General features: G+C 71.0%; 60 protein-coding genes (1 of these 60 cut by a window edge). 39 read left to right on the top strand and 21 right to left on the bottom strand.

Features of this window, described 5'->3' with window-relative positions; all coding sequences use genetic code 11:
* From ACH4U8_RS35760 to ACH4U8_RS35715, 10 genes are all read left to right on the top strand, one after another.
* A protein-coding gene (locus tag ACH4U8_RS35760) for a DUF5941 domain-containing protein (RefSeq protein WP_379988307.1) crosses the window boundary here: on the top strand, window positions 1-237 show its 3' portion. 1,605 nt of this gene lie to the left of the window's left edge; 237 of the gene's 1,842 nt are visible here — the last part of the coding sequence; its start codon lies off the left edge, out of view; the stop codon is at window positions 235-237.
* The gene (locus tag ACH4U8_RS35755) at window positions 234-1,013 is read left to right on the top strand and encodes a phosphocholine cytidylyltransferase family protein (RefSeq protein WP_360319254.1); all 780 of its coding nucleotides are present in this window, start codon (window positions 234-236) and stop codon (window positions 1,011-1,013) included. The genes ACH4U8_RS35760 and ACH4U8_RS35755 overlap by 4 nt, the downstream gene beginning before the upstream one ends.
* Entirely contained in the window at window positions 1,001-2,071 is a 1,071-nt protein-coding gene (locus ACH4U8_RS35750) for an iron-containing alcohol dehydrogenase family protein (protein WP_395782506.1), read from the top strand. The genes ACH4U8_RS35755 and ACH4U8_RS35750 overlap by 13 nt, the downstream gene beginning before the upstream one ends.
* Window positions 2,049-2,831, top strand: coding sequence for a CDP-alcohol phosphatidyltransferase family protein (locus ACH4U8_RS35745; protein WP_360319258.1), 783 nt, complete (start codon window positions 2,049-2,051; stop codon window positions 2,829-2,831). Before ACH4U8_RS35750 ends, ACH4U8_RS35745 begins: the two co-directional genes overlap by 23 nt.
* 80 nt (window positions 2,832-2,911) lie before the next feature.
* A complete protein-coding gene (locus ACH4U8_RS35740) occupies window positions 2,912-3,748 on the top strand; it encodes a glycosyltransferase family 2 protein (RefSeq protein WP_395782580.1) in 837 nt (278 codons plus the stop codon).
* Window positions 3,749-3,805: 57 nt separating this feature from the next.
* Window positions 3,806-4,726, top strand: a complete 921-nt coding sequence (locus tag ACH4U8_RS35735; RefSeq protein ID WP_360319260.1) for an ABC transporter permease — start codon at window positions 3,806-3,808, stop codon at window positions 4,724-4,726.
* Between the two features lie 13 nt (window positions 4,727-4,739).
* Complete coding sequence (locus ACH4U8_RS35730) at window positions 4,740-5,585, top strand: ABC transporter ATP-binding protein (RefSeq protein WP_379988308.1); 846 nt, start codon at window positions 4,740-4,742, stop codon at window positions 5,583-5,585.
* Between the two features lie 84 nt (window positions 5,586-5,669).
* Entirely contained in the window at window positions 5,670-6,305 is a 636-nt protein-coding gene (locus tag ACH4U8_RS35725; RefSeq protein ID WP_360319262.1) for a phosphatase PAP2 family protein, read from the top strand.
* Window positions 6,306-6,333: 28 nt separating this feature from the next.
* Window positions 6,334-7,053: a GntR family transcriptional regulator gene (locus ACH4U8_RS35720; protein WP_360319264.1), complete on the top strand. Its 720-nt coding sequence runs from the start codon at window positions 6,334-6,336 to the stop codon at window positions 7,051-7,053.
* Between the two features lie 89 nt (window positions 7,054-7,142).
* The gene (locus ACH4U8_RS35715) at window positions 7,143-8,012 is read left to right on the top strand and encodes a hypothetical protein (protein ID WP_395782505.1); all 870 of its coding nucleotides are present in this window, start codon (window positions 7,143-7,145) and stop codon (window positions 8,010-8,012) included.
* A gap of 320 nt (window positions 8,013-8,332) precedes the next feature.
* Here ACH4U8_RS35715 and ACH4U8_RS35710 read toward each other — a convergent pair whose 3' ends face one another.
* Entirely contained in the window at window positions 8,333-8,719 is a 387-nt protein-coding gene (locus ACH4U8_RS35710; RefSeq protein ID WP_360319268.1) for a metal-sensitive transcriptional regulator, read from the bottom strand.
* 395 nt (window positions 8,720-9,114) lie between these two features.
* On the opposite strand from ACH4U8_RS35710, the gene ACH4U8_RS35705 reads away from it, so the two are divergent.
* Window positions 9,115-9,735: a DUF47 domain-containing protein gene (locus ACH4U8_RS35705; RefSeq protein ID WP_020552276.1), complete on the top strand. Its 621-nt coding sequence runs from the start codon at window positions 9,115-9,117 to the stop codon at window positions 9,733-9,735.
* 4 nt (window positions 9,736-9,739) lie between these two features.
* Complete coding sequence (locus ACH4U8_RS35700; RefSeq protein WP_360319270.1) at window positions 9,740-10,735, top strand: inorganic phosphate transporter; 996 nt, start codon at window positions 9,740-9,742, stop codon at window positions 10,733-10,735.
* A gap of 144 nt (window positions 10,736-10,879) precedes the next feature.
* Here the strand turns inward: ACH4U8_RS35700 and pstB are convergent, their stop codons facing one another.
* From pstB to ACH4U8_RS35650, 10 genes are all read right to left on the bottom strand, one after another.
* Entirely contained in the window at window positions 10,880-11,656 is a 777-nt protein-coding gene (gene pstB, locus ACH4U8_RS35695; RefSeq protein ID WP_360319358.1) for a phosphate ABC transporter ATP-binding protein PstB, read from the bottom strand.
* Window positions 11,657-11,724: 68 nt separating this feature from the next.
* On the bottom strand, window positions 11,725-12,831 hold the full coding sequence (gene pstA, locus ACH4U8_RS35690; RefSeq protein ID WP_360319272.1) for a phosphate ABC transporter permease PstA: 1,107 nt from the start codon (window positions 12,829-12,831) through the stop codon (window positions 11,725-11,727).
* Window positions 12,828-13,823, bottom strand: coding sequence for a phosphate ABC transporter permease subunit PstC (gene pstC, locus ACH4U8_RS35685; RefSeq protein ID WP_360319274.1), 996 nt, complete (start codon window positions 13,821-13,823; stop codon window positions 12,828-12,830). The genes pstA and pstC overlap by 4 nt, the downstream gene beginning before the upstream one ends.
* 37 nt (window positions 13,824-13,860) lie before the next feature.
* Window positions 13,861-15,006, bottom strand: a complete 1,146-nt coding sequence (pstS, locus tag ACH4U8_RS35680; protein WP_360319276.1) for a phosphate ABC transporter substrate-binding protein PstS — start codon at window positions 15,004-15,006, stop codon at window positions 13,861-13,863.
* A gap of 288 nt (window positions 15,007-15,294) precedes the next feature.
* Window positions 15,295-16,107 (bottom strand): NUDIX hydrolase, encoded by an 813-nt coding sequence (locus ACH4U8_RS35675; RefSeq protein ID WP_379988295.1) that lies wholly within the window; start codon window positions 16,105-16,107, stop codon window positions 15,295-15,297.
* Window positions 16,100-17,083, bottom strand: coding sequence for a CHAD domain-containing protein (locus ACH4U8_RS35670; RefSeq protein ID WP_395782504.1), 984 nt, complete (start codon window positions 17,081-17,083; stop codon window positions 16,100-16,102). Before ACH4U8_RS35670 ends, ACH4U8_RS35675 begins: the two co-directional genes overlap by 8 nt.
* On the bottom strand, window positions 17,070-19,247 hold the full coding sequence (locus ACH4U8_RS35665) for an RNA degradosome polyphosphate kinase (protein WP_395782503.1): 2,178 nt from the start codon (window positions 19,245-19,247) through the stop codon (window positions 17,070-17,072). The genes ACH4U8_RS35670 and ACH4U8_RS35665 overlap by 14 nt, the downstream gene beginning before the upstream one ends.
* Before the next feature lie 84 nt (window positions 19,248-19,331).
* Complete coding sequence (gene mshD, locus ACH4U8_RS35660; RefSeq protein ID WP_395782502.1) at window positions 19,332-20,273, bottom strand: mycothiol synthase; 942 nt, start codon at window positions 20,271-20,273, stop codon at window positions 19,332-19,334.
* 43 nt (window positions 20,274-20,316) lie between these two features.
* Window positions 20,317-21,336 (bottom strand): LacI family DNA-binding transcriptional regulator, encoded by a 1,020-nt coding sequence (locus tag ACH4U8_RS35655; RefSeq protein WP_395782501.1) that lies wholly within the window; start codon window positions 21,334-21,336, stop codon window positions 20,317-20,319.
* A gap of 166 nt (window positions 21,337-21,502) precedes the next feature.
* Window positions 21,503-22,216, bottom strand: coding sequence for a winged helix-turn-helix domain-containing protein (locus tag ACH4U8_RS35650; protein ID WP_379988297.1), 714 nt, complete (start codon window positions 22,214-22,216; stop codon window positions 21,503-21,505).
* 449 nt (window positions 22,217-22,665) lie between these two features.
* On the opposite strand from ACH4U8_RS35650, the gene ACH4U8_RS35645 reads away from it, so the two are divergent.
* The 8 genes from ACH4U8_RS35645 (at window position 22,666) to ACH4U8_RS35610 (ending at window position 28,265) form a co-directional block, all read left to right on the top strand.
* The gene (locus ACH4U8_RS35645) at window positions 22,666-22,926 is read left to right on the top strand and encodes a MoaD/ThiS family protein (protein WP_360319288.1); all 261 of its coding nucleotides are present in this window, start codon (window positions 22,666-22,668) and stop codon (window positions 22,924-22,926) included.
* Entirely contained in the window at window positions 22,923-24,500 is a 1,578-nt protein-coding gene (locus ACH4U8_RS35640) for a hypothetical protein (RefSeq protein WP_395782500.1), read from the top strand. The genes ACH4U8_RS35645 and ACH4U8_RS35640 overlap by 4 nt, the downstream gene beginning before the upstream one ends.
* A 116-nt stretch (window positions 24,501-24,616) precedes the next feature.
* On the top strand, window positions 24,617-25,267 hold the full coding sequence (locus tag ACH4U8_RS35635) for a sigma-70 family RNA polymerase sigma factor (protein ID WP_395782499.1): 651 nt from the start codon (window positions 24,617-24,619) through the stop codon (window positions 25,265-25,267).
* Window positions 25,264-26,109 (top strand): anti-sigma factor family protein, encoded by an 846-nt coding sequence (locus tag ACH4U8_RS35630; protein ID WP_395782498.1) that lies wholly within the window; start codon window positions 25,264-25,266, stop codon window positions 26,107-26,109. The genes ACH4U8_RS35635 and ACH4U8_RS35630 overlap by 4 nt, the downstream gene beginning before the upstream one ends.
* Window positions 26,110-26,213: 104 nt before the next feature.
* Window positions 26,214-26,297: a putative leader peptide gene (locus ACH4U8_RS35625; protein WP_360319360.1), complete on the top strand. Its 84-nt coding sequence runs from the start codon at window positions 26,214-26,216 to the stop codon at window positions 26,295-26,297.
* A 235-nt stretch (window positions 26,298-26,532) separates the two neighbouring features.
* Window positions 26,533-27,372, top strand: a complete 840-nt coding sequence (locus ACH4U8_RS35620) for a sulfurtransferase (RefSeq protein WP_360319296.1) — start codon at window positions 26,533-26,535, stop codon at window positions 27,370-27,372.
* 42 nt (window positions 27,373-27,414) lie between these two features.
* Window positions 27,415-27,708: a DUF1416 domain-containing protein gene (locus ACH4U8_RS35615; protein WP_020552259.1), complete on the top strand. Its 294-nt coding sequence runs from the start codon at window positions 27,415-27,417 to the stop codon at window positions 27,706-27,708.
* A gap of 233 nt (window positions 27,709-27,941) precedes the next feature.
* Window positions 27,942-28,265 (top strand): multidrug efflux SMR transporter, encoded by a 324-nt coding sequence (locus ACH4U8_RS35610; protein ID WP_360319298.1) that lies wholly within the window; start codon window positions 27,942-27,944, stop codon window positions 28,263-28,265.
* Between the two features lie 24 nt (window positions 28,266-28,289).
* On the opposite strand, the gene ACH4U8_RS35605 is transcribed toward ACH4U8_RS35610, so the two are convergent.
* Window positions 28,290-28,652 (bottom strand): DsrE family protein, encoded by a 363-nt coding sequence (locus tag ACH4U8_RS35605; RefSeq protein WP_360319300.1) that lies wholly within the window; start codon window positions 28,650-28,652, stop codon window positions 28,290-28,292.
* 242 nt (window positions 28,653-28,894) lie between these two features.
* On the opposite strand from ACH4U8_RS35605, the gene ACH4U8_RS35600 reads away from it, so the two are divergent.
* The 3 genes from ACH4U8_RS35600 (at window position 28,895) to ACH4U8_RS35590 (ending at window position 30,907) form a co-directional block, all read left to right on the top strand.
* Window positions 28,895-29,410 carry an FABP family protein gene (locus ACH4U8_RS35600; RefSeq protein WP_360319302.1) on the top strand — a complete coding sequence of 172 codons (516 nt, stop codon included), beginning with the start codon at window positions 28,895-28,897 and terminating at the stop codon, window positions 29,408-29,410.
* A 75-nt stretch (window positions 29,411-29,485) separates the two neighbouring features.
* The gene (locus ACH4U8_RS35595) at window positions 29,486-29,911 is read left to right on the top strand and encodes a Fur family transcriptional regulator (RefSeq protein WP_360319304.1); all 426 of its coding nucleotides are present in this window, start codon (window positions 29,486-29,488) and stop codon (window positions 29,909-29,911) included.
* A gap of 45 nt (window positions 29,912-29,956) precedes the next feature.
* The gene (locus tag ACH4U8_RS35590; protein ID WP_395782497.1) at window positions 29,957-30,907 is read left to right on the top strand and encodes a YgfZ/GcvT domain-containing protein; all 951 of its coding nucleotides are present in this window, start codon (window positions 29,957-29,959) and stop codon (window positions 30,905-30,907) included.
* A 55-nt stretch (window positions 30,908-30,962) separates the two neighbouring features.
* On the opposite strand, the gene ACH4U8_RS35585 is transcribed toward ACH4U8_RS35590, so the two are convergent.
* Together ACH4U8_RS35585 and dtd are read right to left on the bottom strand one after the other, a co-directional pair.
* A complete protein-coding gene (locus tag ACH4U8_RS35585) occupies window positions 30,963-31,151 on the bottom strand; it encodes a hypothetical protein (protein ID WP_078979320.1) in 189 nt (62 codons plus the stop codon).
* A gap of 125 nt (window positions 31,152-31,276) precedes the next feature.
* Window positions 31,277-31,702 (bottom strand): D-aminoacyl-tRNA deacylase, encoded by a 426-nt coding sequence (dtd, locus tag ACH4U8_RS35580; RefSeq protein WP_360319310.1) that lies wholly within the window; start codon window positions 31,700-31,702, stop codon window positions 31,277-31,279.
* A gap of 82 nt (window positions 31,703-31,784) precedes the next feature.
* Here dtd and ACH4U8_RS35575 point away from each other — a divergent pair, with 82 nt between their 5' ends.
* The 4 genes from ACH4U8_RS35575 to ACH4U8_RS35560 all read left to right on the top strand — a co-directional run bounded on the left by ACH4U8_RS35575 (window position 31,785) and on the right by ACH4U8_RS35560 (window position 33,809).
* Window positions 31,785-32,306 (top strand): ABC transporter substrate-binding protein, encoded by a 522-nt coding sequence (locus ACH4U8_RS35575; protein WP_360319312.1) that lies wholly within the window; start codon window positions 31,785-31,787, stop codon window positions 32,304-32,306.
* A gap of 89 nt (window positions 32,307-32,395) precedes the next feature.
* Window positions 32,396-32,836 (top strand): helix-turn-helix transcriptional regulator, encoded by a 441-nt coding sequence (locus ACH4U8_RS35570; protein ID WP_360319314.1) that lies wholly within the window; start codon window positions 32,396-32,398, stop codon window positions 32,834-32,836.
* A gap of 12 nt (window positions 32,837-32,848) precedes the next feature.
* The gene (locus ACH4U8_RS35565; RefSeq protein WP_360319316.1) at window positions 32,849-33,346 is read left to right on the top strand and encodes a hypothetical protein; all 498 of its coding nucleotides are present in this window, start codon (window positions 32,849-32,851) and stop codon (window positions 33,344-33,346) included.
* Window positions 33,347-33,488: 142 nt separating this feature from the next.
* The gene (locus ACH4U8_RS35560; protein ID WP_360319362.1) at window positions 33,489-33,809 is read left to right on the top strand and encodes a DUF2516 family protein; all 321 of its coding nucleotides are present in this window, start codon (window positions 33,489-33,491) and stop codon (window positions 33,807-33,809) included.
* Between the two features lie 15 nt (window positions 33,810-33,824).
* On the opposite strand, the gene ACH4U8_RS35555 is transcribed toward ACH4U8_RS35560, so the two are convergent.
* The 4 genes from ACH4U8_RS35555 to ACH4U8_RS35540 form a co-directional block, all read right to left on the bottom strand.
* Window positions 33,825-34,268, bottom strand: a complete 444-nt coding sequence (locus tag ACH4U8_RS35555) for a response regulator (RefSeq protein WP_360319318.1) — start codon at window positions 34,266-34,268, stop codon at window positions 33,825-33,827.
* On the bottom strand, window positions 34,265-35,893 hold the full coding sequence (locus ACH4U8_RS35550; RefSeq protein WP_395782496.1) for an ATP-binding protein: 1,629 nt from the start codon (window positions 35,891-35,893) through the stop codon (window positions 34,265-34,267). The genes ACH4U8_RS35555 and ACH4U8_RS35550 overlap by 4 nt, the downstream gene beginning before the upstream one ends.
* A 38-nt stretch (window positions 35,894-35,931) precedes the next feature.
* Window positions 35,932-37,251, bottom strand: a complete 1,320-nt coding sequence (locus ACH4U8_RS35545) for a PP2C family protein-serine/threonine phosphatase (RefSeq protein ID WP_395782495.1) — start codon at window positions 37,249-37,251, stop codon at window positions 35,932-35,934.
* A gap of 132 nt (window positions 37,252-37,383) precedes the next feature.
* Window positions 37,384-37,848 carry a MarR family transcriptional regulator gene (locus ACH4U8_RS35540; protein WP_360319324.1) on the bottom strand — a complete coding sequence of 155 codons (465 nt, stop codon included), beginning with the start codon at window positions 37,846-37,848 and terminating at the stop codon, window positions 37,384-37,386.
* Between the two features lie 61 nt (window positions 37,849-37,909).
* Here ACH4U8_RS35540 and ACH4U8_RS35535 point away from each other — a divergent pair, with 61 nt between their 5' ends.
* Window positions 37,910-38,425 (top strand): O-acetyl-ADP-ribose deacetylase, encoded by a 516-nt coding sequence (locus ACH4U8_RS35535; RefSeq protein ID WP_395782494.1) that lies wholly within the window; start codon window positions 37,910-37,912, stop codon window positions 38,423-38,425.
* A gap of 61 nt (window positions 38,426-38,486) precedes the next feature.
* Here the strand turns inward: ACH4U8_RS35535 and ACH4U8_RS35530 are convergent, their stop codons facing one another.
* Together ACH4U8_RS35530 and ACH4U8_RS35525 are read right to left on the bottom strand one after the other, a co-directional pair.
* Window positions 38,487-39,854 (bottom strand): NlpC/P60 family protein, encoded by a 1,368-nt coding sequence (locus ACH4U8_RS35530; protein WP_395782493.1) that lies wholly within the window; start codon window positions 39,852-39,854, stop codon window positions 38,487-38,489.
* Between the two features lie 288 nt (window positions 39,855-40,142).
* Window positions 40,143-41,027: a class I SAM-dependent methyltransferase gene (locus ACH4U8_RS35525; RefSeq protein WP_395782492.1), complete on the bottom strand. Its 885-nt coding sequence runs from the start codon at window positions 41,025-41,027 to the stop codon at window positions 40,143-40,145.
* Window positions 41,028-41,258: 231 nt separating this feature from the next.
* Here ACH4U8_RS35525 and mshA point away from each other — a divergent pair, with 231 nt between their 5' ends.
* From mshA to ACH4U8_RS35500, 5 genes are all read left to right on the top strand, one after another.
* Window positions 41,259-42,578: a D-inositol-3-phosphate glycosyltransferase gene (mshA, locus tag ACH4U8_RS35520; RefSeq protein WP_360319332.1), complete on the top strand. Its 1,320-nt coding sequence runs from the start codon at window positions 41,259-41,261 to the stop codon at window positions 42,576-42,578.
* Window positions 42,579-42,661: 83 nt separating this feature from the next.
* The gene (locus ACH4U8_RS35515) at window positions 42,662-43,147 is read left to right on the top strand and encodes a YbjN domain-containing protein (protein ID WP_395782491.1); all 486 of its coding nucleotides are present in this window, start codon (window positions 42,662-42,664) and stop codon (window positions 43,145-43,147) included.
* Between the two features lie 31 nt (window positions 43,148-43,178).
* Window positions 43,179-43,937 carry a phosphoglyceromutase gene (locus tag ACH4U8_RS35510; RefSeq protein WP_360319334.1) on the top strand — a complete coding sequence of 253 codons (759 nt, stop codon included), beginning with the start codon at window positions 43,179-43,181 and terminating at the stop codon, window positions 43,935-43,937.
* Between the two features lie 352 nt (window positions 43,938-44,289).
* Window positions 44,290-45,480, top strand: coding sequence for an ATP-binding protein (locus ACH4U8_RS35505; RefSeq protein ID WP_360319336.1), 1,191 nt, complete (start codon window positions 44,290-44,292; stop codon window positions 45,478-45,480).
* Window positions 45,477-46,157 (top strand): response regulator transcription factor, encoded by a 681-nt coding sequence (locus ACH4U8_RS35500; RefSeq protein WP_020552235.1) that lies wholly within the window; start codon window positions 45,477-45,479, stop codon window positions 46,155-46,157. Before ACH4U8_RS35505 ends, ACH4U8_RS35500 begins: the two co-directional genes overlap by 4 nt.
* Before the next feature lie 114 nt (window positions 46,158-46,271).
* Here ACH4U8_RS35500 and ACH4U8_RS35495 read toward each other — a convergent pair whose 3' ends face one another.
* Entirely contained in the window at window positions 46,272-46,976 is a 705-nt protein-coding gene (locus ACH4U8_RS35495) for a hypothetical protein (protein WP_395782490.1), read from the bottom strand.
* A 387-nt stretch (window positions 46,977-47,363) separates the two neighbouring features.
* Between ACH4U8_RS35495 and ACH4U8_RS35490 the strand changes: the two genes are divergently transcribed.
* From ACH4U8_RS35490 to ACH4U8_RS35465, 6 genes are all read left to right on the top strand, one after another.
* Window positions 47,364-47,846, top strand: a complete 483-nt coding sequence (locus ACH4U8_RS35490) for a CarD family transcriptional regulator (RefSeq protein ID WP_020552233.1) — start codon at window positions 47,364-47,366, stop codon at window positions 47,844-47,846.
* 57 nt (window positions 47,847-47,903) lie between these two features.
* Window positions 47,904-48,698 carry a 2-C-methyl-D-erythritol 4-phosphate cytidylyltransferase gene (gene ispD, locus ACH4U8_RS35485; RefSeq protein WP_395782489.1) on the top strand — a complete coding sequence of 265 codons (795 nt, stop codon included), beginning with the start codon at window positions 47,904-47,906 and terminating at the stop codon, window positions 48,696-48,698.
* Entirely contained in the window at window positions 48,688-49,191 is a 504-nt protein-coding gene (gene ispF, locus ACH4U8_RS35480) for a 2-C-methyl-D-erythritol 2,4-cyclodiphosphate synthase (RefSeq protein WP_360319342.1), read from the top strand. The genes ispD and ispF overlap by 11 nt, the downstream gene beginning before the upstream one ends.
* 64 nt (window positions 49,192-49,255) lie before the next feature.
* Window positions 49,256-50,665, top strand: coding sequence for a cysteine--tRNA ligase (gene cysS, locus ACH4U8_RS35475; RefSeq protein WP_360319344.1), 1,410 nt, complete (start codon window positions 49,256-49,258; stop codon window positions 50,663-50,665).
* Between the two features lie 226 nt (window positions 50,666-50,891).
* On the top strand, window positions 50,892-51,869 hold the full coding sequence (gene rlmB, locus ACH4U8_RS35470; protein ID WP_360319346.1) for a 23S rRNA (guanosine(2251)-2'-O)-methyltransferase RlmB: 978 nt from the start codon (window positions 50,892-50,894) through the stop codon (window positions 51,867-51,869).
* 96 nt (window positions 51,870-51,965) lie between these two features.
* A complete protein-coding gene (locus tag ACH4U8_RS35465; protein WP_395782488.1) occupies window positions 51,966-53,261 on the top strand; it encodes a TQO small subunit DoxD in 1,296 nt (431 codons plus the stop codon).
* The last annotated feature ends 2,186 nt before the right edge of the window (window positions 53,262-55,447 follow it).

The following is a 55,447-nucleotide window of genomic DNA, read 5'->3' as shown; positions in this document are numbered from 1 at the left end:
GTGACCGTGCTGGCCGCGCTGGGCTCGGGGACCCTGCGCACCGGCCTGATCGTGACGGCCGTCGTGCTCGCGGCGATCGTGCTCACCGAGAGCGTCACGTTCTGGGTGCGCGGTGCGCGCCCGGACATCGAGGACGCCACTCCGGTGGGACCGGCTCCCACGGCCCCGACGCCGTCGTACCGCCCCCTGGAGGCCGCCGCCGCGGCTGCCTCCGATCGAACTGGAGACCTCTCATGATCGGCCTCGTTCTCGCCGCCGGCGCCGGCCGCCGGCTGCGCCCGCATACCGACACGCTGCCCAAGGCCCTGGTGCCGGTGGGCGCGCCCGGTGCGCCGGACAGCGAACGGTCGATCCTGGAGGTCACGCTGTCGCACTACGCCTCGGTCGGACTGACCGAGGCCGCGATCGTGGTCGGCTACTGCGGCGACGCGATCCGCGACCGGCAGAGCGTGCTGGAGAGCCGGTACGGCCTGAAGCTGCACATGGTCGACAACGACAAGGCCGAGGAGTGGAACAACGCCTACTCCCTGTGGTGCGCGCGGGACTACCTCGCGGACGGCGTGCTGCTGGCCAACGGCGACACGCTGCACCCGGTCTCGGTGCAGGAGACGATGCTCGCCGCGCGCGACACCTCCGGGTCCGGCGCCAAGGGCATCATCCTGGCCCTGGACACCGCCAAGCCGCTCGCCGACGAGGAAATGAAGGTCACCCTCGGCGAGGACGGCCGGATGCGCCGGATCACCAAGCTGATGGACCCGGCCGAAGCGGCCGGCGAGTACATCGGCGTCACGCTGATCGAGGGCCACGCGGCGCCCGCGCTGATCGAGTCGCTCCAGGCGACCTTCGAGCGCGACCCGCAGCTCTACTACGAGGACGGCTACCAGGAGCTGGTGAACCGGGGCGGCCGGGTCGACGTGCAGCCGATCAGCGCGCCGGACACCCGGGTGCCGTGGACCGAGATCGACACCACCGAGGACCTCACGGTCGCGCGGGAGATCGCGTGCCGGTACTGACCCGACTGGTTCCCACCCCGCTCACCGTCGACATCCGCGCGGGCGCGGTCGACGACCTGGCGGCCATCCTGGCCGACCGCCGGGTCTCGACCTCCGGCCGGATAGCGGTGGTGGTCAGCGAGGGCTCCGGCGCGCGACTGCGCGAACGCTTCGCGCCGCAACTGCCGGGCGCCGAGTGGTACAGCGTCGCCGGCGGCACCCTGACCGCCGCCGTCGACCTGGCCGACCGGATGCGCGGCGGGGCCTACGACGCGGTGGTCGGCCTCGGCGGCGGCCGGGTCCTGGACGCGACCAAGTACGCCGCCGCGCGCGTGGGCCTGCCCATGGTCGCGGTCGCCACCAACCTCGCCCACGACGGCATCGCGTCGCCGGTGAGCATCCTGGACAACGACGCGGGCCGCGGCTCCTACGGCGTGCCCACCCCGATCGCGCTGGTGGTGGACCTGGACCTGGTCCGCGCCGCACCGCAGCGCTTCGTGCGCTCGGGCATCGGCGAGTCGTTGTCCAACCTGTGCGCGGTCGCCGACTGGGAGCTCTCCCAGCGCGAGACCGGCGAGCCGGTGGACGGCCTGGCGGTCGCGCTGGCCCGCACCTCCGGCGACTCGATACTGCACCGCCCGGGCGGGATCGAGGACGACGACTTTCTCGTGGCCCTGGCCGAGGGCCTCGTACTCTCCGGCATCGCGATGTCCGTGGCCGGCACCACACGTCCCTGCAGTGGGGCCTGCCACGAGATCTCGCACGCGATCGACCTGCTCTACGGCGAGCGCGACGGTCACGACGGGCTGCACGGCGAACAGGTCGGCCTGGGTGCCGCGTTCGCCACGTACCTGCGCGGCGACGTCGAGCTGACCAAGCTCTTGACGAGCACTCTCGATCGGCACAAGCTGCCGGTCGTGCCGGAGCATCTCGGCTTGACCATCGACGAATTCGTGGCGGCGGTGAGTCACGCGCCCCAGACCCGTCCGGGACGCTTCACCATCCTCGAACATCTCGACCTCGACAATGACGCCATCCGGGATTCGGTGACCGAATATGTCCACACCTACGGCGGCTGAGCTTCGCTCGGTCGTACACCCCGAGGGCCTGCTGGACCGGCGCAGTGGCGAACACTGGGCCGGGCGCATCTACATGCGGCAGATCTCCCTCCAGGTCACCCGACGCATCGTCGGGACCCGGGTGACGCCCAACGGGCTCACCTACATGATGATCCTCGCGGGCATCGCCGCGGGCGCCGCGCTGATCCTGCCCGGGATCGCCGGCCCGCTCGCGGCGCTGATCCTGGTGCAGCTCTACCTCCTGCTCGACTGCGTCGACGGCGAGGTGGCCCGCTGGCGCCGGCAGACCTCGGTCACCGGTGTCTACCTCGACCGGGTCGGCCACTACCTCTCCGAGGCGGCGCTGCTCTCCGGCGCCGGCCTGCACGCCGCCGGCGTCCTGGACGGCGGTGGCTTCAACGGCTACGCGACGCTGGGCGTGGTCGCCGCGCTGGGCGCGATCCTGATCAAGTCGGAGACCGACCTGGTCGACGGCGCCCGGGCCAAGAGCGGCCTGCCGCCCGTGCAGGACGCGGCCGCCGTGCCGCGTTCCTCGGGGGCCGCCTCGGCCCGCAAGCTGGTCGCCTCGCTCAAGTTCCACCGCCTGGTCGGCGCCGTCGAGGCGTCGATCTTCCTGCTTCTGGCGGGTCTGCTCGACCTGGTGCTCGACGACGGCGGCCTGCTGTACAGCAGGATCGCGGTCGGCGCGCTCGCCGCCATCGCGCTCCTGCAGACCGTGCTGCACCTGATCAGCGTGCTCATGTCGAGCAGGCTCCGGTGACCGCCGCGGCTGCCCAGGGGCGGCGCACCGGCGACGGCACCGCGGCGGATCGCATCACGCTCGGCGCGGTCGTGCTGACCATGGGCGACCGCCCGGTCGAGCTGGACCGGCTGCTGCGCTCGGTCGCCGACCAGGTCGGCGACCCGATGGCGGTGGTCGTGGTGGCCAACGGCGGCCCGCTGCCGGAGCTGCCCGAGGGCACGGTGGGCATCCCGCTGCCGAAGAACGTCGGCATCCCCGCCGGCCGCAACGTGGGCACCGCGGGGCTGCCGGCCGGCACCGACGTGGTGCTCTTCCTCGACGACGACGGCCGCCTCGGCGGCACCGACGCCGGTCGGTTGTTGCGCGAGGCGTTCGCGGCGAACCCGCGCCTGGGCATCGTCAGCTTCCGGATCGTGGACCCGGAGAGCGGCGAGACCCAGCGCCGGCACGTGCCCCGGATCCGGGTCGGCGATCCGCTGCGCTCGGGGCCGGTGACCACCTTCCTCGGCGGCGCCAGCGCGGTGCGCGCGGCCGTGCTGGAGGAGGTCGGCGGACTGCCCGACGACTTCTTCTACGCACACGAGGAGACCGACCTCGCGTGGCGCGCGCTCGACGCCGACTGGGAGATCGAGTACCGCGCGGACATCGTGCTGGAGCACCCCAGGACCAGCCCGGCGCGGCACGCGGCGTTCTTCCGGATGAACGCGCGCAACCGGGTCTACCTGGCCCGCCGCAACCTGCCGTGGCCGATCGTGCCCGCCTACCTGGGCACCTGGGTCGTGCTCACCGCCGCCCGCCGGCCGTCCAAGGAGAACGCCCAGGCCTGGCTGGCCGGCTTCCGCGAGGGCTGGAAGACCCCGAGCGGCCCGCGCAAGCCGATGTCCTGGCGGACCGTCTGGCGAATGACCAGGCTCGGCCGTCCGCCCGTCATCTGACAGGCTGGAATTCTCGTACCGTTTCGATTTCGATCCGACGCAGACGAAAGTGTCAACGTGGCCAACAGCGCGCAGGCCGACACCCTGAGCCCACAGGGGACATCGGCGCCCCCCGGTTCGTCCGAACCTCTGGCGGATCTCGCCGCCCGCTACAAGCTGACGGTCAGCGGCGCCCGACCGGGGCTGTTCTCGTACACGAAGCAGCTCTGGGCCCGGCGCCACTTCGTGGTCGCCTTCGCCAACGCCAAGACCCGGGCGACCTACAGCACCGCCAAGCTCGGCCAGGTGTGGCAGGTGCTCACCCCGCTGCTGAACGCGGCCGTGTACTACCTGATCTTCGGCTACCTGGTGAAGACCAAGGGCGGCATCGAAAACTACGTCGCCTTCCTGGTGACCGGCGTCTTCGTGTTCACGTTCACGCAGAGCGCGGTCCTCGCCGGCAGCCGGGCGATCAGCGACCAACTCAACCTGATCCGCGCGCTGCACTTCCCGCGCGCGTGCCTGCCGATCTCGTTCACCATCGTGCAGCTCCAGCAGCTCTTGTTCTCCATGGTCGTGCTGTGCGCGATCGTGCTGGGCACCGGTGAGCCGCTCAGCCTGAAGTGGCTGCTGATAGTGCCCGCGTTGCTGCTGCAGTTCGTCTTCAACGTCGGCCTGAGCCTGGTGCTGGCCCGCATCGGCGCCGTGATGGTGGACATCAAGCAGTTGCTGCCGTTCATCCTGCGCACCTGGCTGTACGTCAGCGGCGTCTTCTACAGCCTGGACAACTACACCAAGGACGCACCGTCCTGGGTGGCCCGGGTGCTGGAGGCCAACCCCGGCGCGGTCTACATCGAGCTGGTGCGTGACGCGCTGATCGACAGCCACACCGACATCCCCCTGCACACCTGGGGCTACGCGGTCGGCTGGGCGATCCTGATGGGCTTCGGCGGTTACGTGTACTTCTGGAAGGCGGAAGAGAGGTACGGCCGTGGCTGAGCAGCCGGCAATCATGAGTTGGAGCGAGGTCACCGAACAGTCCGAGGTCGAGGTGCCCGAACAGAGCCAACCGCAGGAACCGAAGCAGGCCCCCAAGCCGGCGGAGATCCCGCCCACCGTCGTGGTCGACGACGTGCACCTGATCTACCGGGTGCACGGGGCCTCCTCGGGCAAGGGCAGCGCGACCTCCGCGCTGTCCCGGCTGGCGCTGCGCAAGAAGGCCACCGGCGTCACCGAGGTGCACGCGGTGCGCGGCGTCAGCTTCGTCGCGTACAAGGGCCAGGCGATCGGCCTGATCGGCCGCAACGGCTCCGGCAAGAGCACGCTGCTCAAGTGCATCGCCGGCCTGCTGCCGCCGACCACGGGCAAGATCTACAGCGACGGCCAGCCGTCGTTGCTCGGCGTCAACGCGGCGATGATGAACGACCTCACCGGTGAGCGGAACATCATCCTGGGTTGCCTGGCGATGGGCATGACCCAGCAGGAGGCCGAGGCCAACTACGACGAGATCGCCACGTTCTCCGGCCTCAACGCCTACAACGGCAAGGACTTCACCAAGCTGCCGATGCGCACCTACTCGTCCGGCATGGCGGCCCGCCTGCGGTTCTCCATCGCCGCCGCGCGGACGCACGACGTGCTGATGATCGACGAGGCGCTGGCCACCGGCGACCGCGAGTTCCAGCTCAAGAGCGAGGCCCGGATCCGCGAGCTGCGCAAGGAGGCCGGCACGGTCTTCCTGGTCAGCCACAGCATGAAGTCGATCCGGGACACCTGCGACCGGGTGATCTGGCTCGACCAGGGCGTGATCAAGATGGACGGGCCGATGGAGCAGGTCGTCAACGCCTACGAGGGCAAGTAGCGACATCGCGCCACCCGCACGTCCGCACCACCAGTACGACCAGCACCACCCGCACCACAATGCACCACGCGAAGGGGTTCACCGGTGTCCTTGCAGGTCCTGGCGGAGAGTACCGACGACAACCTCGACATCGAGATCCTGCGGGACGTCAACGGACTCACCGAACACACCTCATGGGCACACGGGGGCATGGAGTTCATGGGCGAGTACGGCATGTTCGCCGTACTCGCCGTACTCGCCCTGCTCGCGTGGTGGCGGGCCCGCTCCCGCCCCGACCACACCGCGGCCATGGCCGGCCTCGTCTGGGCCCCGCTCGCGGCCCTGGTGGCGGAGCTGGCGAACGCGCCGCTGCGCGAGTGGGTGAACCGGCCGCGTCCGTTCCTGAGCCACGACGGGCTGCACGTGCTCGTCGCAGGCAAGACCGACCCGTCCTTCGCCTCCGACCACGCGCTGACCACGATGGCGTTGGCGGTCGGGATCCTGGTGGTGGACCGCCGGATCGGGATCCTGGCGGTGCTCGCCTCGGTGTTCACCGGTTTCTCCCGGCTGTACGTGGGCGTGCACTATCCGACCGACGTGCTCGCCGGGTTCGCGCTCGGCGCGCTGGTCGCGCTGGTCGGGTCGATGTTCATGGGTCGGGTCCTGGAACCGGTGGTGCGGCTGGTCGAACGCGGGCCGCTGCGTCCGCTGGTGGCGGCCGAGCCGCGCCCGGCCGGATGACGGCGACGCGGCCGAGGGGGCGGACACGATGGGCACGGACACCGAGGACGGCCGCGACGCCGGACGCCTGGGCGAGCGACTGAGCCTGCGCGAACAGGTCGCGCGCGCGATCCGGGCCGCCCTGCTGGCGGGCCGGATGCAGCCCGGAGTGGTCTACTCCGCGCCCGCCCTGGCCACCCGATTCGGGGTGTCCGCGACGCCGGTTCGCGAGGCGCTGCTCGATCTGGCCAAGGACGGCCTGGTCGAGCCGGTACGCAACAAGGGATTTCGGGTTCGCGGCCTGTCCGCCGCCGACCTGGACGACATCCACGACCTGCGCGAGCTCCTGGAGATACCGATCGTCGGGCGGCTCGCCGAGGACGGTTGCGTCGCCGCGCTGCCCGCCCTGCGGGCGTTGGTCGACGAACTCGCCGACGCGGTCGCCCGGGTCGACGCGCCGGCCTACGTGGAGGCCGAGGATCGTTTCCACGCCCACCTGCTCGGCCTGGCGGGCAACGCGCGCCTGGTCCGGATGGCCGCCGAACTACGGGCCCAGGCACGGTTGTACGGCCCACGTCCGTTGGCCGATCCGGCCGACCGGAACCTGATCGCCGCCGAGCATCACCGGTTGCTCGACCTGATCGAGGCCGGCGATCGGGCCGGCGCCGAGGCGTCGACCCGGCGGCACCTGGCCCGCTCGCGCCGCCCGGCCCCCGACCTGCCGCCCGCGGCGGCACCGGCCGACCCGCCGTCCCCCGAACGGCCGTAACCCGGGGTCGCCTCGCTCGTTGTCCCGTCGAGCCGCCGCCGCGTGGCCGGCCGTCACGCGAGGATTCCGAGCATCCGGGAGAACCCCACATGTTGGTCCGCACCGCGCTCACGGGTGCCTGCTGCGCCCTCCTCCTGGCCGGGGCCACCGGTTGTCAGGGTGACGACGTGCAACCTCAGGGAGCGCAGGCCAAGGGCAGTGCCGGGCCCGCGAACGGCCCGTCCGAGGCGGTCCTGGCGGTCCGCAAGGCGGCCGATGTCACGACCGGCGCGAAGAGTTCGCGCACCCGCACCACGATGACGATGCAAAACGCCGACCGGGTGGTCAAACTCACCGGGCAGGGCATGTTCGACTACGTCCGGCACATCGGTTCGCTCACGGTCGACGCGCCCAAGGACTCCGGCATCGTCGGACCGCTCCAGGAGATCCTCACCCCGGACGCGCTCTACATGAAGAACGGGTCGCCGGGTGTGCCCAAGGACAAGTGGGTGCGGTTGGCGATCGACGGGCTGGCCGACGGCAACCTGGTCAGCGGCGGTGCCACCGACCCCGGGACGTCCTTCGAGATACTGCGCGGGGTCAACGACGACGTGGTGCTCGTGGGCAGCGAGAAGCTCGGCGCGGACACGGTACGGCACTATCGGGGCACGCTGGACATCCGCAAGGCGCACGACCTGACCGCGCCGGAGGTGCGCGGCCCGCTGGCCGCCGCGCTCAAGACCTTCGACGGCGCGCCGATCCCGTTCGACGCCTACCTCGACGACGCCGGCCGACTGCGCAAGGTCGAGGAGTCGTTCGCGTTCGTGATGGGTCCGGACCAGGCCAAGACGGCGACCGCGAAGGTGCTCTCGGCGGCGGAACTGTACGACTTCGGCGTCGTGGTCGACGTCAAGCCGCCCGAGGCCAAGGATCTCTACGTCGCGCCGAACCCGTCCGGCACCCCGGCGGGGCGCGGCTGAGTCACTCCCGCGGCGTCGTTCCGGGCGGTCCCCAAATGACCCAGGCGTGCCATGTCGGCGCCGCGGAGCCGCCCCTACGCTGGATGGGCCGAGGCCCGTCCGGGGTGCGCACGAGGAGGTGATGTGGGTGTCACGGTTCTCCGATCGCCGTGTACACGACCACGTCGTCCTCGACGAGATCGAGCTCTACAGCGACCTGATGATCGCGGCGTCGGCCAGCGAGGGCCCGCTCACGCAGGCCCAGATCGACGCCGTGCTCGGACTCGTCGGCGGCTGGGGGACAGGGGCCCACACCCGGGCCGGCCCCCGTCGCCGCGGCCTCAGGAGCGCACCAGGCGTGCGATCGCCTGGGACGCCTCCTTGACCTTTTCCTCCGCTTCCGGGCCACCCTTTTCCACCGCGTTGGCGACGCAGTGCCCGAGATGTTCCTCCAGCAGGCTGAGCGCGAACGATTGCAGCGCCTTGGTCGCCGCCGAGACCTGCGTAAGGATGTCGATGCAGTATTCGTCCTCGGAGACCATCCGCTGCAGCCCGCGGATCTGCCCCTCGACCCGGCGCAGCCGCTTCAGGTGCTCGTCCTTGCGCCCGCTGTAGCCGTGTCCGTGCCCCGACGCCTCGTGCGTCGCGGTTGCCGTCGCGTCCGGAGTCTGCGAGTCCTGTTCCACCGTCGTCTCCCGTATCTCTGCGGCCGTTCCCCACGTGTCCATGGCTCGATCGGGCGACCGTCCATTACCCGAATTTACCCCCGGGGGGTATATCCGGCAAGCATTCCGATCATGCGCCGGCGGCGTCGGTCACCCCGATCCGCTCCTTCGCGGACAACCGCCGGCCATCCGCCGGATCCGTCCATGTGATGTGGGCGACATGGATCGAGCGTAGGCCGCACTGTCACCCGAATGCCGCCCTGGCCCATACTCTGGCCGTGTGACGGGCGTCCTAGGCGGCGGAACGGGTGCTTCCGCATGCCCGTTCGTCGCTGTGAGCGCGCGTCTCATTACCGCCGGGTACGGTCGCGGTCCGTGTCGACTCCCCGGTTTGCATGCCGGACCGCCGGAGCGCCTAGCATCGACGCCGACCACTTTCATTATCCCGGAGACCTCCAGTGCGATTGCGTCTGACCCCCAGGGAGACGAGCTTCTACGACATGTTCGCCGCAGCGGCGAGCAACCTGGTCACCGCATCCAAGCTCCTGACGGAGTTGCTCGGCGCAGAGGTCTCCGCTCGTCCGGAGATCGCCGAACGGATGCGCGCGGCCGAGCATGCGGGTGACGACACCACGCATGCGATCATGCGCCAGCTCAACGCCTCGTTCATCACCCCGTTCGACCGCGAGGACATCTACGCCCTCGCGTCGCAACTGGACGATGTCATGGACTACATGGAAGAGGCCGTCGACCTGGTCGTGCTGTATCAGCTCGACGAACTCCCGCCGCAGGTCGCGGACCAGATCGAGGTGCTGGTCCGGGCCTCGGAACTGACCGCCGAGGCGATGCCCCGGCTGCGCACGATGAAGGACCTGACCGAGTACTGGATCGAGATCAACCGACTCGAGAACCAGGCCGACCAGATCCACCGCAAGCTCTTGGCCCACCTGTTCAGTGGTGCCTACGACGCGCTGACCGTGCTCAAGCTCAAGGGCATCGTCGACGTGCTCGAAGAGGCCGCCGACGGGTTCGAGCACGTGGCGAACACGGTCGAGACGATCGCCGTCAAGGAGTCCTGACCCAGTGGAACTCACTGGTCTGATCATCGTCATCGGCGTCGCGCTCTTCTTCACCTACACCAACGGCTTCCACGACTCGGCCAACGCGATCGCGACCTCGGTGTCCACCCGGGCACTGACCCCGCGGGCGGCGCTGGCCATGGCCGCGGTGATGAACCTCGCGGGCGCCTTCCTCGGCGAAGGTGTCGCGAAGACCGTCAGCGAAGGGCTGATCTCCACTCCCGAAGGCCATCAAGGTCTGGTCATCCTGTTCGCGGCGCTGGTCGGCGCGATCTTCTGGAACCTGCTGACCTGGTACTTCGGACTGCCCTCGTCCTCGTCGCACGCGCTGTTCGGTGGCCTCGTCGGCGCCGCGCTCGCGGGTTCCAGCACCGTCTACTGGGACGGTGTGATCGAAAAAGTCGTCATCCCGATGTTCCTGTCGCCGGTGGTCGGCCTGGTCGCCGGCTACCTGGTGATGGTCGGGATCATCTGGCTGTTCCGTAAGTCCAACCCGCACAAGGCCAAGCGCGGATTCCGCCTGGCGCAGACCGTCTCGGCGGCCGGCATGGCGCTCGGGCACGGCATCCAGGACGCCCAGAAGACCATGGGCATCGTGGTGATGGCGCTGGTGATCAGCGGTCATCACGAGGGCGACGGCATTCCGGTGTGGGTCAAGCTCGCGTGCGCGACGGCCCTGTCGCTGGGCACGTATGCGGGTGGGTGGCGGATCATGCGCACGCTCGGCCGCAAGATCATCGAGTTGGACCCGCCGCAGGGCTTCGCGGCCGAGACCACGGCCGCCTCGATCCTGTACACCACGGCCTACGTCTTCAAGGCGCCGATCTCGACCACGCACATCATCACCTCGGCGATCATGGGCGTGGGCGCGACCAAGCGGGTCAAGGCGGTGCGCTGGGGTGTCGCCAAGAACATCCTGATCGGTTGGTTCACCACGATGCCGGCCGCCGGTCTGGTCGCGGCGGGCACCTACGGGATCACCCATCTGATCGTGGGCTGATCCGCGGACCGCACCCCACGTACGTAATGCAGGACGTACGGGGCACCCGGTCCGTAACCGACATATCGCACGAGAGGGCCCACACCTGTCCCGGTGTGGGCCCTCTCGTATGTCCATCCCGACGGTCCGTCGACGCTTCGACCGTCAGCCGAACCGGCCGGCGATGTAGTCCGCCGTCGATTCCTCGGTGGGCGCCGAGAAGATCGTCTCGGTGTCGCCGATCTCCACCAGCCGACCGGGCTGGCCCGGACCGGCGAGGTTGAAGAACGCGGTCTTGTCCGAGACGCGCGCGGCCTGCTGCATGTTGTGGGTCACGATGACGATCGTGTACCGCTCCTTGAGCAGCGCGATCAGGTCCTCGATCGCGAGCGTGGAGATCGGGTCGAGCGCCGAGCACGGCTCGTCCATCAGCAGCACCTGCGGCTCGACCGCGATCGCCCGCGCGATGCACAGTCGTTGCTGCTGGCCGCCGGACAGGCCCGCGCCGGGCTTGTTCAGCCGGTCCTTGACCTCGGTCCACAGGTTCGCGCCGCGCAGCGAGCGCTCGACGATCGCGTCCAGGTCGCCCTTGCGCTTGATCCCGGCGAGCTTGAGCCCGGCCGCGACGTTGTCGTAGATCGACATGGTCGGGAACGGGTTGGGCCGCTGGAAGACCATGCCGACCGTGCGGCGGACCGCGACCGGGTCGATCTCGTTGCCGTACAGGTCCTGCCCGTCCAGCGAGACCGAGCCGTCCACCGAGGCGCCCGGGATCAGCTCGTGCATGCGGTTCAGCGTGCGGATGAAGGTGGACTTGCCACAGCCGGAAGGACCGATGAAGGCCGTGACCGAACGCGGCTCCATGGTCATCGAGATGTCCTCGACGGCCTTGTGCGAGCCGTAGTAGGCGTTGAGTCCCGAAACTTCGATGCGCTTGGTCATTCCTGCCTCTGGATCGGTGCGGATGTCGGTGCCGCGGTCGGCCGTTCGGGTCGTCGTCGTGGCCTTCATCAGCCCGCCTTCGGTGCCTTCCAGCGGGCGATCAGCCGCGCCGCCAGGTTGAGGATCATGACGATGACGATCAGCGTGAGCGCCGCGGCCCAGGCCCGCTCCTCGGCGAACTGATTGCCCGCGTGGTTCTGGTCGAACACGTACAGCGGCAACGCCGACTGCCAGCCGGAGAACGGGTCGGTGTTGATCGACTGGGTGAGTCCGACGAGCAGCAGCAGCGGGGCGGTCTCGCCGATCACGCGGGCGATGGAGAGCATCACGCCGGTGACGATGCCGCCGAACGCGGTGGGCAGCACCACCTTGAGCACGGTACGCCACTTCGGGATGCCCAGCGCCAGGCTGGCCTCGCGCAGCTCGTTCGGGACCAGCTTGAGCATCTCCTCGGCGGAGCGCACCACCGTGGGCAACATCAGGATCATCAGCGCGAGCGACCCGGCGAAGCCGGAGGCCTCGAAGCCGAGCATCATGATCCAGAAGGCGTAGATGAACAGACCCGCGACGATCGACGGCAGGCCCGTCATCACGTCGACGAAGAAGGTCACCGTCTTGGCCAGGCGACCGCGGCCGTACTCGACCAGGTAGATCGCGGTGAGCAGACCGATCGGGACCGCGATCAGGGCGGCCAGGCCGACCTGCTCCAGGGTGCCGATGATCGCGTGGTAGACGCCGCCGGTGTCGTCCCGGGCGCCCACGCCGCGCATCGAGTGGGAGAGGAAGTACGGGGTGAGCTTGTCCGCGCCGCGCTGGATCGTGTAGCCGAGCAGCGAGATCAGCGGCAGCACGGCGAGCACGAACGTGGTGGTGATCAGGCTGGTGGCGAACCGGTCCCGGGCCCGACGGCTGTCCTCGAAACGCCACGAGACGGCGGACAGCGTCAGGATGAAGACCAGCCCGCCGAGGAAGACCGCGAGGGCCCAGTTGTCCAGGGTCAGCTTGAACACGATCGTCAGCAGCACACCGCCGCCGGCGATCGCCCACGGCACCTGACGCGGCAGGGTGCGTCGGGTCAGCGACGCCGCCCGCGGATCCGGCAGACCCGCGCGCCCGGTCTCGACCGCGTCCGTACCGATGCCCGGGCGCTTGTCGCCCGTGTCCAGGACGGTCATGAGTTCGCTCCAGAGAACGCCTTGCGCCGGTTGATGACGACGCGCGCGGCGCCGTTGACGAGCAGCGTCATGATGAACAGGACCAGGCCCGAGGCGATCAGCGCGCCGCGGCCGATCTCGCCGGACTCGCCGAACTGGTTCGCGATGTTCGCCGCGATCGTGTTGTTGCCCGGGTCCAGGATGTGGATCGAGACGTCGAAGCTGGGCGAGAGCACCATCGCGACCGCGATGGTCTCGCCGACCGCGCGGCCCAGGCCGAGCATCGACGCGCTGATCATGCCGGGCTTGCCGTAGGGCAGCACCGCCATCCGGATCATTTCCCAGCGGGTCGCGCCGAGCGCGAGCGCGGCCTCCTCGTGGGCGCGGGGCACCTGGAGGAAGACCTCACGGGTGACCGCCGCGATGATCGGCAGGATCATGATGGCCAGCACGATGCCGACGGTGAACAACGTGCGGGCGGTGACGCCCGCCTGCTCCTTGTCGAACAGCGGGATCCAACCGAGGTAGTCGGACAACCACGAGTGCAGGCCGAGCAGTTTGGGGGCCAGGAAGATGTAGCCCCACAGGCCGTAGACCACGCTGGGCACCGCGGCCAGCAGGTCGACGATGTAGCCGAGCGTCTGGGCGATCCGCCGGGGGGCGTAGTGCGTGATGAACAGCGCCACCCCCACCGCGACCGGCACCGCGATGAGCATCGCGATGGTGGCGCTGACAACCGTGCCGAACACCAGGGTGACGACACCGAAGGCGGGCTTCGCCGCGTTCGGGTCCCAACCCTGGTCGGTCAGGAAGCTGCCCTGGTTCTTCGACAGTGCGTCCGTCGCCTTGACCACGAGGAAGATCGCGATCGCGGCCATGATGGCAAGCAGGCTGATGCCGGCGCCGCGGGCGGCACCGGAGAAGATCCGGTCGCCTGGTCGGACCTTGGTGCGCTTGGCCGCGGGGGCCTTGCGTTCGGGGTCCGCCGGTGCGGTGGGAGTGGTCGTGGACATCTCTCTCCGTACGAGTCGGTCGCTCAGCGGGCTCGGACTAGGACAGACCGGCCACGGCGGCGCGGACCTTGTCCGCGACCGTCGTCGGGAGCGGCGCGTAGCCGATGCCCGCGAGGACCTTCTGGCCTTCGGCGCTGGAGGTGTAGTTGAGGAAGGACTTCAGCAGCGGGAGCTTGTCCGCGGCGGTGCCCTTCTCGCAGACGATCTCGTAGGTGACCAGGATGATCGGGTAGGCACCCTCGGCCTTGGTCGCGTAGTCGACCGACAGCTTCAGGTCGTTGCCGGTGCCGACGATCTTGGCGGCCTCGACGGCCTTGCCCGCGGCCTCGGGGGTGAGCTTGACCGGTGCCGCCGCGCCCGTGTTGATCTGCGCGATGCCCAGGCCGGAGTTCTCCGCGTAGGACTGCTCCATGTAGCTGATGCCGCCCTGCGTCGACTTCACGATGGAGGCGACACCCTCGCTGCCCTTGGCACCCTGACCGCCCGGGGCCTTCCAGTCCTGGGCCGCGTCGAAGGTCCAGTCGGCACCGGCCGCGGCCTTGAGGTACTTGGTGAAGTTCTCGGTGGTGCCCGAGGCCTCGGAGCGGTGCACGGTCTGGATCGCGGTGCCGGGGAGCTGCGCGTTCGGGTTCAGCGCCTTGATCTCGGCGGCGTCCCACTTGGTGATCTTGCCGGCGAAGATGCCCGCGATCGTCTTCGCGTCCAGGACCAGGTCCTTGACGCCGGAGACGTTGTACGCGATCGCGATCGGACCGGTCACCATCGGCAGGTTGATCGCCTGGCCGGGGGCGCACGCGGCGCCGGCCTTGGCGACCTCTTCCGGCTTGAGCGCCGAGTCGGAGCCGGCGAAGGTGACCTGCTTGTCGAAGAACGACTGACGACCGGTGCCCGAGCCCGAGGACGCGTAGTCGATCGAGGCACCGGAGCACTTGGCCTGGTACGCCTTGATCCACTCGTCCATCGCGTTCTTCTGGGCGCTGGAGCCGGCGGCGGCGAGCTTGCCGGTACCGCAGTCACCCTTGGGCGCCTCGGCGCCGGGGGCGGACGCGGCCTTCGTCGACGACTTCTTGTCGTCACCCGAGCTGTTGTCGTCGGAGCCACACGCGGCCAGCGTGAGCGCGCCGGCGAGTGCCAGGCCGGTGAAGCCGATACCGCGACGGACACTGCGGGGCCGAATGGTCACGGCGCTCCCTTTCGATCGAACTCAACTCGTGGTGCGACGACCCGAACGGTCGCCGTCATGGACGAAGTTAGGCCGTGAGAATGAAGCGATCCGCCGCGCAAAGTGAACCGAGGGTGAACTCGAACGGTCGAGTCAGATAAGCCGACCGCTGGATGAATTGTCCGTTCATGTGGCCATTTACTACCCGTGAACTGGGGCTTTGTCGGGACAGCCGAATCTTGTTCACGCGATGTTCAGACGGGTGCAGTGTGACGTTGGGCAAACCGTGATCACGGCTTGACCAAGTGCTCAGCTTCCCGTCGGGTAGGGAGCGTAACGGCCCATGGCCACGACTCGACCCGCCCACGCGTGCAATACCGCGAACTCCCCGGGCAACAACGGCTCGGCGGCCAGCCGGGTGCCGGCCACCCCGGGGGCGACGCCGGGCAGGTCCGGAACGGGTGCGCAGAGCAGCGTCGGCCGCCCGCCGCGCAGCGCTCGGGCGACCGAATACGCACCCGCCCGCACCCGCGCCCCCACCGCCGCCACATAGGGCGCGACCGTCGCGGCGGCGGCCGGCTCCGCGCAGCCGTACACCTCCACCGGTCCGAACGCGGCCAGCATCGGCACCAATTGCCGGGCGAACGCGGGGCCCGCGCGCAACACCAGGACCGGCACCGTCGCGGGCGGCGGCCCGGTGCGAAACGCGTCGGTCAGCGACGCGGTGTAGTCCGGCGTCCCGGCCAGCGTCGCGGCCTCCGCCGGCGGACCCCACCACATGCGATCCACCTCGGCATTGGCCACGAAGTCGCCCGCGACCGCCTCGGCGACCCAGTAGCGGTTGATCTTGAGTCGACGGCGCGAGTGCATCGGATAGCTGCGCACGCCCAACTCGCGCCCCAGGATGGCCCGATACCCGGTCTCCTCGGCGATCTCGCGGACCGCGGCCACCACCGAGGGCTCGCCCGGCTCCAGCTTGCCCTTGGGGAAGGACCAGTCGTCGTAGCGCGGCCGATGCACCAACCCGACCTGTACCGCGTCCCCCATCCGACGCCACAACACCGCGCCCGCGGCGAGTACCGGGTCGTGTTCGGCGGGCGCGGCTCCGGGTGGGTCATCCATCGAGCCACGCCCGCACTTCCGGGGAGCCCGCCTTGGGCCACACCCGCGTGAACGCGTACCGCCGTTCCGTGGCCACCCGCCGCTCGTACGCGTGCAACTCGCCCAGCACGAAGGCGGCGGACCCGCCGATCCGGGGAGCGGCGGCGAGTTCGGCCACCGCGTCGGCGGCGATGGTGGCGTCCTGGTGCACCCCGAGCACCTCGGTCACCGCCTTGAGCCGCCGGGCCAGCCGCGCGGCCGGCGGGCCGAACGCGGGCACGCACATGTCGGCGGCGTAGCGGGCCCGCTTGGCCAGGATCCGCACCCGGTGCCAGGACTCGTCGTCGGTGCCCGCGTACGGGGTGAACCCGACCCGGTCGGCCGGATGGGGCACGCCCGCCGCCGCCAGCGGCAGCGCGTCTGCGGCCCGGTCCAGCTTGCGCAGCGTCCGGCCGACCAGCGCGGGCAGGACCTCGGCGCCCGATGCCCCGGCCCGCTCGGTGAAGGTCAGCCCCAGAGCCGGCTCCACCAGGTCCGCGGAAAGCGTGGTGAACAGCCCCGAACCGAGCGCGGACAGCGCCCGGGCCCGCCCCGTGCCCAGATCGCCACGCAGCCGGCGGGTGACGATCGCCCGGGCCCGGGCCGAGCCGGGACGCTCCGGCAGCGTGTCCAGGTCGGCCAGCAGGCGCTCCAGCAGCACCTCGGCGTCCCGCTCGCCCGCGAGGGCGTCCGCCGCCTCGCGCAACCGGGCGCGCAGGCGGGTAGCCGGCTCCGGCTCCAGGAGCGGACCGCACGTGGCCAACGCGCTGCGGATCCGCCGGGCGGCCACCCGCGCGTTGTGCGCGGCCTCCTCCTCGCCCGCGTCGAGCCGGGGCAGTTCGTCGATGAACGCGCCGGCCTCGCCGACCAGATGGGCGAGCAGGATCGCGCCCGCCGAGGTGTCCTCGGCCGCCGCGCGCTGCCGAGGAATGGTGGTCGCCTGCTTACTCCGGGCCACGTCTGCGCCTCCGGGTCTCGATGAGGTGCTCCTGCACGTCACGAAGCCGGCTGCCGTCGGCCGCGGTCGCGTGCCTGGTCCAGGTGCCGTCCCGGTCCAGATGCCAGGACGCGGTCTCCGCGCTCATCCCCAGGTCCATGAAGGACGTCATCTCGTCGCGGTGTCGATCGCCGCGCAGTCGCACCGCCGCCTCGACCCTGCGGTCCAGGTTGCGGTGCATCAGGTCGGCACTGCCGATCCACACCTCCGGTTCGCCGGCGCCGGCGAATACCCACACCCTGGAGTGTTCCAAAAATCGCCCGAGAATGCTGCGCACTCGGATTGTTTCGGACAGACCGGGGACGCCCGGGCGCAGCGCGCAGATGCCCCGGATCCACAAATCGATCGGCACGCCGGCCTGCGAGGCGCGGTAGAGCGCGTCGATCACCAGCTCGTCGACCAGCGAGTTCGACTTGAGCCGGACGTATGCCGGCAGCCCCTGCTCGTGGTTGGTCACCTCGCGCTCGATCCGTTCGACCAGCCCGTTGCGCAACGAGTGCGGGGCTACCAGCAGGCGTCGAAACGATTGCGCGCGCGAGTAGCCGGAGAGCCGGTTGAACAGGTTCGACATGTCCTCGCCGACCTGCGGGTCGGCGGTCAGCAGGCCCAGGTCCTCGTAGAGCCGGGCGGTCTTCGGGTTGTAGTTGCCGGTGCCGATGTGGCAGTAGCGGCGCAGCGCGTCACCCTCCTGGCGGACCACCAGGCTCAGCTTGGAGTGTGTCTTGAGTCCCACCACGCCGTGCACGACATGGCAACCGGCCTGCTCCAGCTTGCGTGCCCAGGTGATGTTGGCGTGTTCGTCGAAGCGGGCCTTGAGCTCGACCAGGACCAGCACCTGCTTGCCGGACTCGGCCGCGTCCACCAGGGCGTCCACGATCGGCGAGTCGCCCGAGGTGCGGTACAGGGTCTGCTTGATCGCGAGCACGTCGGGGTCGGCCGCGGCCTGCTCCAGGAACGCCTGGACCGAGGTGGCGAACGAGTCGTAGGGGTGGTGCACCAGGATGTCGCGCTTGCGCATCGCGGCGAACACGTCGGCGGCCTGCGCGGTCTCCACCTCGGCCAGGTCGCGATGGGTGCCGGCGACGAAGCGGCGGAACTTGAGCTCGGGCTTGTCCAGGTCGGCGATCGCGTGCAGACCGGTCAGGTCGAGCGGACCGGGCAGCGGGTAGACCTCCTTCTCGCCCACGCCCAGCTCGCGCACCAACAGGTCGAGCACGTGCGGGTCGATGGTCTCCTCGACCTCCAGCCGGACCGGCGGGCCGAACCGGCGGCGCATCAGCTCCCGCTCCAGTGCCTGGAGCAGGTTCTCCGCGTCGTCCTCCTCGACCTCCAGGTCCTCGTTGCGGGTGACCCGGAAGGCGTGGTGGCCGAGCACGTCCATGCCCGGGAACAGATCACCGAGGAATTCCGCGATCACCTCCTCCAGCGGCACGAAGCGGGCCGGCGAGGTCTCCACGAAGCGCGGCAGCAGCGGCGGCACCTTGACCCGGGCGAAGTGCTCGTTGCCCGAGCGCGGGTTGCGCACGATCACGGCCAGGTTCAGCGACAGGCCGGAGATGTACGGGAACGGATGTGCCGGGTCCACCGCCAGCGGGGTGAGCACCGGGAAGACCCGCTCGCGAAAGAGCGCGTACAACGACTGCCGCTCGCCGTCGGTCAGGTCGTCGAAGCGCAGCAGTTGGACGTCGGCCTCGCCGAGAGCGGGCAGCACGTCGTGGTGGAAGCACGTGGAGTGCCGGGCCATCAGCGCGCGACTGCGCGACCAGATGTTCTCCAGCACCTCGCGCGGCTGCAGCCCGCTGGCCGCGCGCACCGCGAGGCCGGTGGCGATCCGGCGCTTGAGACCGGCCACCCGGACCATGAAGAACTCGTCCAGGTTGGACGCGAAGATGGCCAGGTAGCGGGCCCGCTCCAGCAGCGGGGTGTTCGGGTCCTCGGCGAGTTCGAGCACCCGTTCGTTGAACGCCAGCCAGCTTCCCTCCCGGTCCAGGAACCGGTCCGGCGGCAACTCGACCTCCGCGTGCGGCGAGGTCGCGGCGACCGCGGCCGTGCCGCCGGCCTTCACGGGCGGCACCGCCACGGTCAGGTGGCGGGAGGATCGAGCGGCGGGAGTCTCGGCGTTCATCAGACCATTGTCTTTTCGCGGCGGTCTATGTGCACCTGCGTGGCCCCGACCCGAAACAGATGTTCGCCAGGTTTCACACCGTGTTCAGCGCCGGTACATCACGTCGACAGTGTGTACGCGAAAGCCCAAACGGGTGTACACCTTGACGGCCGCCTCGTTGTCCGCGTCCACATACAGCAGTGTTTCGGCGAGCGGACGGCCCTCGACGGTGCGCTCGGCCAGGTGCCGCAGCCCCACCGCGGTCAGCAGCGCGCCGAGCCCGCGACCCTGCGCGGCCGGGTCGACCCCGACCACGTACACCTCGCCCAGCGGGCCCGAGTCCGCGGTCGCGGGGTGGGTCTTGGTCCAGTGGAAGCCGAGCAACTCGCCGGTGCCGGTGTCCTCGGCGAGGAAGAAACCGGCCGGGTCGAACCACGGTTCGGCGAACCGGCGGCCCAGGTCGTCCGCCGTCCACGCGCCCTGCTCGGGGTGGTGCGCGAAGGCCTTGGCGTTGAGCGCGAGCCAGGCCGCGTCGTCCACGCCGGGGCGAAAGGTGCGCAGCCGCACGCCGGTCGGCAGGTCCGGGGCGGGGGCCGGGGTGGCACCCGCGCGGCGCATCTGCCACAACTCGCGGAACGCGGTGAAGCCCAGCGCCGCGGCCAGCCGCTCGGCCGCGGGCAGCTTGCCGTGCGCCCACACCCGCAACCGGCCGTCCGCGTCGATTCGGGCCGCCTCGGCCGCCAGCGCCTCCAGCAGCGCCCGGCCCAGGCCCGCGCCGCGCGCGTGCGGCGCGACGAACAGTTCGGCCGACGGGCCGTCCACCGGGTCCGAGCCGTCCAAGTGCGCGAAGCCGACGATCGTGCCGCCGTCGCGGGCGAGCACCTCGCGCGCGGCCGGCGCGCCGTGCCGCAGCTCCAGCCGGGACTGCTCGGACAGCGGCGAGGCGCCGTCGACGCCGGCCGCGGCCTCCGCGAGGGCCGACACGGCCGAGGCGTCTTCCGCCGAGGCCCGATTCACCGTCTCGATCGACACATCCGCGAGGTCCATGGCCCCACGGTACTGAGCGACGTCGCGGGCCGTCGCGCCGCCGTCAGCCGCAGCCGCAACTACGGCGGACCACCAGCGTGGAGGGGAAGGTACGCACCCGGGGGTCGCCCGCGGCGGCCGGTTCGCGCTCCAACGCCAGCTCCACCGCGGCGCGGGCCATGCCCGGCCGGTCGGAGGTCACCGTGGTCAGCGGCGGATCGGCGATCGCCGCCTCGGCGATGTCGTCGAAGCCGACCACGGCGAGGTCGTCCGGCACCCGCACACCCGCCTCGCGGGCGGCGTGCAGGACACCCATCGCCTGGTCGTCGGTCGAGCAGAACAGCGCCCGGGGCCGATCCGGGCCGGTCAGCAGCGCCAGCGCGACCCGATAGGCGCCGAACCGGCCGAAGGGGGCCTCGTGCAGCAGACCCTCGGTGGGCAATCCGCGCTCGGTCATCGCCCGCCGCCAGCCGGTGACGTGGTCGGTCACCGGGTCGCCCGAGTCCGGCGTGCTGGGCGGACCGCCCAGGCAGTCCACCCGGGTGAAGCCGTGGGTGTCGAGCAGGTGGCGGACCGCGGTGTAGGCGCCCTCGACGTCGTCCAGGATGACCGCGTCACCGCCGAGTGCATCGGGCTGACGGTGCATCAGCACCACCCGCACGTCCCGGGTGGCGATCTCGCGCGCGGCGCGCTCCGAGGGGCCCTGGCTGACCAGCACGAGCCCGGACACCTGCATGCCGAGGAACGCGCGCACGTAGTGCAGTTCGCGGTCGTCCTCGTAGTCGGAGTTGCCGATCAACACCAGCCGACCCTGCTCGAACGCCGCCTGTTCGACGGTGTGCGCGAGTTCGGCGAAGAAGGCCTGCCGGGCGTCGGGCAGCACCAGGCCGATCAGGTTGGTGCGCCGGCTGGCCATCGCCTGGGCCACGCTGTCGGGCCGGTAACCCAGCTTGTCTATCGCGGCGAGCACACGCTCGCGCGTGGCCGGCGCGACCGGGCGCGGGCCGTTGTTGACGACGTAGGAGACCACCGCGGTGGAGGTCCCCGCGAGGCGGGCGACGTCGTCGCGGGTCACTTTGGGCACGCGGTCATTGTAGGGACGGGGACCGGCGCCACTCACGGGAGTTCACAACCTGGACGCGGGACGGGATGCTCCTCCGCGTTATTCCGTATAAGTCTGCTTTGTGCCGTACTGCACCGGAACCGACGCCCCGTCGGCCACGCCGACCGGGCCGGCGCCGAGCGACGAATCACGTACGTTCGGCGAGCGCGGGCTCGCCGACGCCGCGATCGGGCACCACGAACCGATAGCCGACGTTGCGCACCGTACCGATCAACGACTCGTGCTCGGGCCCGAGTTTCGCCCGCAGTCGGCGCACGTGCACATCGACCGTGCGGGTGCCGCCGAAGTAGTCGTAACCCCATACCTCCTGCAACAACTGGGCCCGGGTGAACACCCGGCCCGGGTGCTGCGCGAGGTACTTGATCAGTTCGAACTCCTTGAAGGTCAGGTCCAGCACCCGCCCGCGCAGCTTCGCGCTGTAGGTGGCCTCGTCGATGCTCAGGTCGCCGTTGCGGATCTCGGTGGGTTCGTCCTCGCCCCCCTGCGCCGCCTGGAGCCGGCCGATCGCCAGCCGCAGTCGGGCCTCGACCTCGGCGGGCCCGGCGGTGTCCAGCAGCACGTCGTCCACGCCCCAGTCCGCGGTCAGCGCGGCCAGCCCACCCTCGGTGGCCACCAGCACCAGCGGGGCCCCGACCCCGGTGGTCCGCAACACCCGACACAGACTGCGCACCTGGGGGAGGTCACGCCGACCGTCGACCAGGATGACGTCCGCGGCCGGCGCGTCGACCAGCGCGGACGCCTCGGCCGGGGCCACGCGTACCTGGTGCAGCAGCAGACCGAGCGCGGGCAGCACCTCGGCCGACGGCTGGAGCGCGTTCGTGAGCAGCAGCAGTGCACTCAACGGGACACCTCCCAAAAGCAGGCACAAAACACGAAAGGACCCGGGGCATCGTCGCCCGGATCCTTCATTGGTCGCCGGCTCGTCCGATTCCGTAACCCGTCGGGAACCACTTCTGGGGTCCGTGGGGTGTGCCCGTCATCGGAGGTGAACCTGCGGGGCCAGGATAGCGAACATGTCTCGTAGGAACCGACCTACCCGGGAATCTTCCCGCACTGCGGACACCCGCGACCCCACCTTTCACCGGAATGCCACACCCCACTCGACCCGCGGATCGGCGCGCGACAAGCCCGGGGACCCGATTTCCGGCACTCGCGGGTTCACCGGTTCGTGGCGCGGGCGGAGCGCGGCGTGGGTGTCGTTGCGAAGGCGTCATCATGGATGCTGCACAACTTCGGGGCCGTCGGCGTCGGAGGTTGCGACGCGGACACGGACACACGGGAGGGCGCGCGATGGCGGTCGGCACCATGCGGTACTGGGCCGCGGCGAAGGAAGCCGCAGGCACGGCCGAGGAGCCGTACGACGCGGCCACCCTCGCCGAGGCGCTGCGACGCGCCCGTGAGCGGCACGGCGAGTCGGTCCGCTTCGGCGCGGTCGTCGCGAACTGCTCGTTCGTCGTGGACGGCGACCCGGTCGGGCGGCGCGACCACACGGCGATCACCCTGACCGAGGGCGGCACCGTCGAGGTCCTGCCTCCCTTCGCCGGCGGATGAGCGGCCGGCGCGGGCGCCCGACCGGCGACCGATACGAGGAACCGGGCGGCTACGACCCCGCCGCGCACCCCGGCGAGCCCGCGTTCGACCCGGGCCTGCCGGGCCCGGGCCACGGCGGCGAGCAGGCGTTCGCGGCGCCCGGCGAGTACTACGGCCAGTCGTACGGCACACCCGCCCCCGAGGCGTACGACGGGCAGCTCGGCGGCTACGTCGAGCCCGGGCAGTACGCGCAGCCGGGCGAGCACGGCTCGTACGGCTATCCGGCGGCCTACCCGGCGCAAGGCCCTCCGCACGAGGGCTACCCCCGGGACGGCCACCCACAGGACGGCTACACACAGGACGGTTACGGCGGGCAGTCCTATCCGCACGAGGGCTATCCGCAGGACTCCTACGCGCAGGCCCCGCAGGAGTACGCCGAACCCGTCTCGAGCACGCCCCCCGGCGGGTACGGCTATCCGGACGCCACCGCGATGTCGCCCGCGCTCGTCGAGCCCGGGTCGGACGGTTACGGCTCGGCCTACCCGGACCAGGCGGACCAGGGCGGCGCGACGAGTGTGCTGCCGGCCATCGTCGAGCCGATTCCCGGGACCGGGCCGGATTCGTACGGCGGGTATCGAGCCGAGGACGACCACCTGCGCGACGAGGCGGTCGAGCACACCGCGTTCGACCACGAGCGCGACCATCCCGACTTCGACCCCGACTTCGATCCCGACCACCCGATCGACGCGCCCGCCGGGTACGACGCTCCCGCCGCCTCCGGGCGCCGCCTCGCGCGGGTGCCGGCCCAGCGCACCGGCGAGGCGCCCGCGCGCTCGGCCCGGACGCCGATCTGGGATCCGCCGGGCCTGTTGCCCGGACTGTGCACGGTCGGCCTGGCCGGCGTCCTGGCGGTGACCGCGATCGCCGGCAAGCCGGCCCTCGCGCTGGGCGTCGTGTTCCTGCAGGTGCTCACCGCCGCCGGGTGGTTTCGGCTCAACGGCATGTGGCCCGCGCGGCAGGGCATCGCGCTGGTGGTGCTCGCCGCCCTGGCCACCGACGTCGCGGTCTACGCCAAGGGTGAGCAGGGCCTGGCGAGCGTGCCCGCCGTGCTCGCCGGGACGTTGCTGGTGATGCTCGCGCTCCAGGCGCGCGGTGGCGCCCGGCCGGGCGAGTTGTTGCCCGCGCTCACGGTGACCACGTCCGCCGCGTTGATCACCGCGTTCGACGTCGCCTACCTGGTCGCGGGCGAACTGCACGGCGGGCCGATCGACGCGGGCACGGCCGTGGTGGCCGCGGTGTTCGCCGCCGGTGTCGCCACACTGGTGCGGGCGATGCCACTGCCGCCGGCCGTCGCACCGATCCCGTCCTGGCTGCTCGGCACCGGGGCCGGCGCGATCGTGGCGATCAAGCTCGGCGGCGACACGCAGTACGCCGTACTGCTCGGTGCCGCGGCCGCGGCGCTCGGGCTGCTCGGCCGGCGGGTCGCCGGCTACGACCATCCGTCCAGGTTCGTTCACTTCACCGCCGGAGTGTCCCTGCCCCTCGCACTCGCCGCTCCGGCCGCGTATTTGCTGGGCAGGGTCATGATCGGCTGATTATCCGTACGGCGGCGGCTCCGCCACGGGAGGATGCGGCCATGCCGTGGATACACCGCCGGTCCCGTCCCGGGAGCCGGGATGAACCGCCGGACCCGCCCACCCGTGCAGAGGGTGTGCAACAACGTTCGGAACTGCTCGGCGTCCAGGCCCAGGCGGATCCGGCGGCGGCCCGGGCCTTCCTGGCCCGGCCCCCCGCCGGGGACGCGCGGCCCGCCGCCGATCCACTGCACTCCGCCTCGCGAATATCGACCGCCGACGAAGCGGTCATCCGCACGCTCTACCTCGAGCACGGCGGCCCGCTGCTGGGTTTCGCGTTGCGCCTGACCGGCGGCGACCGGGCCTGGGCCGAGGACGTGGTCCAGGAGACGCTGCTGCGGGCCTGGCGGCACCCCGAGGCGCTGGACCCCACCAGGGGCTCGGTGCGGGGCTGGTTGTGCACCGTGGCCCGCAACGTGGTGATCGACGTCGGCCGCGCCCGACGGGCCCGACCGCCCGAGACCGGCGACGCGGTGCTGGCGACGGTGGCGGACGAGGGCGCCGAGGCCGAGTTCGACCGGGCCGTGCTCGCGTGGGACGTCGCCGACGCGATGGCCGCGCTGAGCCCCGAGCATCGTGCCGTGCTGCTGGAGACCTACTACCGGGGCAGTTCGGTGGCCGACGCGGCCAAGACGCTGGGCGTGCCCGAGGGCACGGTCAAATCGCGGACGTACTACGCGCTGCGAGCGCTGCGCGTGGCTCTGGAGGAAAGGGGGTTGGTCCCGTGACGGACACCGGGGACGAGAACGCGACGGCGAACGGCACCGCTCCCGACGCGCGGCCCGCGGGCCCGCCCGCCCGGCTGGGCTGTGCGGTGGCCCGCCTGGACCTCGGCGCGTTCGTGGTCGGCGCCCTCGCCGAGAACGAGGCCGCCCGGGTCCGCCAACACGTGGCCACCTGCCCGCGCTGCCGGGCCGAATACGAGGAACTCGCGGGCCTGCCCGCCCTGCTCGCCCGACTGACCGAGGCCGAGGCGCAGGCCAGCGGCGTGGCCGCGAACGGCGCCGCACCCGCACACGTGTTGTCCGCCGCGGCCCGGCAGGCGGATCGGCGCCGCCGGTCGCGCCATCTGGTGGCCGCCGCGGCGGCCGTGCTGATGGTGCTCGCCGGGTTCACCGGTTGGGCCCTCGGCGACACCTCGGACACCGGCGACCCGTTGGCCGCACCGCCGACCGCGTCCCCGGGTCGCCCGTCCGGGACGGCCGGCCCGGCCGGCACCGCGACGCCGCTGGGACAACCGCCCGGACAGCCGGGCGGCCGGATCGCCCGCGGCGGCGACCCGCGCTCGGGCATGGGCGCCGAGCTGCGCTACGCCGCGACCGCGTGGGGCAGCAGTGTGGATCTGTCCCTGTCCGGCATCCGGCCGGGGACCCGCTGCCAGTTGGACGTCTACGGCACCCGGGGCCGGGTGGAGACCGCGTCCTCGTGGGTGGTCCCGACCGGCGACTACGGACCCGGCGACCCGATTCGGGGCGCGACCAGCATCCCGGTCGGCGAGATCACCCGGTTCGCCGTCAAAACCGTCGGCGACGGCGAGCAACTGCTGGAGATTCCACCCGCACAACCCTGACAAATCGGCATTAATTGTCCGCCCATCTCAATGGGCGGACAATTTTGTCTCACATCCTGAGCCATGCATGACACGAGTGGCCTACCGTCCCTACGATCGATGGTGTGAAGCGACAGGCGGACGACCTCACCAAGCGGCGCGCAGTGGACCTGTGCCGCACGCAGACCTGCCTGTGTTGCGCTGACTGACTTGCCGACAGTCGTCGATCGGCGATCCGCCCGAGGCGGATCGCGACCGGCCGTCGGACCCGGGGCCCGAACCGCGTGACGACGCGGTGGAACGGGCACTCGGCCCTCGCGTAGCAACCACGGACACACCCACACCCCCGCCTGCCGCGGCGCCGCGGCACGCCCGGGTGTACCCCGAGACCGCGTACCGCCACATCCGCGGCAATCCCGCGCACTCTGCACCGGAGGTATCCCCATGAGCCGCTCCGACGTTCTGGTAGACGCCGACTGGGTCCAGGCCCGCCTGGACGACCCGAAGGTCGTCCTCGTCGAGGTCGACGAGGACACCAGCGCCTACGTCAAGAACCACATCCGCGGCGCGGTGCGCATCGACTGGCGCGACGACCTGCAGGACCCGGTCAAGCGCGACTTCGTCGACGAGGCCGGCTTCTCCGCGCTGCTGTCCGCCAAGGGCATCTCCAACGACGACACCGTCGTGCTCTACGGCGGCAACAACAACTGGTTCGCGTCCTACGCCTACTGGTACTTCAAGCTCTACGGCCACGGCGACGTCAAGCTGCTCGACGGCGGTCGCAAGAAGTGGGAGCTCGACTCGCGCGAGCTGGTCGTCGAGGTGCCCGAGCGCGCCGCGACGAACTACGTGGCCAAGGAGCAGGACACCTCGATCCGCGCCTGGCGCGACGACGTGCTCGCCGCGATCGGTTCGCTGAACCTGGTCGACGTGCGTTCGCCCGACGAGTTCTCCGGCAAGCTGCTCGCCCCGGCGCACCTGCCGCAGGAGCAGTCGCAGAAGGCCGGCCACGTGCCGACCGCGAAGAACATCCCGTGGTCGAAGGCCGCCAACGACGACGGCACCTTCAAGACCAACGAGGAACTCACCGCGCTGTACGAGGGCGAGGGCGTGGACCTGGCGAAGGACACCATCGCCTACTGCCGGATCGGCGAGCGCTCCGCGCACACCTGGTTCGTCCTGCACGAGCTGCTGGAGCAGGGCAACGTCCGCAACTACGACGGCTCGTGGACCGAGTACGGCGCGCTGGTCGGCGTGCCGATCGAGCTCGGCGACGGCAAGTGAGCGTCGGCTACCCCACCTACCCGACTTCAGGGAGCAAGAACGATGTGCGGTGCGAAGGCCGGCGGCCCGGATCTGGCAGGAGTTGACGTGGCGAAGGAAACCATCATCCAGGGGGCGGTGACCAAGGGCGGGCAGCCGATCAACGGCTACGTGCGCCTGCTCGACGCGGGCGGCGACTTCACCGCCGAGGTGCCCACGTCCGCGACCGGCCAGTTCCGGTTCTTCGCGGCGCCGGGCAACTGGACCGTGCGGGCACTCGTGCCCGGCGCGACCGTGGACCGCAGCGTCGTGGTGTCCGAGAAGGGCACCGTCGCCGAGGTCGAGATCGCGGTCTGACCCCGACCGGGCGGGACTCCTTCGGACGTACACCCATGGATCCCGTGGCCGATCGGCGGAAAAACGGCTCCACCCCTCCCCACGTGCTCGGGGGAGGGGTGGAGTCCGTTCGGGGTGTGTGCCCGGGGTCGCAAGGGCAGAAAGGTTTCCGTATCTTCGGTGGATCTGCCGGGGGGCAGAACCTTCGGAGTGCGGGGACACCGACGGCAACGCGCGACGCCGGGAGGCAACACGTGGCATGGGTGATCGTGATCATCGCGGGAGTCCTGGAGACCGGCTTCGCCATCATGCTCAAACAAAGCCACGGATTCACCCGGTTGTGGCCCACGATCGGCTTCGCGGTCTGTGCGCTGGGCAGCTTCGGGCTGCTCACCTACGCGCTCAAGTCGCTGGAGGTCGGCCCCGCGTACGCGGTGTGGACCGGAATCGGCGCGGCGGGCACCGCGCTCGTGGGCATCTGGCTCCTGAACGAGGGCTCCTCGCCGCTCAAGCTGATCTCGATCGGCCTGGTCCTGCTCGGCGTGATCGGCCTGAACATCTCCGGGATCAGCCACTGACCCCCGGTCCGCCCCGGCGAACGCTCAGTAGACCAGCGCCTGGGCGCCGTCCGCGAGCGCTTCCTGGACGAACACCTGGGCACCGGCGATCCGGATCCCGGGCAGTACGTCGTCGCCGGTGATCTCCCGGCGTGCCGCGCACTGCGTGCACAGGGTCACCCGCCCGCCCGCGATCAGCGCGTCGAGCAGATCCGGCAGCGGCGCGGCATGCGGCAGTTCGAACTCGGCGGCGCGCCCGGGCAGCGCGAACCAGGACGACTCGCCGGTGAGCCACAGCGATACGTCCACGCCCGACGCGAGCGCCACCGACGCCACCGTGAACGCCTGGGAGCAACGCTCCGGCGCGTCCTGACCTGCGGTGACCTTGACCACGAGAGATCGCTTCACGGCCCGCAGCCTATACACTGAGGCCGTTTGGCACCCGGCCAGGTCGACCTGGCCCACCGCGTACGAAGCATGAGGAGCACCCGGGCGATGCACATCTTCTTCATTGCCATGATGGCCTTGGTCGGCGTCCTCGTCGCGTGGTTCGCCGCGCTGACCGTGTCCAAGCTGTACAAGGGCCAGAACTGAGCGCGGGCCCGGTAGGCTGATCCGCCGTACCCGACCCCGGAAGCGGCTGCCCCACCATGATCGAAATCCCGGACGACCTGCACTTCGACGCCGTCCCGCTCGCGTTCCTGCTCGGCACCTGGGAAGGCGCCGGTGTCGGCGACTACCCGACCATCGAGGCGTTCCGCTTCGGCCAGCAGGTCACCTTCGGCTACATCGCGAACAAGCCGTTCCTCACCTACACGTCGCGCACCTGGCTGCTCGACGACGCGGGTGAGCGGGTGCGTCCGCTGGCCACCGAGACCGGCTTCTGGCGCTCGAAGCTGGACGGCTCGATCGACGTGACGCTCGCCCACCCCACCGGGATCGTGGAGATCTGGCTCGGCAAGGTGGACGGCCCGCGGCTGGAGATGCGCACCGACGTGGTCGCGCGCACCGCGGACGCGAAGGAGTACACCGCCGGACACCGGCTGTACGGCCTGGTCAAGGGCGAGTTGATGTACGCGTACGACATGGCCGCCATGGGCCGGCCGCTCCAGGCCCACGTCTCCGCCCAGCTCAAGCGCGTCGACGCGGACCTCGCGGCCGAATAACGCACGAGCGCGCCGAACCGGACGCGACCGCGCGCGGTCGCCCGGAGGCCGGTCCACACTCGTAAACTTCCGTGCGTGAGCACTGACTGGAAGCACGAACTTCGGGAGAAGGGCTACCGGCTCACGCCGCAGCGCCAACTCGTCCTCGAAGCGGTGAACACCCTGGGCCACGCGACGCCGGACGAGATCCTGGTCGAGGTGCACAAGACCGCCGGCGGGATCAACATCTCGACGGTCTACCGCACCCTCGAACTGCTCGAACAGCTCGACCTCGTCACCCACACCCACCTGGGCCACGGCGCGCCGACCTACCATCCGGCGGACGTCGGCGGCCATCTGCACCTGGTCTGTCGAGACTGTCGGCGGGTGATCGAGGTGGGCACCGAGGTCGCCGCCGCGATGGGCGAGCGGCTGCGCGCCGAGCACGGGTTCGACATCGACCTCGCGCACTTCGCGATCTTCGGCCGCTGCGCCGAGTGCACCGCCGCCCGGGTTCCCTGAGGCTGCGGCAACCGCGCCGGCCGGCCGGTCTCGTACTGTGGGGGTATGCCCACGAGTCCTTTGTTGTCCCTGCCCGGCGCGGTCGCCGCGGAAGCCCCCGACGCCGGCGTCGCCGCGCACTACGGCGACCCCCTGCGCGAACAACGTCGGCTGGAGGCCGGCGAGGGCTTCGTCGACCTCTCGCACCGTGACGTGATCAGGGTGAGCGGTCCGGACCGGCTGAGCTGGTTGCACTCGCTGACCACGCAGCACCTGACCGGGCTCAAGCCGCACGAGGCGACGCTGACGCTCGTGCTGAGCCCGCACGGACACATCGAGCACGCGCTGTACGGCGTGGACGACGGCGAGGCGTTCCTGGCCCACCTGGAGCCCGGCGAGGCACCGGCCCTGGTCGAGTTCCTGGACCGGATGCGCTTCATGTTGCGGGTCGAGGTCGCGGACGTGTCCGCCGATTTCGCGATCGTGCACGAGGCGGGCGACGGCGGCGACCCGCCCAAGGACGTGGCGGTGCGCGACACCGGGTACGGGCGCGAGCTGTTCCTGCCTCGCGAGCGACTGGAGCGGTACGGGCGCGAGCACCCGAACCCGGCCGGCATGTGGGCCTACGAGGCGCTGCGGATCGCCGCGCACCGGCCTCGGCTGGGCCTGGAGACCGACCACCGCACGATCGTGCACGAGCTGGGCCTGATCGACACCGCGGTGCACCTGGACAAGGGCTGCTACCGCGGCCAGGAAACGGTCGCGCGGGTGCACAACCTGGGTCGACCGCCGCGCCGGCTGGTCTTCCTGCACCTGGACGGCACCCCGGAGAAGCTGCCCGAGCACGGCGCACCGGTCGAACTGGCGGGCCGGCAGGTCGGCTTCGTCACCAGCGCGGTGCGCCATCACGAACTCGGCCCGATCGCGCTGGCGCTGATCAAGCGCAACACCGCGGTGGACGCCGAACTCCTGGCCGGCGGGGTGCCGGCGACCCAGGAGATCGTGGTCCCCGCGTGACCCCGGGGCTCGCGGGTCGGTTCGTCCCGGCCCCGGGCCGAATCCCGGACCCGCTCTAGCGGATCTCGCGGCGGCGGATGCGGTGCAGGCGCCGCCGCTGCGAGCGGTCCAGGGTGAAGTAGGCGACGACCGGCAGGCCGATCGCGACCGCCACGATGGTCCAGGCGATCCACGAAGGCAGCACGATCAGCGCGATGATGGCGACGACGATCCCGGCCGCGATGTACGGCCCGCGGTGCGACATGGTCCAACCCCTTCGGTCGGTGTACCCGACGCCCATTCTCCTTCCCCGTTCGCCCGGGGAACATGGGGAGAACCCCCGGAACCGGTGAATCCCGGCGTGTCTGGGCGTGTTCTCGAACCCACGCGTCACATGTCCACGACGAGGGTCATCGGGCCGTCGTTGACGAGGGCGACCTTCATGTCGGCGCCGAACACGCCGGTGGCCACGTCGGCACCGAGCGCGCGCAGCGCGGCGACCACCTCGGCCACCAGGGGTTCGGCGACCGGCCCCGGCGCGGCCTCGTTCCAGGTGGGTCGGCGACCCTTGCGGGCGTCGCCGTACAGGGTGAACTGGCTGATCACCAGCAGCGGCGCGGACAGGTCCGAGCAGGACTTCTCGCCGTCCAGGACGCGCAGGCTCCACAACTTGGCGGCCAGCCGGCGGGCGATCTCGGGGGTGTCGGTGTGCGTGACGCCGACCAGGACACACAGCCCGGGGCCCACGATCGAGCCGACCACCTCCCCCTCGACGGTCACGGATGCTTCGGTCACGACCTGCAGGACGGCACGCATGGCCCCATTCTGCACACCCGTCCGGACCCCCTTCCCCCGCATTGGCACGCGGTGGTCTGTCCGACATGACACGATGCGTCTCATGGTGGATCTTCCCGACGGAGTGGCCCCGGAGGCCATCCGCGCACTCACGCTGAGTCGGGTTCGCGAACTCATGCGGGACGCCCAGCGCGAGGAGAACGATCTGTCCTATCTGCGGAGACTGCTCCAGGGCCGGATCGACATCCTGCGTGCGGAGCTGGCCCGTCGGTCCGGCCGGGACGGCGCCGAGCCGACCTCGCCGGTGGTGGGCAGGCTGCCCGAGATCCTGTCCGAGTCCAGACCGCCCACCCGCGGCGCGCGACACGTCAACGTCCAGCCGCCGCGCACCGATCGCTACCGGAGCTGGATCGAGCAACTGCTCGCCGACGTGGGCCTGTCCGACCTGGCCGCGCACACCGACGCGGAGCTGGGCGAGGCGTTGGACAAGCTCGGCACCCACGAGCAGGAGGTGTCCTCGCGTCGGCATCGCCTGCAGCGCACCGCCGACGACTGCGCCGCCGAGATCACGCGTCGCTACCGCGAGGGCGAGGCGAAGGTGGAAGACCTGCTGTCGGGCCGATGAGCCCTTCGGCGCGGGACACGCCTCGGCGAGGCATACGACTGCAAGCAGGGTGCTTGCAATAGCAAGCACGGTGTGTGCATGCTGGGGCCATGGCTGGTCTGAACGTCGGCTCGCTGGGTGAGTACATCCGGGAGCAACGCCGCAACGCGCAATATTCGCTTCGGCAACTCGCCGAGGCGGCCGGGGTTTCGAACCCCTATCTGAGTCAGATCGAGCGTGGTTTGCGGCGGCCGAGCGCGGAGATTCTGCAACAGATCGCCAAGGCGCTTCGGATCTCGGCCGAGACGCTCTACGTACAGGCGGGCATCCTCGACGAACGCGAGGAGGGTGACCGTGAGGTGCGCACCGCGATCATGGCGGACCCGGCGATCAACGACCGGCAGAAGCGGGTCCTCATCGAGATCTACGAGGCATTCCGCAAGGAGAACGCACAGGACGGCGCCGTGCGGGACGAACCGGGCGCCGCCGACGAAACCGAGAACGGCAGGGCCGGCCGGGCCACCACCGACACCTCGATCTCCAGCAGTTAGGAACCGAACACCATGGCAATCGCCACGGATCTGAAGAAGACCTTGACCGACAGCACCCCGCTGTACGCCGTCGCCGGTGCCGGCGACCTGATGGTGGAGAAGCTGCGGGAGCTGCCCGACCGCTTCCGAGCCGAGGTCACCACCGACCCCAAGGTGCTGCGCGAGCGCCTCCAGACGCTGCCCGACCGCACCCAGACCTTCGCCAAGTCCCAGGTGGACCGGGCCAAGGAGCTCTACGGCGACCTGGCGGCCCGCGGCGAGAAACTGGTCAAGCGGGTCGACCGGCAGGAGAGCACCAAGCAGGCCAAGGCGGCCGTGCGCACCACCGAGAGCAAGGCCAAGGGCACCACGACCGCGGCCAAGCGCGGCGTCGCCAACGCCCGGACCCAGGCGAAGTCCGCCGCCACCGCCGCCGGCAAGGCCGCGGGCGCCGCGGCGGACGCCGTCGAGCAGGCCGCCCGCAAGGTCGGCGACTCCGCCGGCAAGCCGGCCGCCGGCGCGAACGCCTGACCCCGGGCACACCGATCCACCGGGTGCCGCCTCGGCAACCCCCGAGGTGGCACCCGACGTGCCAGACTGGAATCCCGCACGACGTGGCGGCACCCGGCGGCCGCGCAGAGGAGGACCGATGGAACTGGCCATGGCCGATGGTCTGCTGACGGCCAAGTTCGACCAGGTGCTCACCTGGCTCTTCCTCGGCATCCTGCTGCTCAAGGTGTTCTGCCTGTTCGACGCCGCCTTCCGGCGCGAGGACGCGTACCGCGCCGCGGACAAGAAGAAGAAGTCCTTCTGGCTGATCGTGCTCGGCATCGCGGTCGTGGTCGACGTGCTGCCCATCGGTCTGGGGCTGATCCTGATGCTCGCCGGCCTGGTCGCGGCGATCGTCTACCTCGTCGACGTGCGGCCCGCGCTCAAGGACGTCGCCGGCCGTCGCGGTGGCGGGCGCAACATGGGACCGTACGGCCCCTGGTGACCCGCCCCGGCGCGCTCAGCGGGTCGGCAGCTTGACCACCGAGACGAAGAACTCGTCGATGTGCCGCACCACGTTGATGAACTGCTCGAAGTCCACCGGCTTGGTGACATAGGCGTTCGCGTGCAGGTGGTAGCTGCGCAGCACGTCCTCCTCGGCCTCGGACGTGGTCAACACGACCACCGGGATCCGGCGCAGGTCCTCGTCCGCCTTGATCTCCTCCAGCACCTCCCGGCCGTCCTTGCGCGGCAGGTTGAGGTCCAACAGGATCAGGTCCGGGCGCGGCGCGTCGGCGTACTCGCCCTCGCGTCGCAGGAACGCCACCGCCTCGACCCCGTCGCTGACCACGTGCAGCGAATTGCGGACCTTGTTGTCCTCGAACGCCTCGCGCGTCATCAGCACGTCGCCCGGGTCGTCCTCGACCAACAAGACCTCGATGGCTCCCGCGACGGGGTGGGTCATGCGTTGCTCCCTCGTACCGCTTCTTCTTCCGCCGGTCCCTGGGACTGCGGTTCGGACGTGTTCGGTTGCGAATCCCGGCTGCGCTCCGGTACCTCCGGGGCCGGGGCCAATACGCGCGGCCCCGGGGGTGCATCGGGCGGCGGGCCGGGCAGGGTCCAGCGGATCGTGGTGCCGTCGGTGCCCTCGGCGTCCAGCCAGATCCGGCCACCGTGATACTCGACGATCTTCTTGCACATCGCCAGGCCGATGCCGGTGCCACCGTAGGCGTCCTTGGGGTGCAACCGCTGGAAGATCACGAAGATGCGCTCGGCGTACTGCGGTTCGATCCCGATGCCGTTGTCGACGCAGGAGAACTCCCACTGCTCGCCGTCCCAACGGGCGCCCAGATGTACGCGCGGCGCGTCCTCGGCGTGGAACTTGATCGCGTTGCCGACCAGGTTCTGGACCAACTGGCCCAGCAGCAGCCCGTCGCCCGGCACCGTGGGCAGCGGGTCCGCGGTGATCCGCGCGTCGCTCTCCTCGCGTGCGACGGCCAGCGCCTGCAACGCGTGCTCCAGGCACTCCCGCAGGTCGACGTCGCCCTGCTCGGTGTCCAACCGGCCCACCCGGGAGAACGCGAGCAGGTCGTTGATCAGCGTCTGCATGCGCTTGGCGCCGTCCACCGCGAAGGCGATGTACTGGTCGGCGCGTTCGTCCAGTTGGCCTCGGTAGCGCTTCTCCAGGAGCTGGCAGAAGCTGGCCACCTTGCGCAGCGGTTCCTGCAGGTCGTGCGAGGCGACATAGGCGAACTGCTCCAACTCCGCGTTGGAGCGGCGCAGATCCTCCGCCTGCTCGTCGATCAGCACCCGGGCCGCCTCGGTGCTGTGCAACTCCTCCACGATGCGTTCGCGCATCGAGTTCACGTCGTGGGCCAGGTCGATGATCTCGGCCGGGCCCCGGCCGGTCAGCGCCTGGCCGTACCGACCCTCGGTGACCTGGCGGACCTGCTCGCCCAGATGTTCCAGCGGCCGGGTGACCATGCGCCGGAACAGCAGCGCTATCAGCACCACCAGCCCGGCGAACAGCGTCGCCACGGTGATCAGCGTCGCGGTCAACATGGTCGCGTCGTCGGAGAGTTCGTCCCGGGCCTGGGCCCGCTCGCGGCCCAGGTCGGCCTGCTGGGCGGCGGTCGCCTCGCGCACCGCGTCGAACAGGGCCTTGCCCTGATCCGGCGACGAGCCCGCGGCGGTGGCGGTGCGGTTGGCGACGACCGGTTCCGCGTAGGCCGCACGCCAGGCCCCGGCCCGGGCCTTGACCTCGGCCAGGTCGGCGCGCAACCGCTCTCCCTCGGCCGAGTTCGGCAGCAGCCGCTCCAGGCTCGCGTACGCCCGGTCCTCCTCGACCCGGGCCTGCGTGTACGGCTCGCGGAAGCTCGGGTCGCCGCTGATGATCCAGCCCCGGACGCCGGTCTCCTGGTCGATCAGCGCGTTCTCCAGCCGCAGCGCGGCGTTGGCGGCCGGTTCCAGGCGGTCGAGCACGGTGTGCCGCGAGTCGTTCAACCGGGATATCGCCAGCGCGCCCACCACTGCGGAGATCACGATCACCAGCGCGAGCAGGCCCAGGCCCAGGCCGACGACCTGGCGCATGCGTGGTCCGCCCTGGCGCCCCCGCGTCCGGTGCTCGCTCACGCCGTACCGTCCTCACCCGTCGTCTGGCCCGGCAACACCGGCTGTCCACCCGGCACGCCGCACAGCGGGCGATCCGGGTCGTGCCGCAGCAGCAACACCGCCACGTCGTCGTTGAGACTGCCCCCGTGCAGGTCTTCCACCGCGGCGACCGCCGAATCGATCAGGTCGTAGCCGAAACGACCGGCCGCCAGCAGCCGGCCGATCAGCGGCAACAGGCCGTCGGTGCCCAGCCGCTCCGGGCCCGGGCCGATCCGGCCCTCGATCAACCCGTCGGTGTACAGGAGCAGCGACCAGTCCGTGCCCAGCTCTATCGACTCGTAGCTCCACCGGCCGTCCGGGAACAGGCCCAGCGCGGGGCCGGTGGCGCTCTCCGACAGCGGCGCGATGCCCTTGGGCGTGAGCAGGAGCGGGGCCGGATGACCCGCGAGGTAGACCTGGCCGCGCCGCCGGTCGGGCTCGATGATGGTCATGCACAACGTGGCGAACATCTCGTCCGAACGTCGCTCGTGCTCGAAGATCCGCTCCAGCGTGGTGAGCAGCTCGCCGCCGGTGAGGCCGGCGAAGATCAGCGAGCGCCAGGCGATCCGCAGGTTGACCCCCAGGGCGGCCTCGTCCGGGCCGTGGCCGCAGACGTCGCCGATCATCACGTGCACGCGCCCGTCGGCGGTCTGCACCGCGTCGTAGAGGTCTCCGCCGAGCAGCGCGCGTTGTCGCCCGGGGCGATAGCGCGCCCGGAAGTCCAGCGAGGGGTCGCGCAGGATCGGGGCGGGCAGCAGCCCGCGCTCCAGGCGCGCGTTCTCCTGCGCGCGCAGCTCCGACTCGACCAGCCGGCGCTGTGACTCGTCGGCTCGCTTGCGCTCCAGGGCGTAGCGGATCGCCCGGGACAACAACGAGCCGTCGATCTCCTGCTTGACCAGGTAGTCCTGGGCGCCGGCGGCCACCGCGGCCGAGCCGCGATGGGCGTCGGACAGGCCGGTGAGCACGATCACCGCGGTGCGCGGCGCGAACAGCAGCAGCCGGTGCAGCCCGTTGAGGCCCTCGGCGTCGGGCAGGCCCAGATCCAGCAGGACACAGCCGATGTCCTCGCCGAGCTTGACCATGGCCTCGGCCATCGACCGGGCCCAGACGATCTCCATCGGATCCGGCGAGTCGGCGAGCAGTTCCTCGACCAGGAAGGCGTCCCCCGCGTCGTCCTCGATGAGCAGGACACGCAGCGGATGCGCGGCGGCCTGGTCCGGTACCGGGGCGGCGGGCATCGGTACCGCGCGGTAGCCGGTCCGTTCGACCGCTCCGCCGTCGCCGTACGCGGGGCGCACGCCACCACCTCCGGGATTGATGTCGCCGCACGAATCGTTGTCGTTAGGCAATCGAAAAAGGACGATAGCGTGGCCGGGCGCGAGCGGGTAACCGTACGCCGCGCGTCCCCACCCCGGTCCGCCGAACAGGGCCTAGTCCCGGCCGCGGGCTCGGTGCGCCGCGTCGCGCAGTACGGCCAGGGATCGCACGAGCGAATCCAACTCGTCCGCCTCCAGATGTATCAGGACTTTGGCCAGGGCCTGTCGTCGAGCCGAGCGCAGCTCCGCCACGAACTCGACCCCGTCGGGCGCCAGCCGCAGCACCACCTCGCGGCGGTCGGTCGCGCTCAGTTCGCGCACCAGCAGTCCGGCCCCCTCCAAGCGGTCGCACAACCGGCTCGCCGAGGACGGGATGGCCCGCAGTCGGGCGGCCAACATGTTCAGGTTGATGCCGTCGTGGCCGGCGATCACGAGCAGGGCCCGCAGTTGGGACGGGGACACTCGGCCGATCAGTTCGCCGTGTGCGTGGGTGCGTACCGCGGCCATCCACTCGCACAGTGCGTCCACACGATCGAGCAGCTCCGCGGATAGGTCCCCTTCTCCTCGGGCCACGGACATCCGGCCACTGTGCCGGCAAATGCGGTGGGCGCGCCACGTCCGGGCCGGCAGGCTGCCGTCCATGACACGCATGACGTTGGTCCGCGGCGACATCACCGAACAGCACGTGGACGCGATCGTGAACGCGGCGAATTCGTCCCTGATGGGCGGTGGCGGGGTCGACGGCGCGATCCACCGCAAGGGTGGTCCGGAGATCCTGGCCGAGTGTCGGGCGCTGCGCGCGGCCGAACTGGGCCGCGGCCTGAAGACGGGCGCCGCGGTGGCCACCACCGCGGGCCGGCTCCCGGCACGGTGGGTCGTGCACACGGTGGGTCCGGTGTACAGCCACACCGAGGACCGGTCGGCGCTGTTGGCGTCCTGCTACCGCGAGGCGCTGCGGGTGGCGGACGACCTCGGGGCGACCTCGGTGGCGTTTCCGGCGATCTCGGCGGGTGCCTACGGCTGGCCGCTGGAGGACACGGCGCGGATCGCGGTCGAGACCGTGCGGGCGACGCCGTCCGGGGCGGCGGAGGTGCGGTTCGTGTTGTTCGAGGCGCGGGCATATGTCGCGTTCGAGCAGGCGGTCGCGGCGCCGTAGGTCCCGGGCGTACGGGTGGGCCGGACCCGAAGGCCCGGCCCACCCGTGCGTCCGGATCTCGTCAGGTGCCGGTCGAGCTCGCCTTGGCACTGCCCGAGGGGGAGCCCGACGTCGAGTTGTTCGGCGTGCCGGTCGACGGCGGCGTCGAGGTGGGCGGCTTCGAACTCGGCGGCGGCGTGCTGGGCGGCTCGGTGGTCGGCGCCGTGGTCACCGGCGGGGTCGTCACGGGCGGCGTGGTCACCGGTGGCGTGGTGACCGGGGGCTTGGTCACCGGCGGCTTGGGAGTCACCGGCGGGGTCGGGACGTTGGGGATCGCCGGGGCGTTCACCGTGCCCGCTCCCGCGTCGGGACGCACCACGCCCAGGATCGGCATCGAGCCGGCGTTGGCCACGGTGATCGTGCGGCCCGGCCGCGGCGCGTGCACGATCTTGCCGTTGCCCAGGTACATGCCGATGTGGCTGGCGTCGGAGTAGTAGACGATCAGGTCGCCCGGGCGCATGTCGGCGACCGCCACGCGCGGCAGTGAGGCCCACTGCTCCTGGGAGGTGCGGCGGATCGGCACGCCCGCGAACGCCCACGCCTTCGAGGTCAGACCGGAGCAGTCGTAGCCCACGGGCCCCACGCCGCCCCAGATGTAGGGCTTGCCGATCTTGTCGATCGCGAACGCGATGGCCAACGCGGCCTTGGCGGTGGTCTGTTGGTCCGGCTTGCCGATCAGGGTGTTGAGCTGGGCCTGGCCGGCCTCCGCGGACAGCGCCTCCATCCGGGCCAGTTCGGCGAGTTGCTCGGGGGTCAGGCCCGCCAGGATCTTCTCGGCCTCGGTGATCCGGTTCTGGATGTCGGTCCGGGTGGCGGCGGCCTCCTGCTCCAGCCGACGGCTCTCGGCGAGCTGGGTGTCCGCGCTCTTTTGCATCGCGGTGAGCTGGAGTTCGGCCTGCTTGGCCCGGGTGATGGTGTCCAACTGCGTCTGCGAGATGTGCTCGTACGCGGGCGCGTCGCGCAGGAAGTTCTGCGGGTCCGCGGACAACATCAGGGTGAGCAGCGGGTCCATGCCGCGGGTGGTGTACTGCAGCCGGGCCAGCCGGCCCAGGTCGTCCTTGGCCTTCTCGACGTTCTGCCGGGCCCACACCACGCCCGCGTTCACGTCGTTGACCTTGACCTGGGTGCGACCGAGTTGTTCGGTGGTGGCGTTGAAGCGCTCGGTGGCCTGCTCGGCCTGGCGGTACAACTCCTGCACCCGGGCCTGGGCGGCCAACAGGTCCTGCACGGACGTGATCGTGGTGTTGGCGGCCGGCGGCACGGGCGGTACGGGCGGGACGCCCGGGTCCGCCCACGCGTTGCCGGCGAACAGGGCCGCACACAACAGGGCCACGCCGCAGGCGGTCACAGCCCGGGTTCGCAGACCGATTCGGCCCCCGAGTTTCACCATGCTTTCGCCCTTTCGGAACTCGATGCTCGCCTGCGACGTATGGGCCGATTCCATCCGACGACGTCGATTCGAACCGGAACCGGTGTTCTCGGGACGGCAGTTCCCAAGGACCGACTCAGCGTCGGATCCTTGCATGTTCCGGCGACGATGGGCAGGGGAGAATTCGTGATCGTCCGGTTATCGGAACGGACGAATCAAGCTATTAACGGACGACACGCCGAGCCGAACCGCGGTCAAGTGAACGCGGTGTGCTCAAGATTTCATGTGCCGTTCCGGATCGGACACGAGTCACCGGAATGTATCAACAGCGCCGATTGATATGTCGGCCCCCCGCGGAGCCACCGCGGACCACGCCACGGTCACCTCGCCCTGCCGCCGCCGCCCCGGCCGGTCGCACACCGGCCAGTCCCGGGCCAGGGTCTCGATCGCCGCGAGCCAGCGCTGCCGGGCGCCGAACGCGGCCAGCGGCGCGTGCAGATCCCAGGCCCGGTCGAACGCGGCCAGGAACGCGTGCACCGGCTCGCCCGGCACGTTGCGGTGGATCAACGCCTTGGGCAGCCGCTCGGCCAACTCGGACGGCCGTTCGAAGCCGGCCAGCCGGGTGGCGAAGGTGACCGTGCGCGGGCGCGCGTCCGACCCGATGCCCAGCCACACCGCGCGCCGACCCAACTCGTCACAGGTGCCCTCGACGAGCACCCCCGCCGGGGCCAGCCGCGCACACATCCGGGCCCAGGCCGCCGGCACCGCGTCCTCGTCGTACTGCCGGAGCACGTTGAACGCCCGGATCGCGGTCGCCGAACGGCCGACCGGCAGCGGCACCTCGAAGCCGCCGCGAGCGAAGCGCAACCCGTCCTCGGCATGCGGCAGCGCCGCGGCCACCCGCTCCGGATCGATCTCGAACCCCACCACCGCGACGTCGGCGCGCACCGTGCGCAACCGGCGGAACATTTCGAGCGTGGTCACCGGCGACGCGCCGTAGCCGACGTCGACCACCAGCGGATCGGCCGCGTCGCGCAACAACCCCCCGTGCACCCCGGTCAACCACCGATCCACCCGGCGCAGCCGATTCGCGTTGGTGGTGCCTCGGGTGATCACCCCGCTGGGCCGCGTCCGGGATGCGGCTCGGACGCCCGCACCCGGGGTGCCCGATTCCGACGTGCCGCGCGTACCCATGCCCGCAGGGTAAAGGAAGGCCCCCGCGCGCCCCCGCGAGCGGTCCGGATCACACTTTGCCGGGGAATCCCCTCCGACCCCGATGGGTTGGTTCTTGAGTTGGGCCGCGAGGAAGGCGATGGGCGGTCCACGATCGGTAGTAGCTCTGCATGACTAGTAGCTCTGTGTACACGTGGTAGCTCTGTACACCGGACGACAACACGACACGGGGCCGGCCTGGGAGGTCAACGAGTGAGCCACCACGTCCAGCGCGCGATCACATTGGGAGCGCGCCGGGGGGCACCTCGTCGAATCGCGACGCTGAGCGTTCACACCTCCCCGCTGCACCAACCCGGCACCGGCGACGCCGGTGGCATGAACGTCTACATCGTCGAACTGAGCAAGCGGCTGGCCGCGCTCGGCATCGAGGTGGAGATATTCACCCGAGCCACCGGCAGCGACCTGCCGCCGGTCGTCGAGATGGCACCGGGAGTCCTGGTCCGACACGTGACCGCCGGGCCGTACGAGGGCCTGTCCAAGGAGGACCTGCCGGCCCAGCTCTGCGCGTTCACCTCCGGGGTGCTGCGCACCGAGGCGATGCGCGACCCGGGGCACTACGACCTGGTGCACTCGCACTACTGGCTTTCCGGCCAGGTCGGCTGGCTGGCCAAGGAACGCTGGGGCGTGCCGCTCGTGCACACCATGCACACGATGGCCAAGGTCAAGAACGCCTCGCTGGCCGGCGGCGACGCCCCCGAGCCGCGGGCCCGGGTGATCGGCGAGTCCCAGGTGGTCGAGGCGGCCGACCGGCTGGTGGCCAACACGATCGAGGAGGCCGATCAACTGATCGACCTCTACGACGCGGCCCCCGAACAGGTCGCGGTGGTCAACCCCGGCGTGGACCTGGAGACCTTCCGTCCCGGTGACATGGCCGACGCGCGCCGCCGGCTGGGCGTGCCGGTGGACGCCACGGTGATCCTGTTCGCCGGACGCATCCAGCCGCTCAAGGCCCCCGACGTGCTGCTGTACGCGATCGCCCACCTGTTGCAGGCCGACCCCACGCTGCGCGACTCGCTCGTGGTCGCGGTGGTCGGCGGGCCCAGCGGCAACGGCATGGCGGCGCCGGAGCACCTGCACAAGCTGGCCGCGACGCTGGGCATCCACGACGTGGTCCGATTCCAGCGGCCGGTCCGCCAGGACGTGCTGGCGGACTGGTACCGCGCGGCCACCGTCGCGGTGGTGCCCTCCTACAACGAATCCTTCGGTCTGGTGGCCATCGAGGCCCAGGCCTGCGGCACCCCCGTGGTCGCGGCGGCGGTCGGCGGCCTGCCCACCGCCGTACGCGACGGTGTCTCCGGCACCCTGGTGCGCGGGCACAACCCGGTGGACTACGGCCTGGCCCTGCGCGACCTGATCCGTGCCCCCCGGTTGCGCGAGGACTACTCCGACGGCGCGGTCCGGCACGCGGCGGCGTTCGGCTGGTCCTCGGCGGCGGCCTCGATGGCCGAGGTCTACGCCGACACGCTGGCTCGCGCCGCGGCCCCGCGTGGACGGGTCGTGGGCGGGCAGTAGCGTCGAGGCGTGTCCGGTTCGCCGGACCGGGTCCGGGTGTCGAGACGAATGGGTGGATCGTGGGAGCCGAACAGGATCGGGCCGTGGAAACCGTCCGCGCGGCCCTGCGGGACGCCGGCATCGAATGGGAGCAGTCCGCGCCGAACACGTTCGTCGCGGTGCTGCCCGGGACCCGCAAGCTCAAGACGGCGCTCGCCCTCACCGTGGGCGCGCACACCCTGGCGCTGAGCGCGTTCGTGGTCCGGCACGCGGACGAGAACCACGCGGCCTTCTACCGCTGGCTCCTGGAGCGCAACGTGCGGATGTACGGCGTGGCCTTCGCCGTCGACAAGCTCGGCGACGTCTACCTGAACGGCCGGCTGCCGCTGGCCGCGGTCGGCGCCGACGAGGTCGACCGGCTCCTGGGCGTCGTGCTCCAGGCCGCCGACGACAGCTTCAACACCCTCCTGGAGATCGGCTTCGCCACCTCGATCCGCCGCGAATGGGACTGGCGCGTCGAACGCGGCGAATCGTTGCGCAATCTGGAGGCGTTCGCCCGCTTCGCGGCCCCGGAGAACCGCGGGCAATAGCCTGCCGCACCGGTGGATTACGCTCCTTGCCATGGCTGATGCTCCGTACAAATTGGTACTTCTGCGCCACGGCGAAAGCGAATGGAACGCCAAGAACCTCTTCACCGGCTGGGTCGACGTCGACCTGACCGAGAAGGGTGAGAAGGAGGCCGCGCGCGGCGGGCAGTTGCTGCTCGACGCGGGCGTGCTGCCGGACGTTCTGCACACCTCGCTCCAGCGCCGCGCGATCCGCACCGCCCAGCTCGCGCTGGACGTGGCCGACCTGAACTGGCTGCCCGTGCGTCGCTCGTGGCGGCTCAACGAGCGTCACTACGGCGCCCTCCAGGGCAAGGACAAGAAGCAGACCCTGGCGGAATTCGGCGAGGAGCAGTTCATGCTCTGGCGCCGTTCCTACGACACCCCGCCGCCGCCGCTCGCCGACGACGACGAGTACTCGCAGTTCGCCGACCGCCGGTACGCGTCGCTGCCGGAGGAGATCCGGCCGCGCACCGAGTGCCTCAAGGACGTCGTCGAGCGCATGCTCCCGTACTGGTACGACGCGATCGTGCCGGATCTGCTCGGTGGCGACACCGTGCTGGTCGCCGCGCACGGCAACTCGCTGCGCGCGCTGGTCAAGCACCTGGACAAGATCTCGGACGCGGACATCGCGGGCCTGAACATCCCCACCGGCATCCCGCTGCTGTACGAGCTGGACGCGCACCTGCGCCCGCTCACCCCGGGCGGGCGCTACCTCGACCCGGAGGCCGCGGCGGCCGCGATCGAGGCGGTCAAGAACCAGGGCCGCAAGTAGACCCGAACATCGGGTGAACAACCCGTCGGCTTCGTACGGGGCGCCCACCTGTCACGGAAGGGGTCGGGCGCCCCGCACGCGCCGGGCTGTGGGCCCGAGCGCCGGTTCAGCGACCGCAACTGCCCCCGCAATTGCACGCGGAACCGGACTTACAGCCGCAGCCGCAGCTGGACGGGCAGTTGCAGCCCGGTGTGGGGGCCTGCGGCTGGGGCGGGGTCTGCGGGTCGGGCATGACGGCCTCCGAACGATCACCGGTGACAGGCGTGGCGCACGGATGAACGACACATGAAGATCTGCACGATGGACCCTCTGGACGGTTTCACCCGTTCGGAGCAGCTCTACCCTGGAACATGTGGACGTGAACGTTGCTGCTGCCGCTTTGGCCGCTGTATCCGGATTGGCCGTGGGTGTGGCCGGCACCCTGGCCTTCCGCTGGAGTGAGCGCGCCCAGGGCAGAGGCACGGCCGCGGCACCCGCCGCGGCCCCGTCGTTGCCGCCCGGCGTGGCCACCGTGTTGTCGGTGCTGCGCTCCTCGGCGGTGGTCCTGGACGAGTTCGACACCGTGGTGAAGGCGAGCTCGGCCGCCTACAAATTCGGCCTGGTCCGCGGTGACCAACTGGTGCCCGACGATCTGCTCGCGATGGCGAAGGAGACCAGACGCGACGGCGAGATAAGACAACGGGACCTGTTGTTGGCCCGTGCCGACGGCGAGGCGCACGAATTCGAGGTGTCCGCCCGGGTCGCCCCGCTGGGATCGCGGCTGGTGCTGCTGCTGGTCGAGGACCGGACCGAGGCCCGGCGGGTGGACGCGGTGCGGCGCGACTTCGTGGCCAACGTGAGCCACGAGCTCAAGACCCCGGTCGGTGCGCTGTCGCTGCTGGCCGAGGCGGTCATGGACGCCAGCGACGACCCGGAGGCGATCATCCGCTTCGCGGGCCGCATGCAGATCGAGTCGGCCCGGCTGACCAATCTGGTGCAGGAGCTGATCGACCTGTCCCGGGTGCAGAACGACCATCCGCTGCACCACGTGGGTCCGGTGCCGCTCGACGAGCTGGCGGCCGAGGCGGCCGACCGCTGCCGACAGGCCGCCGAATCCAAGCAGATCACCCTGGCGATCGGCGGCGATCGTGATCTGATCGTGCCGGGAGACCACAATCAACTGGTGATGGCACTGGGCAACCTGGTCGAGAACGCGGTCAACTATTCGCCCGCGCGGACCAGGGTCGACATCGAGGTCAGAGCCGAGGCGCGGATGGCCGTCATCACCGTTTCCGACCAGGGGCTGGGCATTCCCCAGCGCGACCTGGATCGTATTTTCGAGCGGTTCTACCGCGTCGATCCGGCCCGTTCGCGGGCCACCGGCGGTACCGGCTTGGGCCTGTCCATCGTCAAGCACATCGCGGCGGGCCACGGGGGAGAGGTAACCGTGCGCAGCCTGGAGGGTGTGGGATCCACCTTCACCCTGGTGCTGCCCTTCAAGTCCAGTACCTCTCAATCGATGTCGATCACATCGACCACCCCATCCATGGAGGCTTCCCGATGACCCGTGTGCTCGTCGTCGAAGATGAAGAGTCCTTCAGCGACGCGCTGTCGTACATGCTTCGCAAGGAAGGCTTCGAGGTGGCCGTCGCCGCCACCGGACCCGAGGCCCTGGAGCTGTTCGACCAAGGCGGCGCCGATCTGGTGCTGCTCGACCTGATGTTGCCCGGCCTGCCCGGCACCGAGGTGTTCCGCGGGCTCAGGGCCAAGTCCAATGTGCCGGTCATCATGGTGACGGCCAAGGACAGCGAGGTGGACAAGGTCGTCGGCCTGGAGATCGGTGCCGACGACTACGTCACCAAGCCGTATTCCACCCGCGAGTTGATCGCCCGGATCCGCGCCGTGCTGCGGCGCCAGGGCGGCGAACCCACCGACGAGCCCCGGGCGATCGAGGCCGGGCCGGTGCGACTCGACGTGGAGGCGCATCGGGTCACCGTGGAGGGTCGGCGGATCGATCTCCCGCTCAAGGAGTTCGACCTGCTCGAAGTGTTGCTGCGCAACGCGGGCCGGGTGCTCACCCGGATGCAACTGATCGACCGGGTGTGGGGTGTCGGCTACGTCGGCGACACCAAGACGCTGGACGTGCACGTGAAGCGGCTGCGCGCCAAGATCGAGCCGGACCCGGGCGCCCCGCGCTACCTGGTCACGGTGCGTGGCCTCGGGTACAAGTTCGAGCCCTGATCGGGCCGGGGCGGTGTCGCCCCCCCCGATCGACGACGGCGCCCGCGCCGCCCCCGTTCTTTGGGGCGGCGCGGGCGCCGTCGTGTCCGCCTGTCGTGCGGGTGCCGGGTGTGCTCAGCCGCCGGCCGGGGCCGACGAACTGTTGCGCGGCGTGCCGGTGCTGCCGACGTTGCCCGTCGTGGCATTGGCCGCGCCGGTGGCGGGCGCCCCCGTGTTGGGCGCGCCCGTGGCGGGGGCTCCCGTGGTGGGCGCCGCCTGGGTCGGCGGGGCGGGCGGGGCCGGCGGCGGCGGGGTGAACGCCGGGGTCGGCTTGAGCTGCGCGTAGTAGCTCGTGGGCGCGTGCACGGACACGTCCAGCGACGTCTCGCCGGCGGTACCGAACGCGAAGGTCACCCGGCGGAACGAGCCGGCCTCCACCTTGTCCGCGTTCGGGAAGACCAGCGGACCGAGGTAGGCCCTGCCCTGCGGGCTGTCCTTGGACATGCCCTGGGGCGGGTCGACCATGTACACGGCGCCACCGGCCGGGATGGTCAGCGGACCGCCCAGGGCCTGCCCCGCGCCGTCGACCGTCACCTTGGTGACCGTCTCGGGCTTGGTGCCCTCGTTGAACAGCGCACCGCCGAGCGCGACCAGGTGCTTACCCGGGTCGCCCGTCACCAACTGAACGTTCTGGATCTTGAGCGAGCCGAATGCCGCATTGGCGGTGTCGGGCTTGATCTCGTTCGTCTCGGCGTCCTTGCCACTGGCGCAGCCCGCGGCCAGAGGAAGGACGACGGCGACGGTGGCGGCGAGGGCGCCGCGTCGAAGGCTGCGGCTCACGGCGGCGGCATCTCCTTGATGATCTTGGATCGAGGAACCGGTCAGGACGACCGGGGACAGCGTACTCAGCCCGGGCGGACGACTTGTACGCGGCTCACCGCGCCGACACTCGGCTTCGATCGGGTCGCGACGGGGTGCCGATCTCGAACGTGGGATCGGCACTGATGGGGCCCCAGTGACATATGGGTCGCCCGAGAGCGCTCGGCTCGCGACCGGGAGGAGCTGTTTGCCCTGTTTGTTCGAGTCCTGCGGGTGTGGGGTTCCCTGTCCCAGCACGGCCACTGGCCCGTTGTCAAGCCCCGACTAAGGCTCTGACCTGCGCAAACGTCATTCAGTAGGGGCGTGTCCCGTGTTACCCTAGAAAGCCACGGAAGGGGTACCTGTCACATGACGTTCAAGGTTGGCGACACCGTGGTCTACCCCCATCACGGGGCCGCGCTGATCGAGGCGATCGAGCAGCGCACGATCAAGGGTGTGGACAAGACCTATCTGGTGTTGAAGGTCGCCCAGGGTGATTTGACCGTCCGCGTGCCTGCGGACAATGCGGAATTCGTCGGTGTTCGGGACGTGGTGGGCCAGGAAGGGCTCGACCGCGTCTTCGAGGTGCTGCGCGCTCCGCACACCGAGGAACCGACGAACTGGTCACGACGTTACAAGGCGAACTTGGAAAAGCTCGCTTCCGGTGACGTTATCAAGGTCGCGGAGGTCGTGCGCGATCTATGGCGCCGCGAGCGTGACCGCGGCCTGTCGGCAGGCGAAAAGCGCATGCTGGCAAAGGCTCGGCAGATCTTGGTGAGCGAGTTGGCGCTCGCCGAGAACACGAACGAGGACAAGGCCGAGGCCATCCTCGACGAGGTTCTGGCCTCCTGAGCCGTAGGATCCGCCCGTCGGTGACGGACGGATCCGCCGGTGCGGTGTCGGCGCCACATGGCGTCGGCGCCCGGGTGGTTTGAGGGGACTTCGTTGAACGCTGCGGTCCTTGTGCCCGCTGCAGGGCGTGGTGAACGGCTGGGTCCCGGTGCGCCCAAGGCGTTGCGTGAGCTTGGGGACATCCCGATGCTGGTGCACGCCGTCCGGTCGCTGTTGGCCGCCCGCGGGGTAACCGTGGTCGTGGTCGCCGCACCGCCGGACGGTGTCGCCGGTGTCCGGGATCTTTTGCGTGCGCATTTGCCCGCACAATCACCCGTCCGGGTGGTCGCGGGCGGTGCGACACGCCAGGAATCGGTGCGATTGGCGCTGGCCGCCGTGTCGCCCGATCACGACGTCGTGCTCGTGCACGACGCCGCGCGGCCGTTCGTGCCGGCCCGGGTGGTGGAGGCGGTGATCGCCGCCGTCGCCGAGGGGGCCGACGCGGTGGTGCCCGCGTTGCCCGTGGTGGACACGGTCAAAGAGGTTTCCTCGGTCGAGGGTGCGGAGACGGTGGTCCGCACGGTCGACCGGTCGCTGCTGCGCGCCGTACAGACCCCGCAGGGCTTTCGACGGGCCGTGTTGGCGCGCGCGCACGCCGAGGCCGGCGGGTTCGGTGGCGAGGGCGCGACCGACGACGCGGGCATGGTCGAACGCCTCGGCGGCACGGTCGTGGTGGTGCCCGGATCCGAAGAGGCGTTCAAGGTGACCCGCCCGTTCGATCTGCTGCTCGCCGGTGCGCTGTTGGCACGTCGTGCGGAAGCGGCGGGGTCGGCGATCGGCGCGGAGAGTACGGAGATCGACGTTGTCCGGTGAACACACACCCCCGGTCGTGCTGCCCCGCACCGGGATCGGGGTGGACGTGCACGCCTTCGCGGAGGGCCGCGAGTTGTGGGTGGCCGGTTTGCACTGGCCCGGGGAAACCGGGCTGGCCGGACACTCGGACGCCGACGTGGCCGCGCACGCCGCGTGCGACGCGTTGTTCTCGGCGGCCGGAATCGGCGACCTGGGCGCGCACTTCGGCACTTCACGGCCGCAGTGGTCGGGGGCGTCCGGGGTGACCCTGTTGACCGAGGCGGCGCGGCTGGTGCGCGCGGCCGGGTTCGAGATCGGCAACGTCGCGGTGCAGGTGATCGGGGTGCGACCGAAGGTGGGCCGGCGTCGGGCCGAGGCCGAGGCCGCGCTGTCCGCCGCGGTCGGCGCGCCGGTATCGGTGTCGGGCACCACCACCGACGGGCTCGGGCTGACCGGGCGGGCCGAGGGAGTGGCCGCGATCGCCACCGCGTTGGTGGTGGCGACCGGGCGATGATCGTTGCCCGAAGCGAGGGATAACGGTGAACGCCACGCCGCCCCGACGCTCTAAGCTTGCGCGTGTGAGCATGCGCCTGTACGACACCAGCACCCGCACGGTCCGGGACTTCGTGCCGCTTGTCGAGGGACAGGTCTCGATCTACTTGTGTGGTGCCACCGTGCAGGCGCCGCCGCACATCGGGCACATCCGATCGGGGCTGAACTTCGACGTGCTGCGCCGGTGGTTCGCCCACCGCGGCAACGACGTCGTGTTCTGCCGCAACGTCACGGACATCGACGACAAGATCATCGCGAAGTCCTGCGCGCAGGAGATTCCGTACTGGCAGGTCGCCCAGACCAACGAGCGCGCCTTCGCGGACGCCTACGCCGCGCTCGGCTGCCTGCCCTCGACGGTGGAGCCGCGGGCGACCGGGCACATCCCCGAGATGATCGCGATGATGGAGCGGCTGATCGCGACCGGGCACGCCTACCCCTCCGGTGGCGACGTCTACTTCGACGTGTCCTCTTTCCCCGCCTACGGCGCGCTCTCCGGCCAGAAGCCGGACGCGATGCGCGAGGCGGAGGACGCCGGAGCGGGGGCGGCGGGCAAGCGCGACCGGCGCGACTTCGCGCTGTGGAAGTCGGCCAAGGCCGGCGAGCCCTCGTGGGATGCGCCGTGGGGGCAGGGTCGTCCGGGGTGGCACCTGGAGTGCTCCGCGATGGCGCACAAGTACCTCGGGCCGGCGTTCGACATCCACGGCGGCGGGCTCGATCTGGTGTTCCCGCACCACGAGAACGAGATCGCCCAGTCCAAGGCGGTGGGCGACCCGTTCGCCAACTATTGGATGCACAACGCCTGGGTCACCCTCAGCGGTGAGAAGATGAGCAAGTCGCTCGGCAACTCCGTGCTCGTGACGGAGATGCTCAAGCAGTGGTCCCCGCTGGTCCTGCGGTACTACCTGGCCACCCCGCACTACCGGTCGATGATCGAGTACAGCAGGGAGGCCCTGCGCGAGGCCGAGGTCTCGTTCGGGCGGATCGAGGGTTTCCTGGAACGCGCGGGCGAGCAGACCGGGGTGATCGAACCGGCGGCGGAGGTGCCGGCGGCGTTCGCGGCGGCGATGGACGACGACCTGGGTGTGCCGCAGGCGATGGCGGTCGTGCACAACACCGTGCGCGACGGCAACACCGCGCTGGCGGCGGGCGACAAGGACGCCGTCGTGCGGCACGCGGCGGACATCCGGGCGATGCTGGGCGTGCTCGGCATGGACCCGCTGTCGGAGCAGTGGACGGCGGGCGCCTCGGCCGGCCGTTCGGACGAGCTGCGCGGGGTGGTCGACCACCTGGTCAAGCTCGCCCTCCAGCAACGCGAGGCGGCGCGGGCCCGCAAGGACTACGCCGCGGCGGACGCGGTCCGGGACAGCCTCACGGCGGCCGGGATCGTGGTCGAGGACACCCCCAACGGCCCCCGGTGGACGCTGCACCGGGACTGAGTGGAAGGGCCCGTCGGGGCCCGACGAGAACGTGCCGTCACGGCCGGATCGCCACGAGGTGGCGGGCCGGCCGTACGGTTGTAGTGGCGGTTGCCCTCCGGGGCGACCGGGGAACGCAACGCTGCTGTCGAAGCGGATGTTGCCGTCGAGGCAACGTTGCCGTCGAAGCCGACGTTGTTGTGAAGCAAAACGCTGCTGTTGAAGCAATCGAAGGGATGTACCCGTCATGGCCGGCAACACGGAGCGCCGTAACAAGCGCAACGAGGGAAGCAAGAAGGGGCCCTCGGTCGGCACTGGTGGGCACAGCCGCCGGGCGCTCAAGGGCAAGGGCCCCACCCCGCCCGCGGAGATGCGCAAGGGGCACGCCAAGCAGCGCGCGGCCAACGCCGCCGCCAAGCGCAAGGCCTCGGCACCGGCCGCTCGGCGAGCCCCGGGCGGTCGTCCCGGGCGCGGGGGCAAGAGCTCGAACGAGCTGGTCGCGGGCCGCAACTCGGTGCTCGAGGTGCTGCGCGCGGACGCGCCGGCCACCTCGTTGTTCATCGCGCAGTACATCGACAGCGACGACCGGGTGCGCGAGGCGATGAAGATCGCCAACGTCCGGGGAATTCCGCTGATGGAGATCCCGCGTCCCGAACTGGACCGGATGACCGACGGCGCGATCCACCAGGGCCTGGTCCTGCAGATGCCGCCGTACGAGTACGCACATCCGGACGACCTGGTGGTCGAGGCGCAGGACCGCGGCGAGACGCCGATCATCGTCGCGCTCGACAGCGTCACCGACCCGCGCAACCTCGGCGCGGTGATCCGCTCCGCGGCGGCCTTCGGCGGCCACGGCGTGGTCGTGCCGGAGCGGCGCGCGGCCGGGATGACCGCGGGCGCCTGGAAGTCCTCGGCGGGTGCGGCCACGCGTGTGCCGGTGGCCCGGGCGGCCAACCTCACCCGCGCGCTGGAGGCGTACAAGAAGGCGGGTCTGACCGTGGTCGGCCTCGCCGCCGACGGCGACATCTCGCTGGAGGAGCTGGCGGCGGCGACCGATCCGATCGTGGTGGTCGTCGGTTCCGAGGGCAAGGGCCTGGGTCGCCTGGTCCAGGAGACCTGCGACATCACCGTGCGGATCCCGATGGCGGGCGGCAACGAGTCGCTCAACGCCGGTGTCGCGGCGAGCATCGTGCTCTACGAGGTGGCCAGGCGCCGCGCGGAGTAGCCGCGCAGTGTAGTGCCGTACGGGGGCGGTCGGGGCCCGCATCGGGTAATACGCGAAGGGCCGCATCCTCGGGGGACCTCGCACGGTTATTGATGCGTGGACACCAGAACGGAAGGCAGCTTCGGCGGTGCTGTCGGGCTGTTGCCCTCGCCCCCGGCGGTGCGCGATCCAGGCGATCCGGCGTCGGTCGCCACCCCCACCAAGACCCTGCGGGTGGTGATCGCCGGCCCTCGGACCGGCGGCGCCCCCGTGCCCGGAGCGCGCGGTCCGGCGGACGACGCCACCGCGCGGCTGCCGGCGATCCGGGACGACATGCCCCGGCGGCGGGTGCCGCCGGCGCGTCGCGAGCCGGGCGCCGGGCGCGAGCGGGACGGCACCGCGACCTCGATGCCCGGGCACGGGCGCCGGGCCACCCTCCAGGGCGGCACGGTGCTGTTGCCGCTGCGGCTGTTCCTGGGTGGGGCGTTCCTCGTCGAGGGGTTGCGCAAGCTCTACGCGCCGGGCTTCCTGGATCCGAGCTCGACCGATTCGTTCGGGCATCGGATCGGGGTGCTGCGCGAGGGCAGCCTGTCGCCGTCGGTGATGGACCTGGCCGCCGATCACGCGATCGGGGCGGGCCTGCTGTTCGCCTTCGGACAGGTGGTGGTCGGCTTCGCGGTCGTGCTGGGGTTGTGGACCCGGCTCGCGGGCCTGCTCGGCATGTTGTTGTCGCTGGGCGTACTGATCGCGGTGGGCAGCGGCTCCTCGCCCTATCACGCGCCCTACGTGGTGTTCCTGGCCGCGTTCAGCCCGCTGGCGTTGGCGGGAGCGCCGATGTACTCGGCGGACGCGTGGTTGTCGCTGCGCACCTGGCGCGGCCCGATCATCACGCCCGTGCGGGCCCGGCGGCGCAAGCTCGGCTACGGCTCGATGCTGGCCTGTGCGGGGGTCGGCGTGACGCTGCTCGCGGGATCGTTGCTCGGCGGCGGTCACCGGCAGCTCGACGAGTCGGACACCGGGCGGGTCGGCGACCGGGAGGGCCCCGCCGCCGCCTCCACCGCCCCGGTGGCTCCCGGGCCCGGGCAACACGGCGGCCCGGTGGACACGCAGCTCCGTCCGCCGGTGAACGAGCCCTCGGCGGCGCCGGTGCCGGGCACCGGCCAGAACGCCCAACCGCCGATCCCGCCGCGCCCGACGAGCACGTCCTCGCCCACGACCAGGACCGGCACGGGCACGAGCACGGGAACGGGCACAGGCACGGGCACGGCGCCCGCACCCGAAAGCGGCACCAAGGCACCCCGCCCCTCCGCCCCGTCCGCCGGCTCGCCCGGCCCGGCAGGCTCCCCGGCCGGCTCCCCGGGCACGGCCCCGAAGCCGGCGGGGAGCAAACCACTGGGTGGGTTGTTGGGGTGAGGCTTCTTGGGGTGAGGTTTGTTGGGGTGCTTTGCTGGGGCGGGGCTGAGTCGTGAGCGGAGCGAGTGGGTGGCCCGGGTCGCGGGTGCGATGGGCGGGGCGGCCCGGGCCGGGCTGGGGCGTGGGCCGGGCCCGCCACCTGACCTGAGTCGTGGGCGGGGCGAGTGGGTGGTCCGGATCGGGGGTGCGGCGGGCCGGGTCGGGTCGGGCCGTGAGTCGGGTCCGACGCCTGGTCCGGGTCGTGAGCGGAGCGAGCCGGTGGGCGGTGTTTGCGGGCCGAGCCCGACACCCCGGGCGAGGTCGTGACCTTGCTCCGCCGAGACCCGGGCCGAAGTCGTGAGCGCAGCAAGCCGGTGAGCAGTGGTCGTGGGCTGGGCCGGAAGCCCGGGACGAGGTTGCGAGCGGGCCGGCGCGAAACGTACGCCGAGTCCGACACCCGGGCCGGGGTCGTGAGCGGAGCGAGCGGGTGGGCGGTGGTCGCGCGTCGGGCCCGAGCCGAGGTCGCGAGCGCAGCGGGCAGGCGGGCGGGCGGCGGTCGCGGGCCGGGCCCGAGACCCGGGCCGAAGTCGTGAGCGCAGCAAGCCGGTGAGCAGTGGTCGTGGGCTGGGCCGGAAGCCCGGGACGAGGTTGCGAGCGGGCCGGGCGCGAAACGCACGTCGAGCCCGACATCTGGGGTGGGGTCGTGAGCGGAGCGAGTGGGTGGGCGATGGTCGCGGGCCGGGCCCGACACCTGGGGCGGGGTTGTGAGCGGAGCGAGCCGGTGGTCCCCGGTCGCAAGCTGGGCTCGACGCCCGAGCCGGGGTCGTGAGCGGAGCGGGCAGGTGGGCGGCGGTCGCGGGCCGAGCCCGAGACCCGAGCCGAAGTCATGAGCGCAGCCAGCCGGTGAGCAGCGGTCGTGGGCTGGGCCGGACGCCCGAGCCGGAGTCGTGAGCGCAGCAAGCGTGCGGGCGCGAAACGTAAGTCGGGCCCGACACCTGGGGCGGGGTCGTGAGCGGAGCGAGTGGGTGGGTGGTGGTCGCGGGTCGGGCCCGAGACCCGGGCCGAGGTCGCGAGCGCAGCGGGCAGGCGGGCGGTGGTCGCGGGTCGGGCCCGACGCCCGAGCCGGAGTCGTGAGCGCAGCAAGCCGCTGGACCCCAGTCGCGGGCCGAGCCCGACGCCCGAGCCGAGGTCGCGAGCGGGGCGAGCCGGAAGACCCCGGTCGTGAGGCGAACAGCACAACCGGGCCGGGGTCGTGAGCGGAGCGAGCGGGTGGGCGGCTTTCGGCGATGCAGCGCTGCTTTTTATTGGGCGCCTTCGGCGCCGGCTCGCGAGGCACCACTTTTTGCTCCCCCGCTGACGCTCCTCCGCAAAAAGTGGCCCCTCGCTCGTGACTTCGTGTCCCTTCGCTTCGCTACGGGCCACGAAGTCAAAGTTCTGCGGCTCCGCCGCTCTCCGCGCTTCGCGCGTCGATCACCGGGGTGAGCCCAAGTCGGGGGCGCTGACGCGCCGGGGGTGGGGCGGGTGGGCGCGGGGCGCGAGTGCAGCGAGGTGGGGGTGGAGGGGCTGGTGGGCTGGAGTCGTGGGCAAGGGGACGGGCCGACCCGAGTCGTGAGCGCTGCGAACACTCGGGTTTGGCTGCGAGTGTGGTGGCTGGTGGGCCGGGGCGCGGGGTGGGTGGGTCGGCTCGGGTCGCCGGTGTTGGAGACCGGTGGAGTCGGGTCGTGAGGAGTGCGAACGAAGCCGACCCGAGTTGCAAGTAGAGCGAATGCGCCGACTCGGGCGCGAGCGCAGTGGGTTGGCGGCCGAAGTCGTGGGTGCAGTGGGTTGGTGGGCCGGAGTTGTGTGCGGGGGTGGCCCGGGTCGTCGGTGCTGCAAGCCGGTGGAGTCGGGTCGTGAGGGCTGCGGGCAAGGCCAATTCGGGGAGCGAGCGCGGCGAACGGGGCGACCCGGGTTGTAGGTGGGGCCACCAGGTGGGCGGGTGTCGGGAGTAAGGCGGTTCGGGCGCCGGATTCGGGTTCGTGGCCAGGGTCGGGTGTGTGTGGTCGAGAGCGCGACGTCACGAGGTGTCAGGTGGTGTCGCGTCGGGGGTGTGGCCCTATTCACGAGTGGGTTTGAGGTGCCCCGCGTTTTCCGGACGCCTTGTTCGCTGTCCTTTTATGCGGCGAGTCCGAGCTCGTGGTGGTTTTGCAGGGCTTCGAGTGGTGTGC

The organism is Embleya sp. NPDC020886 (assembly GCF_044333915.1).
GTDB lineage: Bacteria > Actinomycetota > Actinomycetes > Streptomycetales > Streptomycetaceae > Embleya.
The sequence above is the reverse complement of the archived record's forward strand: the minus strand, read 5'-3'. Positions and strand labels throughout refer to the sequence as shown.

Bases quoted from the DNA above. Each gene is read 5' to 3' on its own strand.
- ACH4U8_RS35490 (WP_020552233.1), top strand. From the start codon at position 47,364: ATGACGTTCAAGGTTGGCGACACCGTGGTCTACCCCCATCACGGGGCC.
- ACH4U8_RS35620 (WP_360319296.1), top strand. From the start codon at position 26,533: ATGAGCCGCTCCGACGTTCTGGTAGACGCCGACTGGGTCCAGGCCCGC.
- ACH4U8_RS35715 (WP_395782505.1), top strand. From the start codon at position 7,143: ATGTTGGTCCGCACCGCGCTCACGGGTGCCTGCTGCGCCCTCCTCCTG.
- pstB (WP_360319358.1), bottom strand. From the start codon at position 11,656: ATGACCAAGCGCATCGAAGTTTCGGGACTCAACGCCTACTACGGCTCG.
- ACH4U8_RS35550 (WP_395782496.1), bottom strand. From the start codon at position 35,893: ATGCGCCAGGTCGTCGGCCTGGGCCTGGGCCTGCTCGCGCTGGTGATC.
- ispD (WP_395782489.1), top strand. From the start codon at position 47,904: ATGGCGTCGGCGCCCGGGTGGTTTGAGGGGACTTCGTTGAACGCTGCG.
- pstA (WP_360319272.1), bottom strand. From the start codon at position 12,831: ATGACCGTCCTGGACACGGGCGACAAGCGCCCGGGCATCGGTACGGAC.
- ACH4U8_RS35745 (WP_360319258.1), top strand. From the start codon at position 2,049: ATGTCCACACCTACGGCGGCTGAGCTTCGCTCGGTCGTACACCCCGAG.
- ACH4U8_RS35575 (WP_360319312.1), top strand. From the start codon at position 31,785: ATGGTGGATCTTCCCGACGGAGTGGCCCCGGAGGCCATCCGCGCACTC.
- ACH4U8_RS35570 (WP_360319314.1), top strand. From the start codon at position 32,396: ATGGCTGGTCTGAACGTCGGCTCGCTGGGTGAGTACATCCGGGAGCAA.
- ACH4U8_RS35730 (WP_379988308.1), top strand. From the start codon at position 4,740: ATGAGTTGGAGCGAGGTCACCGAACAGTCCGAGGTCGAGGTGCCCGAA.
- ACH4U8_RS35710 (WP_360319268.1), bottom strand. From the start codon at position 8,719: ATGGACACGTGGGGAACGGCCGCAGAGATACGGGAGACGACGGTGGAA.
- ACH4U8_RS35530 (WP_395782493.1), bottom strand. From the start codon at position 39,854: ATGGTGAAACTCGGGGGCCGAATCGGTCTGCGAACCCGGGCTGTGACC.
- ACH4U8_RS35590 (WP_395782497.1), top strand. From the start codon at position 29,957: ATGCCCACGAGTCCTTTGTTGTCCCTGCCCGGCGCGGTCGCCGCGGAA.
- mshD (WP_395782502.1), bottom strand. From the start codon at position 20,273: ATGGACCTCGCGGATGTGTCGATCGAGACGGTGAATCGGGCCTCGGCG.
- ACH4U8_RS35600 (WP_360319302.1), top strand. From the start codon at position 28,895: ATGATCGAAATCCCGGACGACCTGCACTTCGACGCCGTCCCGCTCGCG.
- rlmB (WP_360319346.1), top strand. From the start codon at position 50,892: ATGGCCGGCAACACGGAGCGCCGTAACAAGCGCAACGAGGGAAGCAAG.
- ACH4U8_RS35535 (WP_395782494.1), top strand. From the start codon at position 37,910: ATGACACGCATGACGTTGGTCCGCGGCGACATCACCGAACAGCACGTG.
- ACH4U8_RS35665 (WP_395782503.1), bottom strand. From the start codon at position 19,247: ATGAACGCCGAGACTCCCGCCGCTCGATCCTCCCGCCACCTGACCGTG.
- ACH4U8_RS35755 (WP_360319254.1), top strand. From the start codon at position 234: ATGATCGGCCTCGTTCTCGCCGCCGGCGCCGGCCGCCGGCTGCGCCCG.
- ACH4U8_RS35555 (WP_360319318.1), bottom strand. From the start codon at position 34,268: ATGACCCACCCCGTCGCGGGAGCCATCGAGGTCTTGTTGGTCGAGGAC.
- ACH4U8_RS35675 (WP_379988295.1), bottom strand. From the start codon at position 16,107: ATGGATGACCCACCCGGAGCCGCGCCCGCCGAACACGACCCGGTACTC.
- ACH4U8_RS35510 (WP_360319334.1), top strand. From the start codon at position 43,179: ATGGCTGATGCTCCGTACAAATTGGTACTTCTGCGCCACGGCGAAAGC.
- ACH4U8_RS35500 (WP_020552235.1), top strand. From the start codon at position 45,477: ATGACCCGTGTGCTCGTCGTCGAAGATGAAGAGTCCTTCAGCGACGCG.
- pstC (WP_360319274.1), bottom strand. From the start codon at position 13,823: ATGTCCACGACCACTCCCACCGCACCGGCGGACCCCGAACGCAAGGCC.
- ACH4U8_RS35585 (WP_078979320.1), bottom strand. From the start codon at position 31,151: ATGTCGCACCGCGGGCCGTACATCGCGGCCGGGATCGTCGTCGCCATC.
- ACH4U8_RS35615 (WP_020552259.1), top strand. From the start codon at position 27,415: ATGTGCGGTGCGAAGGCCGGCGGCCCGGATCTGGCAGGAGTTGACGTG.
- ACH4U8_RS35565 (WP_360319316.1), top strand. From the start codon at position 32,849: ATGGCAATCGCCACGGATCTGAAGAAGACCTTGACCGACAGCACCCCG.
- dtd (WP_360319310.1), bottom strand. From the start codon at position 31,702: ATGCGTGCCGTCCTGCAGGTCGTGACCGAAGCATCCGTGACCGTCGAG.
- ACH4U8_RS35740 (WP_395782580.1), top strand. From the start codon at position 2,912: ATGGGCGACCGCCCGGTCGAGCTGGACCGGCTGCTGCGCTCGGTCGCC.
- ACH4U8_RS35525 (WP_395782492.1), bottom strand. From the start codon at position 41,027: ATGGGTACGCGCGGCACGTCGGAATCGGGCACCCCGGGTGCGGGCGTC.
- ACH4U8_RS35540 (WP_360319324.1), bottom strand. From the start codon at position 37,848: ATGTCCGTGGCCCGAGGAGAAGGGGACCTATCCGCGGAGCTGCTCGAT.
- ACH4U8_RS35640 (WP_395782500.1), top strand. From the start codon at position 22,923: ATGAGCGGCCGGCGCGGGCGCCCGACCGGCGACCGATACGAGGAACCG.
- ACH4U8_RS35645 (WP_360319288.1), top strand. From the start codon at position 22,666: ATGGCGGTCGGCACCATGCGGTACTGGGCCGCGGCGAAGGAAGCCGCA.
- ACH4U8_RS35720 (WP_360319264.1), top strand. From the start codon at position 6,334: ATGGGCACGGACACCGAGGACGGCCGCGACGCCGGACGCCTGGGCGAG.